Below are 53655 nucleotides of genomic sequence, written 5' to 3' on the forward strand. Positions count from 1 at the left end.
CAGGCGACGGGTCGCGATGCGCGCGGCCGCAAGCAGTACCGCTATCACCCGCGCTGGCGCGAGGTGCGCGACACGCGCAAGTTCGACCGCATCACCGCATTCGGCGCCGCCCTGCCCCGCCTGCGCCGGACGATGCGCACCGACCTGGCGCGCGAGGGCCTGGGGCGACAGAAGGTGCTGGCGATGGTGGTGGCAGTGATGGCCGACACGCTGGTGCGCGTGGGCAACGACGAGTACGCGCGCGGCAACAAGTCCTACGGCCTGACCACGCTGCGCAACCGGCACATCGCCTTCCTGCGCGGTGGTGGCGCGCGGCTGAGTTTCCGCGGCAAGGGTGGCGTGACCCACGAAGCCGTGCTCGACGACCGTCGTCTGGCGAAGCTGGTCCGACGCTGCCAGCAGTTGCCGGGACAGCACCTGTTCCAGTACCGCGACGACGACGGCGCACTGCAACCTGTCGACTCCGACGAGGTAAACACCTACCTGCGCGAGGCGACGGGCGAGGATTTCACCGCCAAGGATTTCCGCACCTGGGGCGCCACGCTGGAGGCACTGAAACTGCTCGCGGCCCAGCCCGTGCCGGTGCGCAAGGACAGCTCCCCCGACGAACGCGAAATCACCCGCGTGCGCAACGAGGTCATCGCCCAGGTCGCGCGGGCGTTGTCGAACACGCCCGCCGTATGCCGGAAGGCGTACATCGACCCGGCGGTGTTCGACGCGTGGCTGGCCGACGAACTTGCCGCCGCCACGCGCAACGCGCGCGGTGCACGCCAATGGGAGCAGGCCGCGCTGCGCATCCTGAGGCGCGCGCGTCGCGCCGAGAAAGCCGGCGCAAGGAACACTGCCGGGAAGCCCCGCGCGGGTTGAAGGCGTCAGCATCGCAACTGCCGTGGACCGCTGCGGTGCCCGCGCTTGCGAAAGCGGCTGCGCGCCATGCCTGTGCGCGCTGTGCTCGCATGTTGCGCCGCGAATCCGGCCAGACCGCCCCGCAAGGCTGCCGTCACGTTGGCAAACGGGGCAGACCCGGGAATCGCCCTGCTGAAACTGTGACCCAGCCGTCATCGCGCCGCGCCGTTGATTGACGCACCCGCCGCGCGGGCCGGAGCATCGCCGAAGGCATGACGCCGCTCCGGGGATCCCCATGCACATCTTCGCCCGCCTGCTGCTGGCCTGCAGCCTGCTGACCACCCTGCCCGTCGCGGCGCAGCAATGCCCCGGCACGGTGCCGGCGCAGGGCGCCCCTGCGCCCACGGGACTGTTTCCCGCCGACAACTGGTGGAACACGGACATCCGCAGCGCCCCCGTCGACGGCAACTCGGCCAGCTACATCGCCTACATCAACAACGGCGGCACCCGTCGCCTGCACCCGGATTTCGGCGGCGAGGCGGAAACGGGCAGCCAGGAGGTGTACGGATTCCCGTCCGTGATCGTGGACGGCAACCAGCCCAAGCAGGCCGTGACGTTCGACTACTGGGACGAGAGCGACGGCGTCGACTACGACACCGGGGAGGGCGTGCCCTTCTACCCGGTGCCCGCGCAGGCGATCTCGCAGGCGCACTGGATCGAGGGCGGCGCCCCGGGCACAGTCGACCAGCGTGACGACAACGACCGCCACATCCTGATGGTCGACTGCACCAACCGCCATCTCTACGAGCTGTACAACGTGTGGTATTCGACGGCCGAGCAGCGCTGGTATGCCGGCTCGGGCGCCTTCTTCGACCTGGACACCAACGAGCGCCGCCCCGATACCTGGACTTCCGCGGACGCCGCGGGCCTGGCGATCTTCCCCGGACTGGTGCGCTACGACGAGGCGGCCAATCCTGCCGTCACCGAGATCACCCATGCGTTCCGAGTCACCGTGCGCGCCACCAATGGCTACGTCTATCCCGCCTCGCATCGCGCCGGCAGCACGTCCGGCGCGCTGCCAATGGGTGCGCGGCTGCGCTTGAAAAGCAGCGTCAACGGCAGCGATCCGGCGCTGCGCACCACCGACCCGGTCGCCCGCAAGATCTTCCGCGCGATGCAGAAGTACGGGCTGATCGTGGCCGACAACGGCACGGACATGTACATCTCCGGCACCTTCGACGTGCGCTGGGACAACGGCATCCTCAACCCGGCCTTCAGCACGCTCAGCGCGAGCGATTTCGAAGTGGTGCAGTTGGGCTGGAAGCCCGCGGCGGTCACGCTCAACGCGGTGAGCGCGAGCCCGAATCCCGTCGTCGGTGGCCAGACCGCGACCGGCACCGTCACGCTCGGCAGCGCCGCGCCGGCCGGCGGCGCACAGGTCACCCTGGCTGACGCCAGCCCGGCTTTCAGCGTGCCCGCCAGCGTCACCGTCGCGGCAGGCGCGACCTCGGCCACCTTCCCGATCACCACCGTGGCGTCGACCACCAGCGCCAGCGGCACGCTGTCGGCAACCTACGCCGGCGTCACCCGCACCACGACGCTCACGGTGTCCGCGATGCCGCCGTCGCTCTACATCGACAACGCCTCCATCACCGAGGGCAACAGCGGCACGCGCGTGATGAACTTCACCGTGCGCCTGTCCCGTCCGGCGACCACCGCCGTCAGCTACACGATCGCCACGGCCAACGGCAGCGCGGTGGCCGGCACGGACTACGTCGCGCGCAGCCTGGCGGGTGAGACGATCCCCGCCGGGCAGACCACCCGCAGCTTCGCGGTGACCGTCAATGGCGACACCCAGGCCGAACCCAACGAAACCCTGCTGGTGAACCTGTCCGCGCCCAGTGGCGCCTACATCGCCGACGGCCAGGCGGTCGGCACGGTGTTCAACGACGATGGCCCCACGCTGTCGGTGGCGGACCTGACCGTGGTGGAGGGCAACAACGGCCAGTACCAGGTCAACTTCCTGGTCAGCCTTTCGCAGCCGGCCCCCGGGCCGGTGTCCTACGACATCAGCACGTCGAACGGATCGGCCATCGGCGGCAACGACTTCCTGGTCCGCAACCTGACCGGCGAGACCATTCCCGCCGGTCAGACCTCGCGCGCTTTCTCGATCACGGTCGGCGGCGACACCGCCGTGGAAACCAACGAGGTGTTCTACGTCAACCTCACCGCCGCCACCGGCGCCACCATCTACGACGGGCGGGCCGTCGCCACGCTGGTCAACGACGACGGTCCGCGGCTGTCCATCGCCGACATCTCCTTCGCCGAGGGCAACTCGGGCAGCAGGCAGGTGACCTTCACCGTGCAGCTCGCGCAGGCGGCGACCGTGCCGGTGACCTATTCCATCGCGACCGCCAGCAGTTCGGCGGTGATCGGCAGCGACTTCGTGGGCCGCAGCCTCACCGGCGAAACCATTCCGGCCGGGCAGACGTCGCGGACGTTCACGGTGACCGTGAACGGCGATACGGCGGTGGAGGCCAACGAGGCCTTCGTCGTGAACCTCACCCAGGCCACGGGCGCGAGCATCCTGGATGGCACGGCCTACGGCGTGCTGCTCAACGATGACGGCCCCCGGCTGTCGATTGCCGACGTTTCGGCAACCGAGGGCGCGTCGGGGAGCAAGCAGGTCGTCTTCACCGTGAGCCTGGCGCAGGCTGCCACCGTTCCGGTTACCTACACCATCGCCACCGCCAATGGCACCGCGGGCCTGGGCAGCGATTACGTGGCGCGGATGCTCACCGGCGAGACCATCCCGGCCGGGCAGACCTCGCGCAACTTCGCGGTGGTCATCAACGGCGATACGGTGTCTGAAGCCAACGAAACGTTCGTGGTACGCCTGAGCCAGGCCAGCGGCGCCAGCGTCTTCGACAGCCAGGCCGTGGGGACGATCGTCAACGACGATTGAAGCCTGCATCGCGTGGCGCCGGGGCCCAGGCGCCGGCCGCGTTGACCGCGGTCCGCGTGAGCGCGGGCTGCGCGGAAGGCCTCAGCGCAGCTGGCTGTCCTTGCTGCCGCGACGGTTGTAGCCGCTGCTGGCTCCCTGTTCCTGGTCGCGTGCCTCCTGGCACGACACGCACAGGCGGACGCCGGGCACCGCCTGCCGGCGCGCCGGCGGGATCTCGCAATCGCACTCTTCGCAGTGCGTCAGCCCGGGGCCCTGGGGCAACTGGCTGCGCGCACGCTGGATCGCGTCCTTGATGGTCGCGTCGATCTGGTCCTGGACGGCGCCGTCGCCTGCCCAACCGGTGGCCATGGCCGTTCTCCTTCCATCGGGGGCGGAAATGATACTCGCCGCCGGGTGAGCGCCCGGCGGTTACTCGAACACCCACGTCGCGCCAATGCGCAGGCCCCACTCGGGCTCCGGGGTCGGCCCATCGGGCCAGTATCGCGCGCCGGCCTCGAAGGCCCACGTGCCTCGTGCGCGACGCAGGTACACCGTCAGTGGGCCCTTCAGGCTGTGGCGCTCCCAGTCGTAACGTGCGTCGGCCTCCGCGCCCATGCTCCAGGCCGCCCCCAGGTCGCGCACAACGAAGGGTTGCACGCGCGTGACATCGGCGGTGCCCTCGCCGCCCAGCGCCTGTTCATGCAGCAGCTGCAAACCGGTCGACCAGCGCTTGCCCACCCAACGGGCGGCGACGGCCGGACCCAACGCACCGTCTTCCTGGCCCAGCCCATCGCGCGACGCGGTCGGCAGCCGCGCGGCGAGCCCGATGCCCCATTGGAACGCGCGGTCACGCAAAGCGGCAGGCACGTACAGGAAGGACGTGGAAAGGTCCCCCCCCGCCGCTCGCATCCGGATCCGTGCTGCCGGCCAGCGGGAGTCCCTGCTGGCGGATGTAGGGCAGTTCCAGCCGCCACACCAGGCGGCTGCCACCGGCAGGGGCGAAGACGAAGTGCGAACGCCCCGTCACCGTGCGCCGCTGGCCCTCGTCGAAACCGCCGAGCTGCTCGTCCCAGTCCAGCTGCAACGCCAGATGATCGGAGGCGGACAGCGGATCGGCGAGATCGCGTGCGAGGGGAGCCGAATCGTCTGTGCGTGCGGCCAGTGACGCCGAAGCCAGCGCCGCGAGCAGCGCGGCCACCCCGGCCGCCGGACGGAGCCGAATCCTGGTGATCGCGAGGACGGATCGCATGCCGTCACCTCCGCATCAGCGATGCGACGCGCGGCCGCATCCGGAAAGCACGATCCTAGCGCGCCCGGCGTGCAGGGCACGGTGTTCCACCGGGCTTGTCCCGGAGCGCTGGAACCTGCGGCGCGATGCGCCGGTGAGTGCCGGGCCGACAGGCGTCGGCCGGGTAGGTCAGAACGCCTTGCTGTCGGCGGTTTCGCGCGATGCGCGCCAGCTGCGCCATACACCCACGGCGATCAGGCCGGCGAACAACGGGAGCGGTTCGAAACTGCCCATGGCGACGACGGCAACGGCGGCGCAGACGGCGGCCAGGACAAGGACGATAAGGATCTCGGGACGCACGGCGTATTCCTGGAACGAGTGGGCTTCGGCTCACGTCTGCAGCCGCGTGGATCGCACCCGCCCGACAAACGTCGCGTGCAAGTCTAACAAGGTGATGGCGGCGTGAAACGATCTGCATCCCAACTTTTGCAGCGCGTTCATTGCGATGACCCGTTCAGCGATGCGAAGGGTCCCTGAGTGATTGCGATTTTTCCCCAGTCAGCTTTTGCGTGCTGTTTTGCCGTCTTTTTTCGACCGGTTGCGCTCGTCGACGACGGCCGTCAGCAGGGCCCCGGTGAAGACGGTCAGCGCCGCGTAATAGATCCACACCAGCGCAAGCACGAGCGTGCCCATCGAGCCATACGCGGAGCCGGGGTCGGAACGCTCCAGGTACCAGCCGATCGCGGCGCGCCCCAGCACGAACAGCACCGCCGTCGCCGCGCCCCCGCCGATCGCGCGGCGCCAGCCCACCGGGCGGTCCGGCAGGTAGTGGTACATCAGGGCGAACCCCAGCGCGTAGACCATCCAAGGTCGCCACGCTGGCCATCACCGGCAGGATCCACTCCACACGGGCGAAGGCCAGCTGCAGGACGGTGTTGATGGTCATCGACACCAGCAGGAGGAAACCCAGCGCGAACACCAGTCCGAGCGAGAACACACGCTTGCGAAGCCAGGCCATTGCGCCGGGCAGCCGCGTGGCGTCGGTGCGGAAGATCTTGTTCAGCACGTCCTGCAACTGCGCGAATACCGCCGTGGCGCCGACGGCCAGCAGGACCATGCTCCACCAGCCGGCAATGGATCCCGTGTCGGGCTGGGTGCTGGCGTTGGCGACGATGGTGCGGGCCACGTCTTCGGCGTCGCGGCCAAGCAGCTGCGCGATCTGCTCCATCAGGCCGTCCTGCGCGCCGGGCATCATCGCGCTGGTGAGCCACACCAGGATGAGCAGCAGCGGTGCCAGCGACAGGATCGCGTACAGCGCAAGCGCTGCGGCCTGCGACATCAGGTCCACGTCGATGAAGCGGCGCAGCAGGGCCGCCGGCAGGCTCCCCTGCGCGCGCCGGATGAACGCCTCGATCGCCGGGCGCCGCGTGGACGCGCCGCTGCGCTCGCGTGTCGCCGTGGGACGGGTGGGGTCCAGCTTTTCGGCGACGACCTCCACCGCGTCCTTCGCCGGCTTGCCTTCCGTCTTTCCGGCCCGGGCCTTCGTGCTCCGGGAAGTTGCCCCGGATTCGACCGGCTTTGCGGTACGCGGCTTGCGCGCGAGGGCCGCATCGGCCGCGCGGGCCGGGAAGGTGCGGCCGTGGGATCGGGAACGTTTCGGCATGCACAGACCGTGCATGAGCACTCGCGGCGGGCATGTGAAAGCAGGCTTCCGATGCGCGGCCGGACCGCGGGTCATCGTGCGCCGGACAACCGCTCCAGCAAACGCAACGCGTCCTCGACGGCGTGTCCGTGGGCGGTGTTGTCGAAGATGCACCAGGCTTGCCGTCGCGCACCCGCGGCCGCCCTCACCTCCCCTGCCAGAGCGTCCAGGCGCTCGTCGTCATACGCGCTGTAGTACATGCGCGGGGAGCCATGCCAGCGCCAGTAGGACCAGCGGCGGGTGCCGCCCGGCACGTGCGCCGGAGGAACCGGCGGCGGATCGGCGGCGACGCGGGCGACATCGTGTCGGGCCCACGTGGCATCCGCCGCCGGCGAGAACCAGCTCGCGTGGCGCGGCTCACAGGCCACCGGCACGGCCAGCCGGCGGCGAAGCATCGCGAAGAAAGTGTCGGCGACCCGCGCCTGGAAGGCCAGGCTTGGCGGCAGCTGCACAAGCACGCCTCCCAGGCGAGATCCCAGCCCGCGCACCTGGTCGGCGAAGGCCGACAGCGCATCGCCGCTGCGCCGCAGCGCCGACTCGTGGGTGATCGCCTTGGGAAGCTTCACGCTGAAGCGGAAATCGCGCGGCACGCTTGCGGCCCATTTCTCGTAGGTCTGCCGACGGTGCGGGCGGTAGAAAGAGGAGTTGATCTCCACCGCGTTCAATCGCGTCGCGTAGCGGGCCAGGTGGCTGTCGCCCTCGCCGAACAGCGGGGCATGCGCGCTGGCGAGCGACCACCCCGCGCAGCCGATGCGCACGCGGGCCGGCCTGGGAGAAGCTGGGGCGCCAGTCATTCGGCGACGCTGGACGAGGCGGTGCCACGCCGGCGTGAAGTGCGTCCGGAAGCCTGAGGCACAATGGCCGTCTTTCAGGGGATGCCTTCGATGCAAGACGACACGGCCCGATTCCAGGCCCTGCACGAGCGTGCGTACGACGCATTCGACGCAGGACAGCTGTGCGAGGCCCGGGACCTGTTCACCTCGCTCATCGAACGCGATCCGACTTCGCCGCACTACCACTACATGCTGGCCCTGGCGCACAAGTACCTGCGCGACTGGCCGGCCTGCCTCGAGCACAACCTGCGCTCGCTCGAGTTGCGTGGGGCGTTCGATGAATCCTCGCACTGGAACGCCGGCATCGCGGCCACGGCACTGGGTGACTGGGCGCAGGCACGCGCGCAGTGGGAGGCCTGCGGCATCGCGTTGCCCCCGGGGGAAGGCCCGGTCGAGGACGACTTCGGCATCGTCGGCATCCGGCTCAACCCATGGAGCCATGGCGAGACGCTTTTCGCGCGCCGCGTCGACGTAGTGCGGGCACAGGTGCTCAACGTACCGCTGCCTGAGAGCGGCCTGCGCTGCGGCGATGTCGTCCTGCACGACGGGGCGTGCACGGGGCAGCGCGACTATGGCGAGCAGGTCGTGCCGGTCTTCAACATGCTCGAACTGCTGGCGCGTTCGCCCTGCGCCACCTTCACGGTCTTCATCGAGTGTCCATCGCCCGACGACATGGGCTCGCTGTTGGCCCTGCCCCGCCCCGGCGTGGTGGCCATCGAGGACTGGACCGAATCGGTTCGCCACCTGTGCCTGCGCTGCAGCCACGGCTTCCCGCACACGCACGAGCGGTCCACGGACGCGTGGGACGCCCTGCGGAGCCTGGGCATGGCGGCCGCATCACGCGGCGACGTCGAGGACCTGCTTGACGCATGGAAATCGGGAAGCCCCGGCCGACGCGTGGAGTCGGTGCAGGCACAGGAGGATGAACCGACCTCGCCCGCGGACGGTGTGGTCTGGTGGCGCGGGCCGGAAGACGACGACGACGGTTCGGGGGATGGGTCGTCGGACTTCGAGGGCAGCGGACGGCCCGTCCCGGGCACCTGAGCGCTAGCGGGTCTTGCCCGCCACCCGCCCGGGCCAGCACTTGGGACACGGGCCCTCGCCCCGGTACTTGTGCCCGCGCGGACAGGTCTTCCAGCCGTTCCGGGTCTTGTGCGTAACCTTGTCTGCTCGGGCCATGCGCGCGCCTCCACACTCGGGCGATGGCAGTGTCGGCCCGCGGCGCCGAATGCGCGGTGAAGCCGGCCGGCGCGCAAAGGCCGCCTCCGGCCGGAGCCGGAGGCGGACGAGCCCGATCAGGCCGGCGTTCTGGCCGTCGCGGTCTGGCGCAGCGAGCGCTCGTAGTCCATGTGTTCGCGCAGTTTCTCGACCCAGCGCACGTCGGTCCCGGCCGGCGGCACCAGGCTTTCCATCGTCCAGGCCGGATCCACGTAATCGGGGAACGTACCCACCCACTGCTGCGGTTCCAGCGGGAGCGCGTTGGTGAGCACGGTGGTGAGGTTCACGATCGAGTGGCGCGACAGCTCGTGCGGGAACCACTCGCCCTTGACGTAGAACGCCGTGGCGAAACCGCAGCCCACGGTGCGGTAGCCGAACGCCGCGGGCGGCAGCGAGGGCACGTAGTCCCAGTAGTTGTAGACGCGGACACTGTCGGCGGCGGCGATGGTGGCTTCATAGGCGGACTGCCAGCTGTCGGTGCCCACCATCGGGCTGGCGAAGTTGATGTTCTGCTGCGTCGATTGGGGCTGGCTGACCGCCACGTCCAGCGAGAACAGCTGGCACAGCGCGGCGCCCAGGCTGTGGCCGGTGACATACAGCTGTGTCGGCTGGTACTTGGCCAGCAGTGCGAACAGCTGCTGGCGCATCGACGCGGCCATGCTGCCGCCGCGGTCGTCGTAGATGCTGTAGAAGCCGGTGGACACGTAGGGCGTCGGGCCGATCGAACCGCTGGTGGGCACGAACGGCTCGGTGAGGAAGTGGGCGTCCTCCCAGGCGTCGAGGTCCGAGTCCGTGCCGCGGAACGCGAAGATGCAGGTACCCGGCTGCGTGATGGACTGGAACACGACGCCGTACTTCTCCTCCGAGCCGCCGAGGAGGAAGGTGTCCCAGCCGGTCCATCCATCGACCATGACGTAGCCGGGCGGCGGGATGACCGGCCCGCCGCTGTAGTAGTCGTAGGCCGCCCGGGAGGCCACGGCCAGCGCCAGGGTGAGGGTGGGATCCAGTGTCGGCTGTCCGGCCGTTGCGGTGGTCTTGTTCACGGTGTCCTTCCTTGTGATGATGTGTCGCCAATGGCCGCCGCGATCGCGACGGGCTGCGGGATCGAAAACACCGCACGACCTGCGTGCACACCGGGCTTCCGTTCCCTGGCACGAGCTTAGGCGCACCGGCGCCGTCGCGCACGTGCCCGGGCTTCTCTCCAAACAAGGACGCGCACCGGATGCGCGGGCGCCACGTCAGGCCGGCGGGCGCTCCGGGTATTGCACCCGGTCGTCGAGGATGTCGAACCAGTCGGCCTTGTACGCAGTGAAGATGTGCGCCTGCGGACCCCGCACCACCGGCGTATCCAGCGTCCCCAGGCGCACGCGCACCTGCGGCAGGCCGGGGCGGCTGCTGGTCAGCGGCGACCCGCACTGGCCGCAGAAGCGCCGGCTCAGCCCGGTGTCGGCGGTGTAGGTCCGCAGCAGCTCCTCGCCGGCGGTGACGGTGAAATCCGCTTCGGCGACGACGGCATTGCTGGCGAATGCCGTACCGCTCGCCTTGCGGCAGCGGATGCAATGACAGAAGAACGCCGGCCCGAGTTCGCCGTGAATCTCATAGCGCACCGCGCCGCAGAGGCAGCTGCCCGTCAGCATGGGGTTCGATCCTTGTAGCAAGGTCCAAGGGGAATGGCCGGACCGGATCGCCAGGGCCTCGCGGCCGAACGCACGACGGGTCGCCGGGCGGTCATTCTACGAGCCTCCGGGCCGGCGACATCCCTGCCCGATTTCATGCCGGCTTCACCCGGTCGCGCCGAAGGTCCAACAAATAGCTGGACTGGACGCCGCCATGATCGACGCCACTGACATCCTCGCCGCGCGCATCCTGGTGGTCGACGACGACGCCGATGCGGCCCAGACCCTGTCCCAGCTGCTCACCACGCACGGCTACCACGCCGTCACCATGACCACGGTGCCGCAGGACGTGCGCGAGCTGCATCGGTCGTACGACTTCGACCTGATCCTGCTGGACGTGCAGATGCCCGGGATGGACGGCTTCCAGGTGATGGAAGCGCTCAAGGAACTCGAACGCGACAGCTACCTGCCGGTGCTGGCCATCACCGGCAGCGCCGGACACCGGATGGAGGCGCTCAAGCGAGGGGCCCGCGACTTCCTGCGCAAGCCCTTCGACGCCGAGGAGCTGCTGCTTCGGGTGCGCAACATGATCGAGGTCCGCCTGCTCTACAAGGAACTCGCGCTGGACGCCGTCCGCAGCTGATTCCCGCTGCTCGCACTCCGGACGTCAGGCCACCCGCCCTGGCCGCGAGGGGACCGACATCGCGTTACCCTGTCTGTCCGGCCTGATGCCACCCACGGGGAACTCCATGATCCATCGCCTGTTCGCGTGCGCCGTGTTCGGCGCGTCGCTCCTTGCCATGCCTTCCGCCCACGCGGAAACCTTCGATACCTGCAACGGCTTCATCACCACGCTGCCGGCCTCGATCGGCACGCAGGGCGTCTATTGCCTGAAGCAGGACCTGTCCACGTCCGCCGCCAGCGGCCAGGCGATCTCGATCAACGCCAACAACGTGACGCTGGACTGCAACGGCTACAAGATCGGCGGACTGGCCGCCGGCAGCAGCACGCTCACGACGGGCATCTACGCACAGAGCAAGCTCAACATCACCATCCGCAACTGCACCCTGCGTGGCTTCGAAACCGGCATCCGGTTGAGCGATGGCACCGGCTCGTCGGGCGGCCATGTGGTGGAAGACAACCGACTGGACCTCAACACGGCGGTCGGCATCTACGTGGGTGGCGACAACAGCACGGTCCGCCGCAATTTCGTGCTGAACTCCGGCGGCTCGCCGTTCACCACGTATCCGCGCGGCATCGCAACCGAGGGCAATGTCGACGTGATCGAGAATACCGTCGCCGGCGTGTTCACCGCAGCCGCGCCGGGCGGCGGGGCGATGGGTGTGGAGACCACCGCCAGCGAATCCAGCAACGTCGTCGGCAACCGCATCTCGGGCCTGGTCGGCGGGCAGGTCTTCGGGATCTACAACAGCGGCGGCTCAGGGCACGTCAAGAACGTGGGCAACCTGGTCACCGGCCCCTCTCCGGCGCAGGCCTCCATGGCCGGCGGCATCCTGTGCAACGACGGAGCCGGTATCGCCAAGGACAACGTCATCACCGGCTGGGGTGCGAGCTACGACATCTACAACTGCACCGATGCCGGGGGCAATCACACCCAGCCCTGACGTCGACCGAAGGTGCGGCCGCGATGAGCCCCGCGTGGCTCACGCGGCCAGGAACTTGGGCACGCCCAGGCGCAGGCCCTTGCCAGGCAGCGCCATCAGCGTGGACGTGCCATGGGCGACCAGGTCGCCCTGCTCGTCGAACACGCTGGCCTGGGCATAGCTGATCTGGCGACCGGCGCGCAGGCACTCCCCGACCGTGCGCAGGCGCCCTGCGGCGACCGCCTTGAGGTAGTTGAGCTTGAGGTCGACGTTGACCAGCCCCGCATCCTCCGGCAACCGCATGAAGCCCGCCCAGAACGTGGCCGTGTCCAGCAGCGTGGCCAGTACGCCGCCATGGACGATGCCGAACGGCTGCAGGTGGCGCTCGGCCAGGTCCAGGTCGATGCGGCAGCGGTCGAAATCCAGTTCGGCCAGGCGCATGCCGATCAGGGCGGGATACGGCGCGCCATGGACACTGTCCTGGACGGCCCGGATGTAATCGGGGTTGGGGGTCATGGGTCACCTGCGGGGAGTTCACCGGCCGACGGCAGCCGATGGAGGAGCCTAGCCGGAATCGTCCGCCCAGATCGGCCCCCATCATCCCTCCGGATCGCGAGCCCGCCCCCATGCCTTCCACAGACTCCATCGGGTGCCTGGTCATCGGCGGTGGTCCCGCCGGGCTCACCGCCGCCACCTATCTGGCGCGTTACCGGCGCCATCCAGTCCTGGTCGACGCCGGCCTCAGCCGCGCGCGCCTGATTCCTGCCAGCCACAACGCGCCCGGCTTCCCCCTTCGGCGTGGCCGGCAACGAACTGCTGGCGCGCTTCCGCACGCATGCGCAGGAGCATGGGGTGGCGATGGTGGAGGCGACGGTGGACCGTCTGGAACTCGTCGAGGGCGGATTCCGGGCCAGTGCGGGCGCGCAGGCGTGGCACGCGCAATGCGTGATCCTGGCTACCGGCATCGTCGACCGGCTTCCGGATCTCGCCGACGCGGAAGCGGCGATCGCCTGCGGTGCGCTGCGCCTGTGCGCGATCTGCGACGCCTACGAGGCGCGTGACGACGACATCGCGGTGATGGCCGCTCCCGAGACGGCGCTGCGTCATGCGCGGTTCCTGCGCACCTTTTCGCGCCGCGTGCATGCGCTCGATGCCGGCGGCGGCGGGTGGACCGACCCGCGACTGCTGCGCGAGGCCGCGGACAGCCAGGTGCACCTGCATCCCAGGCCTGTGCGCCTGACCTGCACCGGCCAGGGCTGCGAAGCCGAGTTTGCCGATGGCAGCCGCCAGCATTTCGATACGCTGTATCCAGTGCTCGGCGCCCAGGCGCAGGCGCACCTGGCCACCGGCCTGGGTGCGCGCACCGACGAGAACGGCGAACTGGTCGTCGATGCCCACATGCGCACGTCGGTGCCGGGTCTGTATGCCGTGGGCGACGTGGTCAGCGCGATCAACCAGATCAGCGTGGCCGTGGGCCATGCGGCGATCGCAGCCACGGCCGTGCACCGAGGCCTGCCGGCGAACTGGGCGTGATTTCCGGATGTTCCGGACGCGCCGGCTACGGCGACTGCCCGGCGAACACCGCCGCTACGTCGCGATAGGCCTTGATTTCCAGCAGGTGGCCGCTGGGATCGCGCAGCAACATCTTCGCCTGCTCGGCGGGAGTGCCTCCATGAGCGGTCGCAGGCGGCACCGCGAACGCAGCGCCGGCATCGCGCAGGCGCGCCGCCAGGGCCTGCCACTCCATCCACGACAGGATGGCGCCGAAGTGGCGCACGCCCTGCTCATCCGCTTCGCCGACTTCCTCCGGCCGGGCGTGCAGCGTGAGCTGGTGTCCGAACAACATCACATCGATCCACTCCGGCGACTGGCGCCCCAGCGGCGCCCCGAGCAGGTCGCAGTAGAAGGCCCGCGACGCATCGAGACTGCGCACGGGCAGTGACAGATGGAAGATGGCCGGACCGCTGACCGGCTGTTGCCTGGGAGCGGCCGCATCGATGGGGGGATCGTTTCGCGTCATCCCGGGTGCCTCTTCTCGCTGGTGCCTCAGCGGGTGGAATCCGCCTCGAGGTCTTCGTACAGGCCCGGTCGAAAGCGCGGGGTGCAGATCGCCAGGAACGTCAGGTCGCTCTGGCCGGTGTTGGCGATGCGCTGGGGGCAGCCGGCGGGAATCAGGACGACGTCGCCAGGCCCCACCTCGCGCGGTGGAAGCTCGCCGGCCTCCACCCGGCCGCGCCCTTCCAGAATCACGTAGCGCTCCACCGTGCCGACCACCCGATGCCAGCGCGTGGTCACGCCCGGTTCGACGCGTGCGCGGGCAATGGACATGACCGGGTCAGCGTCCGTATTGGACCACTCGGTGATGTGGCAGCGCTCGGCGGTGGGGAATTCGACGGCGTCGGCGGCGGACAGGACTGCGGCCTTCATCGACTAGCCTGTGGACGGAACGTGGCCCGCCATCGTGCCTGCTTGCGGCGACAACCGGAAGGCACCGGCCGCCGCCATCCCCGCCGACCAGCACCATTCATGCGCGCCGCGCAGCCGCCCCGAGCGCTGTGCGGGAGCCATCGGCGTCCCGCCAAGCTCGGCCATCCGGGCAGGACTACACTGTTCCCCTCGGCCCGCCGCGACGGGAGGCACGCGATGCTGAGCTGGCTGCTCGCCCTGGCCTTGGCGACCGCATCGCCTGCCCTGCAGGATCCACCGGTCCAGCAGGCGCCGCCGACGGTTGCACCGACGGCTCCTGCGCAGGCAATCCCGATACCGGTGCCGTCGATCTCGGACGTCATGGCCATCCCGCCCGAACTGGACGCGCGGCTGCGCGCCGCCTTGCCGGCACCCAGTGCGCCAGCGCGGGAACGGCTGGACCGGCTGGTCGCCTTCCTCACCGGAGAAGAGGGCCTGGGCCTGCGGTATCGCGAGGATGCCACGCTCACCATCGCGGAAGCCTACGCCCAGCGGGAAGCCAACTGCCTCACCTTCACCCTGGTTTTCATGGCGCTGGCACCGCGCGCGGGACTCGATGTGCACGCCCAGGAAATCGAGCAGACGCTCACCTGGTACCAGCTGGACAACACGGTCTTCCGCAACAGCCACGTCAATGCGGTCGTGCGCGCGGGGCGGGACACCGTCGTGGTCGACGTATCCGGCAGCGACATCGTTTCGCGCAGCGCCCCCATCGCCATTCCGCGCGAGCGCCTGCTCTCGCACTACTACAACAACATGGCCATCACCCTGCTGGCCCATGGTGACCCGCGCAACGCGGCCACCTTCAGCGCCCGCGCCATCGAGCTGTATCCGGACCTGCCCGACCACTGGAGCAACGCCGGCGTGATCCACGCCCGCAATGGCGAGTGGCTGGATGCCGCGCGCGCCTATGCGCAGGCCCTCAAGCTCGACCCGGACAACGCCGGCGCCCTGTTCAACTTCGTGGGCCTGGCACACCGGATCGGCGACCGTGCCAGCGAGGCGCAGCTGCGCCGGCGCCTGGCGCAGGTGCAGCGCCGCGATCCGTTCCACCAGTTCCTGCTCGCGCTGGAATACGAGCACAAGGGTGAGCTGAAACTTGCAATCGCGCATTTCCGCCGCGCCATCCACCTGCACGCTGGCGAGCACCGGTTCCACGCCGCGTTGGCCAGGGCCTGCCTGGCCGCAGGCGACCGGCGTTGCGCGGAGGCCGCCCTCGCCCACGCGCGCACGGCCGCGCATGGGCCCGAGCGCGAGATCTACGCCGCGCAACTGCAGGCCCTGCGGGCGCCGGACAATGCCGCGACGCGTCCGGTCGACCCGGACGCCGGCCTCAGGCGGCGCTGACGGTTGCCCGTCAGCAGGCTTCTTCCATCTGCCGCACCTCGCATTCGATTTCCCACTCGTCGCCATGCACGCGGAGGAAGCGATGGGTGAGCGCGATGGCCTCCTCGCGCGAAGCCGCCTCGAGGATGGCGAAGCCGCCGACGACCTCCTTGGTTTCGGCGAACGGGCCGTCGATCACCCGCGTCTGCCCAGCCGACAGCCGCACACGGACGGATTCGGCGGTGGGGCGCAGGCCAGCGGTATCCAGCAGGACACCCGCCTGCTTCATTTCCTCGATCAGGCGGCCCATGTCGGCCATCAACTGCTCGCTGGGCTGCAGGCTGCAATTCTCGTTCACCCGCACCATTGAAAGAAATCGCATCGTCGTCTCCAGGATCGACCGGGCGGGATGCCCGGACTCGTGGAAACGACGAACCAGGCCGGCGAGAATCGACATCGCCTGTCCGGCGACCGCGATCGCCTGTCCCGGCCGGCCGACAGCCCGCGCCCGCGTGAAGGGTTTCTTCACGGGCCAGCGCCGGCGTCGCCTAGACTGCTGTCCTCCCAGCTACGCGCGCGGGACATGCCCAGGGTCGGGGATCGCGCGCGGCCTCCGGCCCGCACGCGAGAATCGCCATGTCCACACCCGTCTTCGCGCCCGCACCGACCCGCGAAGCCGCGTCCCCGCGCACCCTGCTCGAACGCCAGCGCGAGGTGCTCGAAGCCATCGTCCGCGGCAGCCCGCTGGAGGACATCCTCGCGGCGCTATGTCATATCGTCGAAGCCGAAGCCCTCCGCCCGGTCCACGCCGCGATCCTGCTGGTCGATGCCGACTGCGGCTGCCTGCGCGGCGGCGCCGCGCCCAGCCTGCCGGACCACTACAACCGTGCCGTCGACGGCGTGCCGATCTCGGCCGACATCGGCACCTGCGCCGCGGCCGCGGCGACCGGCCGCGTCGTGGTGACGCCCGACATCGCCAACGACCCCGCCTGGTCCGCCCTCGCCCACCTGCCGCTCGCACTGGGCCTGGTCGGCGCCTGGTCCATGCCGATCTTCTCCTCCACCGGCCGCGTGCTGGGCACCTTCGGCACCTACTTCGGGCAGGTGCGCGAGCCCACCGAGGCCGAACGGCAACTGGTGGGCGTGCTGGCCCAGACCGCGGCGCTGGCGATCGAACGGCAACAAGCCGACGCGGCCCTGCGCGCGAGCGACGCCCGCCACCGGTTCCTGGCCGAACTGGCCACGGCGACCCAGCCGCTGACCGATCCGGCGCTGCTGATGTCCACCACCGCCCGGCTGCTCGTCGAGCACCTCGGGGTGGACCGCTGCGCGTATGCGGAGGTCGAAGGCGAACGCGTCTTCGTCATCAACGGCGACCACCCCGTGGGCGACATGCGCAGCATCGTCGGCCGCTGGGACATGGCAGCCTTCGGAACCGCCTGCGTGGAGAGGATGCTGGCGGGCGAAGCCTTCGTGGTCACCGACACCGACACCGACCCGCGCATCGGTGCCGACGACCTGCCGGCCTACCGCGCCACGCAGATCCGTGCGGTGATCTGCGTGCCACTGCACAAGGACCGGCGCCTGTCCGCCGCCATGGCCGTGCACCAGAGCCACCCGCGCCAATGGACTTCCGGGGAGATCGACCTGATGCGGCTGGTGGTGGCCCGCTGCTGGGAAGCGCTCGAGCGTGCACGCGTGGCGCGCGACCTGGCCGTCAGCGAAGACCGCTACCGGGCGATGGTCGAGGCAAATCCGGAATCCGTGAACGTGCTCGACGCCGAAGGCACCGTGCTGCACATGAATGCGGCCGGCCTTCGCGTCGCGGAAGCACCGGCCGCCGATGTCCTGGGCCACTGCGTTTACGACCTGGTGGTTCCCGAAGACCGGGCCGCCTTCCAGTCCCTCAACGAGCGCGTGTGCCGCGGCGAGGAAGGCGGGCTCGCCTTCGAGGTCATCGGGCGCGGGGGCACGCGGCGTTCGATGGAAGCCTTGGGCGTTCCGCTTCTCGCAGCAGGCGGCGGGTATCACCAGCTGGCCTTCACCCGTGACGTCACCGCGCGCGTACGCGCCGATCGCGCCCTGGCCGAAAGCCGCGCGCGTCTGGACATCGCGGTCCGGCTTTCGGGCGTGGGTTTCTTCTACTGCGACCTGCCCTTCGACGAACTGGTCTGGGATGACCGCGTGCGCGAGCATTTTTTCGTCGGCCCGGACGAGCGTGTGGACATTGACCTGTTCTATTCACGTCTGCACCCCGTCGACCGCGAGCGCACCCGCCAGGCAATCGAAGACTCGATCGCCCAGCGCGTGGCGTACGACATCGTCTACCGCACGTGCGACCCGGTCTCGGACGAGTTCAAGTGGATCCGTGCCCTGGGCGGGGCCACCTACGCCGCTGACGGCTCGCCTGCGCGCTTCGACGGCGTGACGCTGGACGTGAGCGTGCACAAGCGCCAGCAGGAATTCCTCACGCGCCTGCTGGAAGGCGAACGCACGCAGGCGCGGCTGCTGGGACGCGTGGCCCAGGCGGGGCGCGCCATCCATGCGTGCGATAGCGTCGAGAGCGTGTTGGCCACCACCTCCGAAGCGGCGCGGGAGATCATCGGCGCGCACATGGCGGTCACCGGACTGAGCCAGGGACCGGACGGATCGCCGGTGATGCAGGGCCTGTCGCTGTCCGGGCAGCTCGCCGAGCATGGCGGCCGCGACGCTCCGTCCGCGGGCCGCGGCATCTACCGGCTGGTGTGCGAGACCAACCGCCCCCTGCGGCTGACCCACGCCGAACTGCTGGCGCATCCGTGCTACGACGTCGCCCAGGATGAAGTCGGCGAAAGGTCGCACCTGCCCCTGCGCGGCCTGCTCGCCGCACCCCTGGTCGGCTTCGACGGGCGGAACCTGGGTGCGGTCCAGTTGTCGGACCGCAGCGAAGGCGAGTTCACCGAGAGCGACGAATCGATCCTCGTGCAGCTGGCCCAGTTCGCCTCGGTGGCGCTGGAGAACGCGCGCCTGTACGAGCAACTGCGTGAGCACGATCGCCGCAAGGACGAGTTCCTCGCCACCCTCGCCCACGAATTGCGCAACCCGCTGGCCCCGCTACGCAATGGTCTGAGCATCCTGCGCATGACCCGGGATCCGGTGATGGTCGAACGCACCCAGCTGGTCATGGAGCGCCAGCTGGGCCACCTGATGCGCCTGGTCGACGACCTGCTGGACGTCTCACGCATCACCCGCGACAAGGTCACCCTGGTGCGTGAACGCGTGGACCTGCAGGCCATTGTCGACAGCGCGCTGGACATCGCGCGGCCGCTGATCGAGGCCCAGGGCCACGCGCTCACGGTCGAACTGCCCACGTTCCCCGTCGAACTCGACGGCGACCGCACGCGCCTGGCGCAGGTGGTGGCCAACCTGCTCAACAACGCCGCCAAGTACACGCCCGCCTCCGGCCATGTCGACCTGACGGTGATCGTGCAGGACGGCCAGGCGCGCATCAGCGTGCGTGATGACGGCATCGGCATCGCTCCGCGCATGCTGCCGCGCGTGTTCGACCTGTTTGCCCAGGCCGACCACAGCCTGGAACGTTCCCAGGGCGGACTCGGTATCGGCCTGACCCTGGTCCAGCGCCTGGTGGCGCTGCACGGCGGACGCGTGGAGGCACACAGCCCGGGACACGACCAGGGCAGCACGTTCGTGGTGTGGTTGCCGCTCGTGTCCGACGCAGCTCCGGCGCCGCCCCCGGACGCTGCGCCACCCGTCCCGTCAGTCAGGCTCGGCTAGTCACGGACCGCGAGCCAGCCCGTCCATGCCTGAGACCAGTGCCGGCATCGTGATGTACCGGCACCGGGATGCGGAGATCGAAGTGCTCCTGGCGCACCCCGGCGGTCCGTTCTGGCGCCATCGCGATGCCGGCGCCTGGACCATTCCGAAGGGACAGGTCGAGCCTGGAGAAGCGCCCGAGGCGGCCGCCCGGCGCGAGTTCACTGAAGAGATGGGCGCGCCGGCGACGGAGCCCGTCCGGCCGCTGGGTCGGATCCGGCAGCGCAGCGGCAAGTGGGTCGAGGCCTTCGCGATGGAAGGCGACTTCGATACACGGGAGCTGCACAGCAACTTGTTCGAACTTGAGTGGCCGCCGCGCAGCGGGCAGATGCAGCAGTTCCCGGAGGTCGACCGCGCGCAGTGGTTCGACCTGGCCGAGGCCAAACGCAGGTTGTTGCCTGCACAGGCGCCGCTGCTGGACCGGCTCGCCACGATGCTGCGGGATGGCGGCTGACCTGCGCGCGGGCAAGCCACCACCTGAATCCCGCATCTCAGGCCTTCATCGTGTCCAGGCCCTGTTCCAGTTCGCTCAGCAGTTCCTCGACCTGGTCGAGCCGGCGGCGATCCAGTGGCGTGCCGGAGTCTTCGAGCAGTGCCGCCAGGCGCCGCAGGCGCGCCGCCTGATCCTGCACATCCCACTCCAGCACCGCCGATTCGGGCGCATGGCGGACGCTCGCGCGTGAGCTGGGCAGGTAACGATGCAATACCAGCCTCACGCGATTGACGATGCGCTGGTCGTCGTCGGTCCACGGAACCGCCAGGCCGGCGATCTGCTCGTCCCACGCTTCGAAGCTGGTCCTCGGACCAATGCGCAGGGTGCTCGCGTCGAGCTGGAAGGCGCGGTCCGGGCGGCCCGCCCAGCGCACCTGGTCGCGTTGCTCCCGCCGGAACACGAACAGCCAGTCATCCAGGCATTGGGCATGCGCACGGCCAGGACGCCGCAACCATCGCCCGCGGGCGATGATGCGTCTCGCCAGTCCGATGCGACCTCGGTGCATGCCATCTGGCCCGCCGCGTGCGTGCGCGCCCAGGTCAGAGCCTGCTCAAGCACCTCCGGTGCCGGCACGACGCCACCCACCAGCCAGCGCCCACCCCACAGCAGTGCGCAGCCGTCACCCGGCAGCGCGTCACGCAGGTTGGCGACGGCAACGCGCAGTTCTTCGCCCGCGTCCGCCACGCCGGACAGGCGCTCCTCCAGCCGGTCGCAGTATTCGCGCGCCTGCGCAAGGCGTTCGCCCGACTCGCGAAGGTCGCGCGCACCCAGTATCAAGGACACGTGGCGGCCAAACATGTCCAGCACCGTGCGCTGGCGCGCCGGCACCAACCGGGGAGTGCGGTGGTGGCAGGCAACCAGACCCCACAACCGGCCTTCCACGATCAGCGAAACCGACATCGAGGCTGCAATGCCCATGTTCCGCAGATATTCGACGTGCACGGGCGACACGCTGCGCAGTACGTCGTAGCTCATGTCCAGCGGACCGTCGAGGGCCTGCGACAGCAGCACCGGGACGGGCGCGTAGCCGACATCCGGGATCACGCGGATGCGGTTGCTCAGATACAACGCCCGCGCCTGGGCGGGAATGTCGGAGGCGGGATAGCGCAGGCCCAGGTACGGCGACATGTCCTGCGCGCAGGCCTCGGCGATCACCTCGCCGGAGTGGTCGTGCAGGAAGCGGTAGACCATCACCCGGTCGTAGCCAACCAGTTCGCGCACCTGCTCCGCCACGGCCTGGAAGAAATCGTGGCCGGCCGACATCCCCTCCAGCGCCGCGGCCATCGCATGGGCACCGGAAGCACTACTCCCTCCTGCCGCCTGCGTACTCACCGGCTCCAGTTCCACGTGCACCAGCGTGCCGGCAAGGTGCGCGCTCACATCGTGCACGCTTCCCCACTCGCCCACGTTGGCCTGGGCAATGAACTGGGACGACGACCGCGTTTCCCCGCGGAGCACCATGGCATCGAGCGCCGCGACCGCAGCCGGATCCAGCACATCGGACACCGGCAGGTCGATCAGCCTGTCCATCGCGAAAAGCGAAGTCGCATTCTGCGATGCGGCGACGATGCGGCTGGAGTGGCGCTCATACACCAGCAGGACGCCATGCGGCTGGATCGCCCCGGACAGATGGATGGGTTCGCGCATGCACTCATCGAGCGCGCGCTGCAGGATGGGGTCTTGGATCATTGGATCTCCGGGGAGGCGGGTACCAGGACCGCCAGTAGTCGATGGGTCAGGGAGAAGGCAGCCTGGGCTCCACGGATCGCCTCGTCGAAACTGGACCGGGGCAGTGCCCGCAGGATGACAAGCAGACGCGGCCAGCGCGCAGGATCACGCGTGTGGTAGCGCAGGAAATTCAGTGCTCCGGCAACTTCAGGGTGTCGCGCCTGCAGGGATTCGGCCTGCCTGAGCAGGAGCCTCCCGCCCAGCGCCGAACCTTCCATCACGTAGCAACCCCCGATCCATTCGCCAGGCGTTGGTGGTGGAAGCGCGTCATCGGCGGTGGTCTGCCCCAACGCGCGCAGATCGCCCCGCGCCAGGATCGCGCGTTGCGGATCGCGCCAGGCAGACAGCCCCGCCGGCACCAGCGGCGGCGGCGCGCTGTCGAGCCAGCCTGCCAGTCCATGCATGGCGCGCAGGTACCGCGCAAGGTGATCGCGCCGGGTCAAGCCGCCGACCAGCGCGCCGTCTACCGCGGCATGCAGATGTGCGGTGGCGTGGCGCAGGCGATCCAGCGCGTCTGCGTCCTCGCCGGGTTTGCGGAGGGCTGATGATTCGAGCACCGGGGCAGGATACGAGTGCAACCTGAATCTGTAAGCTCCGGCCGCTTGGATTAGTCAGCTTGGTGAGGTTCGCGTCATGACGACAGGATTCCGATGTGCCGATGGAGGTGGAGAAGGAGGTGGATCGGTCGCCCGGTGGCAGGTGCCACAATGGCTGTCTGACCGGGAGTTCAGATTCCACGCCCGCCGCCGTCAATGAGGCGGGATGCCCCACCGACACGCCACCGCCGACATGCCGCACATCGCGGAGGAATCCGCATACGAGCGCTACGAGCTGCGTGAACCCGCGGCCATCCTCGGGCTGCTGCGCCGGATGATCGAGCAGCGCTGCACCGTCTCGGTCACCGTCGCGCCGGACACTGCGGGGGCCGCCGAATCCCAGGGCGTGGTCAGCGCGCTGCTGGCCGTCGACGCCCGTCATCTGTGGGTGGACGTGCCCCGACAACGCCACCTGCTCGACGACCTGCTGCGGCACTCCCAGCTGTCCTTCGACAGCTATCTCGACCGCGTGCACGTGCGCTTCCGCGCGGGTCCAGCCCACCTGGACACTCAGGGGGGACATCCGGCCCTGCGCGTTCCCGTGCCGGGGCGGATCCTGCATCTCCAGCGGCGCGAACTCATGCGTCGCGAACCGCCGCCGGGCGAACTGCGCTGCCGGATCCCGGCACGCGCGCCGACCGAGGGTCGGGATCACGTCAGCGCGACCATCCGCGACATTGGTGGTGGCGGGCTGGCGGTCCTGGTGCCGGAGAGTGCGATGCGCCTGGAAGTGGGCGAAATACTGCGCGGCTGCCGGCTGGAAGTCCCCGACGGCGGCGCCCTCGAAGTCGACCTCGAGATCTGCCACCTCCGCGAAGTCACCCAGCGGGCCGCCAGCGTGCAACAGGCCGGGTGCCGGTTCGTCGACCTGTCCGAGAGCGCGCAGAGCAAACTGTTCCGCTACCTCATGCAGCTGGACCGGGAGCGGATGGCACGCCGCTGACCCCCGGGGGATATCCACCGGCCGCTCACACACGGAGTTTATCGTCGAGCGCTTCATCGCCAGGCCATGGGCCGCCGGAGGGATCCATGAAGAGCGCCGCACCCGCCATCACGATGGCCGCCGCGATGGCGGCCTGCCTGCTCACCGCGTGCATGCAGGCGCCAGCACCCTCGACATCCACATCCACGCAGCCGGCACCCCCCGCCGCGCCAAAGCCTGACGCGCCCCCGCCTGCGGCGCCGCCACCTGCTCCCGCACCGACGCCCATGCCACCGGTGGAAGCCGCACTACCCGCACGTTTCCAGGGCACCTGGGCCATCGATACGGCCGCCTGTGCGGTCCCCGGGCACGAATCGCGACTGGTGCTGTCCGGCGATCGGGTGAAGTTCCACGAGAGCGAGGGCGCGATCAGGAGCGTGGCCGTCAACGGCGACGATGTCACGCTCGTGGCCATGCTCACCGGCGAAGGGCAGACCCGCGAAGCCAGCTACCGCTTCAGCCTCTCCGGCGACGCCACGCTCGTCGATCGCGACGGCGGGCTGGTGCGCACCCGCTGCAGGTAGGCCGTTGCAACCGTCCGCCGGCCGCCATCACGGCGCAGTCATGCCTGCATAACCGCACGGGAGAGAGACTGGGGTTTCGACCAAACAACGGAGGGCTCCCATGACCACCCCGACTCCGAGCGGCTACCACAGCATCACGCCGTCGGTCGTTGTCGACAACGCGGCCAAGGCGCTCGAGTTCTACCGCGAAGCCTTCGGCGCCAAGGAGAATTACCGGCTGCCGATGGGCGACAAGATCGGTCACGCCGAAATACAGATCGGCGATTCACGGCTGATGTTGTCCGACGAATACCCTGACTGGGATGCGTTGAGCCCCAGCAGTCGTGGCGGCGCCACCGGCAGTTTCATGGTCTACGTGCCTGATGCCGACGCCGCCGTCGAGCGCGCGGTCAAGGCTGGCGCGAAGGTCCTGCAGCCGGTGCAGAACCAGTTCTGGGGCGACCGCGTGGGTACAGTCGCCGATCCGTTCGGCCACAAGTGGATGCTCGGCACCCACATCGAGGACGTCAGTCCGCAGGAAATGCAGCGTCGCGGCGAGGAATGGGCCCGCAAGAATTCCTGATCGCCGTTCCCCGACGTGCCGCTGACACCGCCGCTGCCCGATTACGACGCGCACCCGCTGGACGGCCATGCGGTGCTCGTCACGGGCGGCGCGCAGGGCATCGGTCGCGCCATCGCCCAAGCCGTGCTCGCCGCTGGCGGACGCGTGGCCATCGGCGACAAGGATCGCGTCGCCGGCCTGGCCTGCCTGTCGGAATGGGCCGCAGGCGAATGCGCGATCTTCCTGCAGCTGGATGTGACCAGCGAAGCTTCGGTGCGCCGCTTCGTTGCGCAGGCCGCTGACCGGCTGGGCGGCGTCGACGGCCTGGTGAACAACGCCGGCCTGGCCGATCCGCACGCCGGTCCCATGGACCGCCTGGACATGGCGGGCTGGCGCGCGTGGCTCGACAGTCACCTCACCGGTGCCTTCCTGTGCTGCAAGCACGCACTGCCGGCACTTCGCCGCAGCCGGGGCGCGATCGTCAACATCGCCTCGACGCGCGCACGCCAATCGGAACCGCACACCGAACCGTACGCCGCCGCCAAGGCCGGGCTGATCGGCCTGACTCATGCCCTGGCGATCAGCGAGGGTCCGGCCGTGCGCGTCAATGCCATCAGCCCCGGCTGGGTGCCCACCGATGCCTGGCGCAAGCCGACCGCCCGACGCCAGCCGAAGTTGTCGCGGCGTGACCATGCGCAGCATCCGGTGGGCCGGGTAGGCGATCCTTATGACATCGCACACATGGCGGTGTACCTGTTGAGTGCGCGCTCGGGATTCGTCACCGGACAGGATTTCGTCCTGGACGGCGGCATGACCCGCCGCATGCGCTACGTCTGAAGCCACGCGTCGGCGGTCGCGCGCCAGCCGTCCGCGCCAGCGCTATGCTGGCGGCTCGCCGCTGCCCCCGCCGCCCCCATGCGTGAGCTTTACCCCGAGATCGAACCCTACCGCTCGCAACGGCTGCGCGTGAGCCCGCTGCATGAACTGCATGTGGAGGAGTGCGGCTCGCCCGACGGGCTGCCGGTGATCTTTCTGCACGGCGGTCCGGGTGCTGGCGTCTCTCCCTACCACCGGCGGTTCTTCGATCCGAAGCGTTACCGGATCATCCTGTTCGACCAGCGCGGCGCCGGCCAGTCCACGCCGCACGCCGAACTGCGCGAGAACACCACCGCACACCTGGTGGCCGACATCGAAGCGGTGCGCGAGCTGATGCAGGTCGAACGCTGGGTGGTGTTCGGTGGCTCCTGGGGCTCGACGCTGGCGCTGGCCTACTCACAGGCCCATCCCGGCCGCGCGCTGGGCCTGGTGCTCCGCGGGATATTCCTGGGACGGGCCGGCGAGATCCGCTGGTTCAACGAACTCGACGGCGGCGCATCGTGGATCTTTCCCGAGCGCTGGGCGCGATACCTCGCCCACATCCCCGAGGTCGAACGCGGCGAAATGATCGAGGCCTACTGGCGACGCCTGGACGGCGACGATGCGCAGGCACGTGTGGCCGCCGCCCTGGCATGGAGCGACTGGGAAGGCGGCAGCACGACGCTGCTGCACGATCCGGACGAACCGGGCCAGTTCGACACTCCCGAAAGCGCGCTGGCCCTCGCCCGCATCGAGGCGCACTACTTCCGGCACCAGGTGTTCCTCCAGCCTGACCAGTTGCTGCGGGACGTGCACCGCATCCGCCACGTGCCCGCGACCATCGTGCACGGCCGCTACGACATCATCTGCCCGATGAAGGCGGCCTGGGACCTGGCCACCGCGTGGCCCGAGGCCGACCTGCGTGTCGTCCTGGCCGGCCACAGCGCCGCCGACCCCGCCATCGTCGATGCCCTGGTAGGCGCGACGGACGCCCTCGCCGACCGCTTCGCAGCGCAGCCGGCCTGACGCCACCTGCCCGACAACGGGGCACCCGGCGAACCCGGCATCGCACGCCGGGCTCACCGGACACCTGATACAACGCGCGCGTTTCCCGGCTGGAGTCCGGCATGCCCCGTCTGCGCATCGCGACCTTCAACGTGAACGGCATCCGCTCGAGGCTGCCGCACCTGCTGCAATGGCTGGAGCGCGAACGGCCCGACATCGTGTGCCTGCAGGAACTCAAGGCGGCAGACGAAGGCTTTCCCGCGGCGCAGATCGAGAAGGCCGGATATGGCGCACGCTGGCAGGGACAGCGATCCTGGAATGGCGTGGCCATCCTTGCGCGGGACGCAAAGCCGATCGAATCGCGCCGAGGCCTGCCAGGCGATCCTGACGACACCCACAGCCGCTACCTGGAGGCCGTTGCGCACGGCGTGGTGGTCGGATGCCTGTACCTGCCCAACGGCAATCCGCAGCCAGGGCCCAAGTTCGACTACAAGCTGCGCTGGTTCGAGCGCCTGATCGGCCACGCGCGCACGTTGCTGGGCACCGGGCACCCGGTCGTCCTGGCGGGCGACTACAACGTCGTGCCGACCGACACGCTCGACATCTACAACCCCCGATCCTGGCGTCGCGACGCCCTGCTGCAACCGGAGAGCCGCGCGGCGTGGCGGCGCCTGCTGGACCAGGGTTGGACCGATGCCCTCCGCACGCTGCATCCGGACGAAAAGATCTTCACTTTCTGGGACTACTTCCGCCAGCACTGGCCGCGCGACGCCGGCCTGCGGATCGATCACCTGCTGCTCAGTCCCCCGCTCGCCCCGTGCCTGAAGGCCGCCGGCGTGGACCGCTGGGTGCGCGGGTTGGACGGTGCCAGCGACCACGCACCGACATGGGTGGAGTTGGAGATGGGCGGTGGGGGCACGCGCAGGCGAACCGGGTGCCAGCGGGATGACGAGGCCGAAAAGCCGCTGCGCTCCGAAGTCGCCAAGAAGACGGCCAAGAAGACGGCGGCGCCCAAGTCCGCGCGACCGGCCCGAAAAGCCCCGGCATCCAGGACCACGGCCGCCACGCCGCCTGCGCCAGCCGCGAGAAAGAAGCCCGCGAAGTCACCCAACGTCGCCGGCACATCCACGCCTGCTCGTGGCCGGACCGGGGCCGCTACGTCGCGCTCGCGCCCACGACGTGCCAGCACGGACAAGCCTTCGTCCCGGTGACCACGGCCCGGCAGGTCGACCACGGCGCGCGGTTGGCCTGGCATCCCGAACGGCTGGGTGCCATCGCCCAGGGGGCGGGAATCATCGCGTGGCTGCGCCTCCCGAAAGGGATGTTGGCCCGCGCGGACCAGACAGGCATGCCGCCTAGGCACGTGGTCAGCGGGCCGCCGTGCGCGCGGTGCCTCGGAGCGACGTGCCCGCTGGACGCGATCCCACCAAACCCACGCCCCGCGCAGCCACAGCCTGAACGCGACAGGCTTGCGGGCCGCCAGCGCGGCTATCGGTTTCCGACCTTAAACGCCTGCTGTACCCGCCGCATCCCATCTGGCACACGACCGCGCCAGCCAGCGCGTGCGAATGTCCAGGAACCCAGGGGATCAGCCGCCGATGTCGAACCACGTCCGAACTGCGCTGTGCGCTGCACTGCTCATGTGCCCTCCGCTTGCGTTCGCGCAGGATGCTCCCGTCGCGCCCGCCGTCGAAGGTGCGCGGACCTATGCTCCCGCCGACTTCAGCCGCTATGCGCCGCGCAGCGCGCTGGACATGCTTGAACAGGTGCCGGGCTTCGTGATCCGCGAACCGGTGCAGGAGCGCGGGCTGGGCCAGGCTACCGGCAACGTCCTGCTGAACGGCCAGCGCCTGTCGGGCAAGTCCAACGACGTCGTGGGCCAGCTCAGCCGCATCCCGGCCGGCAACGTGGTGCGGATCGAGATCCGCGACGGCGCCACGCTCGACATCCCCGGACTGTCGGGCGAGGTCGCCAACGTGGTGACGAAGGCCGAAGGCGTCCGCGGCTCGTGGGCGTGGCGGCCGGATTTCCGCAAGTACTACACCAACCCGCAGTACACCCGCGGCGAGATCGCGCTCAGTGGGGCGCGGGGCGGACTGGACTGGACGCTCGGCCTGACCAACCAGGCCAACCACAGCGGCGCCGGTGGCGGGACGGACATCTTCAATGCCGACGGCAGTTTCCGTGAGTTCCGCGACGACGAATGGACCGGCGAAATCGACCGGCCCCGCGTCAGCCTCGAACTGGGCTACCAGAACGCTGACGGCGACATCGGCAACCTGGACCTGTCGTGGCAGCGCATCTTCTACGACTACGTGGAAGACGGCACGCGCACCGGCCCTGGCCTGCCCCAGCGTGAACGCAGCGTGCGCTCGGAGGAAGGCGGACACAACTACGAACTGGGTGGGGACTACGAGTGGGCCTTTGGCCCGGGGCGGCTGAAATTCATCGGCCTCAACCGCTTCACCCATTCGCCGATCATGGACCAGGTGGAAACCCGCTTCGACGATGGCACGCCGACGCAGGGGCAGCGCTTCACGCGCGACGGCGAGGAAACCGAGCGCATCGCGCGCAGTGAATATCGATGGAAGGCCGCGGGCGACTGGCAGGTGTCGGGCGAATACGCGTTCAACCGCCTGGTCAGCGCGGCCGCCCTTTTCACCCTCGACGAATCCGGTGTCTACAACGAAGTCGTGCTGCCCGGCGGAACGGCCACGGTGCAGGAAGATCGCTACGAGGTGATGGGCTCCTACGGGCGCGCGCTCACGCCCACGGTCACCCTGCAGACCAGCCTGGGCGCGGAGTATTCGCGCATCGAACAGACTGGCGCCGGCGGCCTGGCGCGCAGCTTCCGGCGCCCCAAGGGCTCGGTATCGCTCGTGTGGAAGGCCGCGCCGAAGCTGGACCTGAATTTCAAGCTGCAACGACGTGTCGGCCAGCTCGATTTCTACGACTTCCTGGCCTCCGTCGACCTCAACGACGATCAGACCAACGCCGGCAATCCCGACCTGGTGCCGCCGCAGTCCTGGGAGCTGGAGGCCGAAGCCGTGCGCGACCTGGGCGCCTGGGGCAATACCAGCCTGCGTCTTTACGCGCATCGCATCGACGACATCGTCGACACCATTCCCATCGGGGAGGACGGGGAGAGCCCGGGCAACCTGGACAGCGCCACCCGACATGGCTTCGAATGGAAGGGCACCTTCCAGCTCGAACCGCTGGGCTGGCACGGCGCCAAGGTCAACGCGCGCTGGCAGTGGGAGGAAAGCGAAGTGCGTGATCCGCTGACGGGTGAGGACCGCCCGATCAGCAACAACCTCAAGGACCTGGCGGAACTGGGCCTGCGCCACGATATCCCCGGCACGAACTGGGCCTGGGGCGGCAACCTGGACTATTCGTTCTACTCGCGCGACTACCGGCTGAGCGAAGTCGGCCGCGTCTGGGAGGGCCCGATCTGGGGCAGCCTCTTCATCGAACGCAAGAACTTCCACGGCATGACGCTGCGCTTCAACGCGGGCAACCTGACCGACGCGCGCAGCATGTGGGACCGGGTGGTCTACGTCGACCGCCGCACCGGGCCGATCGACTTCATCGAGAAGCGCGACCGCCGCATCGGCCCGATCTTCTCGTTCGCGGTGAGCGGGACGTTCTGATGTTCCGGGCGGCGCCGGGCGGCGCTGCTACTTCAGCCTGATGCGGACGGGTGAGACGAAGCCCGGGAATCGCTGCTCCACCGCCAACCCGGCCGCGCGCAACTCCAGCACGCGCCGGCACCTGGCCGACGCGACCTGCGCGTACCGGCCACGGTTGAGCATCGTGCGGGTGACCGCCGCCATCGAGCGCGATTGCGTCAGGAATGCCTGCAGCGCAGCGTGGTACGGGCCGACGGTGGGGTCTTCGAAACGTCGACCGCCCAGTTCGATCCTCTGGCGGGTCACGGTCAAGCGCGGCGCGGAACTGGGCGCATAGACGACCAGATCCGCGTCGACGTGCAGTTCGTCGGGCACGCGGATCTCGTCAATGCGCGCGCAGGGCGCGAGCGGGTCCTGGGCGGACCCGCCCGCCGCGGCGGTGGTCGTCGCGAGCAGTCCGCACAGCATGATCGCGTGCACGCTTCGCATGGATCGGGGCTCCTTGTGGGGAGACCAGACTCATCCGGGCGATGCGTCGCAACGACTGCGCAAAGTCACCACGGCGTTTGGCAGGGGCCGCCAGGAGCGTCTTCCCCCGATGCCGCCGGCGCGACTCCAACGCCTGGAAATGCAGGGCATCGCGGCGCGCCCGACAGGAATCCAGGCCATCGCGGCGATGCTGCGCCTGGACACCCGACGCAGGCACGCCGCCAACAAATGCCGGGCATTTCGGACGCCGGCCCGCAGCGACGACGCCCTACTCCCCCGCGTTGGACGTACGCGCGTGCGGGTACCGATGCAACGTGTCGGCGGTATCGAACCACGCCAGGCGCGATGCATACCAGATATGGAAAGTGGGCGACACGGGATCGGCGTCGTCCATGGACGCGACGGTCACGTCGGTGGTGTCCGGTTCGTGGTCCACCTGCATGCACAGCTGCGTGCCGCAGTCGGCACAGAACCAGCGACGGCCGAAAGACGTGGACGGGAAGCAGCGCGGTTGCCCGCGCACGAACGCGAAGTCCACACGCGCCACCGTGGCGAACACCAGCACCGGCGCGCCCGACGCGTGCCGGCAAAGGGAGCAGTGGCAGTACCCCGCCAGCGCCGGCGGGGCGCGCAGTTCGTAGCGCACGGCGCCACACAGGCATCCGCCATTGCCGGGCAGTGAGTCGGGTCCGCTCATCGGCCACAGCCTAAACCTGCCGCCGGCGGGCTGCGTGACGCTGCCGGAGGCGCATTCGGCCGAGGCCGCTCACGGCGAACCGGGTGGCCTCGGCGAGCGTTCCGCAAAGCCGCGCCGCCACCATGCCGCGAAGGCGTCCTCCATCGCCGCACTGAGTTCGTGCGCATCGGCGGTCACGTCCAGCTCCACGTCTGCGCCCCGGGTGGCCCACTTCCGCTGTGCGTCGCGCGCTGCTTCCACTGGCACGATGGCGTCGTCGCACCCGTGCACGATCAGCACGCGCAGCGATGACGCGTGGCCGGCCGGCCCTGCCGCCGGGTCGAATGCCGGCAGCAACCGCCCGGCCAGCATGACCACGCCGCCCTGCCCGCCCGGCGCATGCAGCGCGGCGCCGGCGCACAGCATCGCACCCTGGCTGAACCCGCCGATCACTGTCTGCGCCGCCTCCAGCCCGAAGCGCTGCTGAAGCTGGCCGACGAACTCGAGAAGCCGGGCGCGACTCTCCAGGGCTTCCTCGACGACCACGTCCGGTGTCTGGTCCTCACCGTGTCCCTCGCGGAACCAGCCCTGGCGGTCTCCCGCGATCGAACGGGGTCCGCGCGCCAGCACGACATGCGTGTCGCCGTCCGCACGCCCGCCCAGGCCGGCCATCTGCAGCTCGTCGCCATCCACGCCGTGCAGCAGCACGAGCAGCCGCCGCGGGCGATCGGGCGCCGGTTCCAGCACCCGGAATGCCAGGACCCAGGGGTCAGCGGTGAGCAGGTCGCCGGGAAGCCGCATGCCCGCCAGTCTCGGTCGCGCCCGGGCGCGGGCGGGTGAAAGCGGGCACGGACGGGCCGGCTGAGTGTGCAGGATCGCCACCCGGGGCTATCTGACTGCGCGCCTGAGGCGGTGCAGCCCGCCCGCCGCAGTCCACGGGGGGACAGGCCGGCCCGATTGTAGTGTTTGCGTAAACAGCCCACAGGGGTTACCGTGGCGGTGCTGAGTCGTCAGGGGTCACAAGAAACGTGGCCCGATGTTTGTAGATCCACTACATCGTTGTCCCTCGCTTCCTCCTTTCTGCCAGCCCCCCGCCGCGCAACGCGGCTCCCAGTTCTGTCCGATCAGGAGTTACAACGATGTCCGACCGTGAAACCGGTACCGTAAAGTGGTTCAACGACGCTAAGGGCTTTGGCTTCATCGCCCGTGAGAATGGTGAAGATGTGTTCGTGCATTTCCGCGCGATCGAGTCCTCGGGCTTCAAGAGCCTGCAGGAAGGCCAGAAGGTGAGCTTTGTCGTCACCCGTGGCCAGAAGGGTCTCCAGGCCGACTCGGTCCAGACGATCTGATCCAGGCGCGCTGCGTTCGCGCGGCGCTGCCAGAGAACGAAAGCCCGGCGCGAGCCGGGCTTTCTTCTTTGGAGCCGATGACCAGAGGCCTTCGCGGCCAGCCGGAACGGCTACAAGCCGCCCGCGCCACGAAGCGCCCCGTTGGGGTCAGCGATGCATCGGCACCAGTGAGAAGCGCAGCTTGGACTCCTCGAGCAGGCGACGCAGGCGCAGCTCGATCTGCGGAAGATCCTCCAGGTGCTGCGAGGCGTAGAGCGCATAGGTGGGTCGATCCTCGGCTCCAAAGCGCGCGGGCTGTCGCCCCACGCTCACGTCGGGACTCTGGCAGGCCCGTATCCACAGGGTCTGCAGGGCCACCGGACCAATGCTCTGACCAGTACCGAGCGTGAACTTGAACATTGCAATCTGAGGCTTCACGCAGGCGCTCCACAATAGGTAAGGCAGTATGCGCCCGTTTGCCTGAAGGTGGCGCAGCCGCGACATATGATCCACACGACGCTGCCGTTGCAGCGCAAAAACGCATTTCCGCCATCCTGCGCAAGCGCGTACGATGGACGAGCCACACGCAATTTGCTCCTCACGCGCGTTACCGTTGGCCTGGCCGCCGACCGCTTCGCATCCCTCCTCGCGCCGCCCTGTTCGATCACCGCGGCGCCTCCGTGCGAGCCCCCTCCCCGTGCCTGGCTATGCCACCCGAAACCTCACCGTGCAGGTGGGCGGTCACGATTACCGCCTGCGCATGCTGAGCGACAAGCAACAGTACGCGGACCGTGACGGTCTGGCGCACCGCGCCGGCATCTCGTCCGCGCAGTGGTGCCTGTTCGGCCAGCACTGGCCCGCCGGCCAGGTGCTTGCGCAGGCCATGAGCGAGATCGAACTGGGGGGACGTCGGATCCTGGAGCTCGGCTGTGGCCTGGGGCTGTCCAGCCTGGTGCTCAAGCACCGGGGCGCGGATATCACCGCCAGCGACCACCATCCGCTCGCCAACGAGTTCCTGCAGCACAACGCGATCCTCAACGGGCTGTCGCCCATCTGCTACCGCGACCTGCCCTGGACTGCCCCGGATGCCACCCTAGGGCGTTTCGACCTGATCATCGGTAGCGATATCCTGTACGAGCGAGACCATGGGGTGCAGCTGGCGGCCGTGATGCTGCGGCATGCACATCCCGACGCGCTGGTGATGATCGCCGACCCCGGTCGCGGCCAGCGCGGCGGATTCACCCGTTCGATGCTGGAACAGGGGTATCTGTGCTGCGAGCGCAGTCCCGATTTCGGCGAACATCGCGGTGCCTCGCGCGGCCGCCTGCTCAGCTACCGCCGTCCGTCCAAGTTGAACTGACCACACACGTTCCGTTTCCCACCGCCCGAGGAATTTCCACAACATGGCAAAACCCAACTACTCGTTCGAGAAGCGCCAGCGCGAACTGGCCAAGAAGAAGAAGCAGGATGAAAAGCAGGCCAAGAAGGCAGCTTCCAAGCCGCCCGTAACACCTGCCGAACCGGGCTCGACGCCCGACAGCAGCCAGTAGAGCCGCGGTCCGCCTCGCCAGGCATCGACTTCGATGCCGGCGCAGGCTCCGAGTGCCCCCACCCGAGGGGGCGAGCACGCTGCTGCGTGCTCAACACCGCCTGCTGCGAGGAGGCGGTTGGTCGAGGCCATGGCCGACGACGCGACCGCCTGATTCGCGCCCCAATGGCCGGGCCCGAGGGCGGGCGCCTGACAGTGTTCCCTACCCCTGCCGTCTCGATCAGCCCGCGGCGGCTAGTGCCGCACGAGGGCCAGCACGATCTCGAACATGATCAGCAGCACGATTGCCACTTCCAGCAGTTCGGCACGCCGGCTGGCGGCTTCCTCATAGAGCGAAACACAGGTCTCGCGGATGATGGAAAGTTTGCGGTCGACGGCGGCGCTCAGCTTGGGAACGCGGAACAGCTCCAGCGTGGCCGTGTGGATGCGGGCCAGGTAGACGTCCTCGGTGACCTGCAGCGTGTTGTCCACGCGCTCGGTCAGCTCGGTGACTTCGGCCACCAGGCTGTAGAGCTTGCGGGCAAGCCTCGCCGCACGGCGCGAAGCGAGCAGGGACAGCCCGCCGCGGGCGTTCTCGACCAGGTCGTACATGGTCGGCAGCTCGTCGTCGAGCAACTCGTCGTAGTAGCGCATCTCCAGCAGCTGGGCATTGGCGACTTCGAGGATGTCGGTGACATCGGTGTCACCCCGCGGCTCATAGACGAAGGCGCGGTCCCAGGTCACCACCACCAGGTCATCTTCGAAGTAGGAGAACGACTGGGCGGTGACTTCCGATGATTCCTGTTGCGAAAGCGGCCGCGTTTCGCCCGACAGCAGCGCCGCCAGGTCCGCCCGCTCCTGCACCTGGGCGCCGGTGAGTGGCGTATCGAAACTGCGCACGAGGGCAAACAGGTAGTCCTCCTCCAGCCGGTGCGTGGCCGGTCGCCTGACCGCGGGGGCGATCACCTCCAGCACGGCTTCCAGCACCGGAGTCCAGACGTCCACCTGCGCGGTGGCGCCCACCGCGTGGTCGAGCGCGTTGCATTGTGCGGTGAAGCCGGCCCATTCGACGTCGGCGACGTCCACCCGCAGGGCAATGGCGATGACGCCGAAGTCGTACAGCCGCGCGCTGGCATGCGCGCGCGCGGGCCGGCCATCCAGGACGAGGGGAACCGGCGACAGCAGCAACTGCGCAGGTGGCACCTCGAAAGCCAGTTTCCTGGCGGCGGCGGCGCCAAGCTGGATCCGGCGCGCCTCGCGCCCCTCGTGCGAGGACCACAGGCGTTCCGCCCGGGCCAGATCGATCGTGTCCGCCACATCCCACAGGCGGTGGGCGACCAGGGAACCGGAACGTACGCGCAGGTGGTCGTCGGTCATCGGGCCCCGGCTGGAGATGGCAGTGTCCCCATGGTGCGCTTGGAGGAAGTCAACGACGGGTCAAGCCCGCGCTCAACCGGCCGGACGACAAGGCGATGCGCGGCGGCGCCCGCCTCGCCGTATCGGGTTCATTCGGCGGCGCGCGATCCGATGCCGTGCGTCTCACCGCGGGACTCCGCATCGAACACGGCCACGTCCCGGACGTTCTTCTGCACGGCCACCGCGGCGAACAGGCTCAACACGAAGGCCATCGCATAGAAGCCCTTCTCGGTGCCACTGAGCTGCGCATTCCACAGGCCCACCATCAGCAGCAGCAGGGCAATACCCAGCGACATCCAGCACAGGCCGAAATAGATCGGGGTGACGTAGGTGCCCTCGAGCCGGTCGCGCACGGATTTCTGCAGCGATACCGCGGAGAACAGCCCGTACATCAGGATGGTGAAGTAATAGCCCTTCTCGTTGAGCTGCATCGGCGCGCTCCACAACCCCGCCAGGTAGGTGGTCGCGCCGATCAGCAGCGCCAGCCAGGAAGCGCCGATGAAGGCGGCGGTGGGTTTCTGGATCTGGGGCTTCATGCGTGTTCCGCGTCGGGTGTTGCCCGGATTCTACGCACGAGTCCGGCTGTTTTGGCCAGATGCGCGCGGCGACGGGGCCGGGGGACGGCTGGGCCGCCGCGGAAGGAGCCAACGCCGACCGATACCGGTCGATGGCAATGCGCGCAGGCTCCGGGCGTGCTTGGACGACAAGGCCCATGCGCTCGTCGGGCACGCCGTCGACGCCTAGAACGAGATCTTTACCGACGCCGAACTGCGCTGGGCGTCGCCATGGTGGACCGCCTCGATGTTGTTTCCGTCGGGATCCAGGGCGAATGCGGCGTAATAGCCCGGGTGATATTCGCGCTCGCCCGGCGCGCCGTTGTCGCGGCCACCGTGGGCGAGCGCTGCCCGGTGGAACGCGTCCACCATGGCGCGGTCGCGAGCCTGGAAGGCCAGGTGGTGCCGGCCCGTCAGCTTGCCCTGCGCCGCCTCGCTACCGGCGGTGGAAACAAACAGCTCGTCGGCCCAGAAGTAGTCCTCGCCAGTGCCGCCCACGGGCACCCCCAGCACGTCGAGGATCGCGGTGTAGAACGCCTGGCTGGCGGGCAGGTCCTTGACGACCAGCTGCACATGGTCGATCAGTCGTCCGCGGTGGAGTTCCTGCGTTTCCATGCAATGCTCCTTGAAAGAAGTCGATCTTCGAGTCGCCCGGTCTCGATCCGTGCCGGATCCGGTTCGCAGCGTTGCCGGCGGCCCGCCCTCGCGGCCGACAGCCGCAGGTGGGTGGCGGCAGCACCACGCGTCGCGCCTTCAGCCCACCGCGTTGATCACCGCCTGGGTGAACGCGGGGATGTCGGCCGGCTTGCGGCTGGTGATGATGTGGCCGTCGGTGACCACTTCCGCATCCTTCCAGCGCGCACCCGCGTTCTCCAAGTCCGTGCGTACCGAAGGCCAGGACGTGACTTCGCGGCCGTTCGCCGCGCCCGACTCCACCAGGAGCCAGGGGCCGTGGCAGATTGCGGCCAGGGGCTTGCCGGCGCGATCGAAGGCACGCACGAATTCGACGGCCTCGGGCACCATGCGCAGCCGGTCGGGATTGATCTGGCCGCCAGGCAGCACGAGCGCGTCGTAGTCGTCCGAGGAAGCCTGCCCCAGTTCCACGTCGACGGGCACCGAGTCGCCCCAGTCCTTGTCCTTCCATCCGCGGATCTGTCCGCCCTTGGGAGAAATGACATCGACCGCGTAACCAGCCTGCTTGAGCTGCGCGCGGGGGTCCATGAGTTCGGACTGTTCGAAACCGTCGGTGGCGAGGATGGCGATCCGCTTGCCGGCCATGGGAAGTCCTCGGAATGCGGGACGGTGACCGTACGCGAACATCGGTTCAATGGCCGTGAATCGCGGTGATGCTGTGCGGGCCGGGTTTGCCAGCCAAACGGTCCAGCCAGGGAGCTGCATGCGGCGGCCGCGCATGCAGCCGGCCGTGCGGCCAAAACCCCTGCTTTTGCGCACTGCGGTGACGCCGGGTCCGCTACCGTCTGCTGATCTTCAAATCTGGGCCGAAGGAAGCAGCATGAAGACGTTTCTTGCCGTATTTACCGGCACGCAGGACGGCATGGACGCGTGGAAATCCCTGGATGGCGCGCAACGCCAGGCCAGGGAAAAGGAAGGCATGCAGGCGTGGCAAGCCTGGGTCGAGAAGAATGCGTCTGCGATCATCGACCACGGCGCACCGCTGGGAAAGACCAAGCGGATCTCCGGCGAAGGGATCGCCGACATCCGCAACAACCTGGCCGCATATACGGTCGTGCGGGCTCCGTCGCATGAGGCCGCGGCAAAGCTGTTCGAGTCCCATCCACACTTCGCGATCTTCCCGGGGGATGGGGTCGAAGTCATGGAGTGCCTGCCCATTCCGGAAATGCCGGCCACGTGAGCGAGACGGTCCCGGTGCGTGTGCATCGGGGCCGCATCGGAATGGCTATTGGGGCAGCCCCCGGGCTGCCGTCAGCCGGCGCCCTGCAACTGCTTCATCAGTGCCTCGATCCGGGCCTTGTTCTGCTTCACGAACTGCACCGAGGCCGGATCGATGCCCTCCGGAATCGCCTTGAGCTGGCCGGCATCCAGGGCGCCCTGCGTCATCAGCGCGGCCATCAGTGTTTCGCCGGTGAGGGCGAACTCACGGGTCGACATGCCCGATTGCTCGATGATCCCGCGCACCTTCGCGTTGGCTTTTAGGCGCGCCGCGTACTGCGCGCTGTCTTCCCGCGAGAGGTTCATGGAGAGATCCTCGAGCGCAGGATCACTGGCGGCCGCCCGGGCCAGGCCTGCCTGTGCGGCGAAATAGGCCGTCACGTTGTCCATGGTCAGCACGTAAGCGGCATCGGTCTGCGGCGACGCCGCGGGCTGGGGGGACGCTACTTCGGACGGGGCCCCGGCGGCGACGGGTTCCGGCGCCTGCGCGGTCGGAGCCGTCGTGTTGTTGCAGGCGGAAAGCGCGGCGAGAGCCAGCAGCCCCAGCGGCCAGCGGGTGGACTTGGACATCGGATACTCCGGATGCGAAGGAATCGAGGGTGGTGGCAGGCTGGCGGATGATGCCCGTCGTGGCCCGCGGACGAAGGTGCCGGAAGTACGCCTCGGCCAGGCCCGAACCTCCGTGTCGCCTGCTCCGGACGCCGCCCTGCGCGGTCATCTACCCGCCAGGACGCCAGGATTGTCGCCGCGCCCCAACGTCTGGCTGGCCTGCCACCGGTCGCTTGTGCGTATCCCCCTTTAGCTTCGTGGAGGGCCGGACATGCGACGTGGGATGAAATGGGTGGCAATGGTCGTGGGCGTCGCCGTGCTCGCGGCAGGGACGCTCGTGGCCGTCTCATGGGCACTGACCGGCCGCGCACTGGAGCGCACCTATGCGATCAATGACCCGCCTTTGAAGATCACCCGGGACGCGGGCACCCTCGCCCGCGGCGAGCATCTGTTCGCCACGCGGGGCTGCGCGGATTGCCACGGCCGGCAGGGCGAAGGCCGGGTGCTGATCGACGAGCCGGGCCTGATGAGGGTCGTGCCAACGAATCTCACCCGTGCGGTGCACGTGCCGGCCTACACCGACGACGCCCTTGCCGCGGCGATCCGCCACGGGGTCCGTCCCGACGGTACGCCGCTGATGATCATGCCCACCGGCGACTACGCCCAGCTCGATGACCAGGACGTCGGCGCCCTGGTGCTGTACATGCGCACCCTGCCGATGCGCGCCAACGATCCCGGCCGCAGTGTTGTCGGCCCGATCGGACGCGTGCTGCACACACTGGGCAAGCTGCCCCTGCTACCTGCCGAATCGGTCGACCATGCGCCCCGCCTGCGCCAGGCGCCGCCGGTGGCGCCGACCGTCGAGTACGGCCGCTACGTCGCCCAGGTATGCACGGGTTGCCATCGAAGCGACTTCACCGGCGGGCTGGTGGTCGAACCGGGTACGCCGCCGTCGGCCAACCTCACCCCCCATGCGACTGGCCTGGCGGACTGGTCGGAGACGGATTTCCTGCGCCTGATGCATACCGGCCTCAGGCCCGACGGCCGCGCGGTGGACCCGATGATGCCGTGGCGCTCATACAGTCGGATGGAAGATGTCGAGCTGCGCGCGGTGTGGGCCTACCTGGCCTCGCTCGAGCCCGTGCCCGGCGGTGGCGGTGGCGCCGGAAAGTAGGTTCGAGGGGACCAGCGGGCGCTTGGGCGCGCAATCGCGCGCAGCGATCACGCCACATCCCTACACTACCCGCCCCCCTTCCGCGCCGGCGCCATGTCCGAACCTGTCCGCCTGTCCCGCCGCGTGTCCGAACTGGCGCGCTGCTCCCGCGCCGATGCCGAACGCTATATCGAAGGCGGCTGGGTACGCGTGGACGGCAAGGTGGTCGATGCTCCGCAGCTGATGGTGTCGGACGAACGCGTCGAGCTGGACCCCCCATGCGGTGCTCGAGGATTCCGAACCGGCGACGTTCCTGCTGCACAAGCCACCGGGCTACGACACCATCGCCGGTCCGCGCCCGGCCGCCGCACTGCTCACGCCGGAATCGCGCTGGGCCGAGGACCCCACCGGCATGCGCCTGCTGCAACGGCATTTCGTCCGTCCCACGCCGTTGTTCGACCTCGACAACGATGCCAGCGGGCTGATGGTGCTGTCGCAGGACGGACGCGTGTGGCGCCGGCTGACGGAAGATGCCGACCGCATCGAGCAGGAATTCATCGTGGAGGTCGCGGGCGACATCGCACCCTACGGCCTGCACCGCCTCAATCATGGCCTGCGCTTTCGTGGTCGCGAGCTGCCGCCCTGCAAGGTCAGCTGGCAGAACGAGATCCGGCTGCGATTCGCCATCAAGGCGGTACAACCCGGCCAGCTGCGCGAGATGTGCGCGCAGGTCGGCCTGCAGGTCGTGGCCATCCGCCGCATCCGCATCGGCAAGGTGCCGCTGGGCAAGATGCCGGTGCGCCAGTGGCGCTATCTGCCGGTGAGCGAGCGCTTCTAGCGCGGGTCCACCCACGCTGGCACCCGCGCACACCCGGAAGCCGCGGCATCGACCGCGGCCTCCATCACCGCCATGACATCGAGCATCTGCACCGGCGACACCGGATTCTCGCCTTCACCGCGGACCGCCGCCGCCAACCCGGCGTAGAAGCGCGACTGGTCGCCTCGCGGCACGGGCCGCCGATGAACTCCGCCCTCCGCGTCGTGCCAGACCAGCGGGTCCGGATCCTCGCCCCATCGTGGGTCACCCGGGCGCAGGCCGGCCATGAGTTGGGCCTCCTGACGATCGGCGCCCTGCTTCACCAGGCTGCCCCGCGTGCCATGGACCACGAAGCGGGCGCCCGCGCCGGCCGCCAGCATGCCGGCGTGCAGCACCACGCGCCGGCTGCCGTAGGCCAGCAGGACGTGCGCCCAGTCGTCGGTCACGGCGCCGCCACGCTGGGCCGACAGGCTGGCCAGTACGGAATCGGGCCGGCCCAGCAACAGCAGTGCCTGATCGACCAGGTGCGGGCCCAGATCCCACCACAGACCGCTGGCGGGCCCGGCCTGCTCGCGCCACCGCGCCCGAACGTCGGGGCGGAAGCGCTCGATGCGCGATTCCAAGTGCACGGGCTCGCCGATCAGGCCGCTCGCGATGGCCTCGCGCACCGCCAGGAAGTCGCTATCCCAGCGGCGGTTGTGGAACACCGACAGCACCCGGTCCTGATGGCGGGCCAGCGTGGCCAGCTCGCAGGCCTCGGCCAGTGTGGGGGTGACCGGCTTGTCGACCACCACGTGCCGGCCGGCGGCGAGCGCCGCACGCGCGAGCGGCGCATGGCTCTGGTTGGGCGAGGCGATCACCACCAGCTGCACGCGCGGATCGGCAATCGCCGCCAGCGGATCGGCAATGACGTCCACCTGCGGCAGATCGGCGTGCACGCGCGCCGCATCGCGCGAAGCGACAACCACCAGCGACAACGCCGGCACGGCCTGGATGAGGGGCGCGTGGAAGGTGCGGCCGGCGAAGCCATAGCCGATCAGGGCCACGCGGGTCGGAGCTGGGCGCGGGGGCATGGCGTCGCCGACGGGAGGGGCCCCCATGCTGCCCCAGGCCCGGTCGCGATGTATATCGACGCGTGTGCGCAGGCCGCGTTCGATGCGGCGGTGCGGGCCAGGGAAACAGGATTCGCCCACGCGGCTAACTCTCGTTCACTGGGCGTTGCGCCGCGTGGTTTGTGCGTCCGATAGGCTGCCCGGATGTCGCCCATCCTCCGCGTGCTCTTCCGCCCCCTGCGCACGCGCAACGGGCGGCGCCTGGCAACCGGCCTGCTCGTTGCCGCGATGCTAATCACGGCCTGCCAACCGCCGGCGCCCCGATACCAGCCGACCCCCGAGCAGGTGCGCGCGCAGATTCGGCGGCTGCTGCCCTCGACGCTGGCTGATCGCGCCGGGTGGGCAGCCGACATCCAGTCCGCCTTCCAGTTACTGGAGCTTCCGCCCACGACCGCGAACCTGTGCGCCGTGTTGGCCGTGACGGAACAGGAATCGGGCTACAAGGCCGATCCGCCCGTCGAAGGCCTGGGTAGGATCGCGCGCGCCGAGATCGAACGACGCGCGCGTGCCAAGGGCGTGCCGGCCCTGGCCGTGAGGGGCCTGCTGCTGATCAAGGCGCCGGATGGGCGCAGCTATGGCGACAAGCTGGCGGCCGTGCGCACCGAGCGCGAACTCAGCGCGTTGTATGAGGAGCTGGCCGCGCGCGCGCCCTCATTCGGCCAGCGCCTGCTCGAGCGCGGCAACCCGGTCCGCACCGGCGGACCGATGCAGGTCAGCATCGACTACGCCCAGCGCCAGGTCCGCGCGCGCCCCTATCCCTACCCGATGGCCGGAACGCTGCGACGCGAGGTTTTCAGCCGCCGTGGCGGGATGTACTTCGGCATTGCGCACCTGCTCAAGTACCCCAACACCTACACGCGACACCTCTACCGGTTCGCCGACTTCAACGCAGGCCACTACGCCAGCCGCAATGCAGCCTTCCAGGCGGCGGTGAGCCAGGCCAGCGGCATCGCGCTGTCCCTGGACGGCGACCTGGTCGCGCATGGCTCCGACGCAGTCGGCGCAACCGAAGCCGCGGTGCGCTCGCTCGCGGGATCCCTCCAGCTCGATCACGACGAAATCCGCCGCGCGCTACGGCAGGGCGGCCAGTTCGACTTCGAAAAGTCCGACCTCTACCTGCGCGTGTTCGCATTGGCCGAAAAGCGAGCGGGCCGGCGCCTGCCCCGTGCACGCCTGCCCGGCATCCGCCTCGACAGCCCGAAAATCACCCGCCGCCTGACGACGGAATGGTTCGCGCAACGCGTGGAGACGCGCTACCGCGCGTGCGAGGCCCGTGCCCGCTGAAGCGGGCGCGGTGCCGACGTCCTGTCCGCTTACTTGGCGCCGTTCGCGGGCGCGGCTTGCGTCGCTGCCTTCGGCTTCGGCTTGCTGGCCAGCCAGCCCTTGATGTAGTCGACAAAATAGGCGTGATTGGTCCAGTTTGCCGGATCGGCGAATGCCAGGAACCGCTCCGCGGCATCATGGGCACCGGGGTCACCCAGGTCCTTGAGTGCCAGGGCCAGCAGGCGCCATGCCTCACCGTTGCGCGGAAACTCGGCCAGCATCTCCTTCGCGCACGCCGCCTGCGCCGCGACATTCTGTTCGAGCCAGTAGCTCTCGCAGATCATTTCGTTCGCGGACTCGCGGGTGTCGGTATCATCCATCGCGCGCTTGAACGCGGCACGTGCCTCCTCGAAGCGCTTGAGCCTGCGCAGGACCGAGCCCAGTTCGTACGCTCCCCAGCCGTCCTTCGGGGCCAGTTCCTCCGCACGCCGGGCATCGGGAAGCGCGCGGTCGAGATGGTTCAGCATCTCCAGGGAACGGGCGCGATCCTGATACGCCATGTTGCTCCTGGGATTGAAACGGATGGCCTGCGAGGCATACATCACGCTGTCCCAATACCGTCCCAGGTTTTTCACCGCGCGCGCGGTGGCATCCAAGTAGCTGGGCGACAATCGCGCCGTCTGTTCCAGCACCGGCGCCATCTCCGCCCGCTCCGGGTGCTGCGAGGCCTCCTGGCCCATCTCGTTCCCACGCAACGCGCCCAGCGCGGGGTTGTCCTGCTCGCGCGCCCGCGCCATCGCCACCAGGTGGCGCATCCCTTCCAGCGAACCGCCCCAGCGCGGCTGTTCGGCCCAGAGCAGGCTCGACATCACCCGGTAGGATGCGGCGTCCGCCTTCAGGCAGGCCTGCATGCCCACGCGCTGTGCGAGGTCGCTGCTGCTGGCGCCGATGGCGATCAGGCGATCGCAGGCCGGCAGCAGCCGCGGGTTCTTCTTCATTGCGAAATCCAGGTCCGGTATGGCCTGGGCGAACAGTTCGTTCATTCGCTGCACGCGCTGTGCGGACGTGTCCTTCATCCGTGCCTTGCCACGCGCCTCCCACCCCGCGTCGACCAGGTGCCACGCGCGCGCGGTCCGGGCATACGTGCTCTTGGGCGACTGCTCCACCCAGCGTTGCGCGAGACGGCCAGCGCGTTCGCCGTGGTCGAAGACGTCGTACGCGCGGAAGATGCGGTCGCGATGGGCCGGCGGCTGGAACTGCGACGCCAGCAAGGCCGCGTAGCGCTCGTCGAGCACCTTGCCGCCGTCCTCGCCGTCCAGCGTCTTCTCGATCTCGTCCAGCGAGATTTCCTCGGCCATGAGGGCGCACAGGGCTTCGGCCGTCCCGGGCAGCCAGTCGTTGCCAGGCAGTGCCGGATACGCCAGGCAGCGTTCGCGGGGATCGGTGATGGCTTCGGCGCGCTCCACGGCGTCCAGGTAGGCCTGCATCTGCGCCGTGGGCTTCTGGGGCTCCGGCTCCTGCCCGTGCGCTGCACCGGTGGCCAGGATCAACGCCAGCACAGCCTGCCGATAGTCCAGTCGCATCACTCATCCCCTTGCTGAAGTGCGCGGCACGTTACGGGAAATGGCGCATGGCGAAAAGCTGCGGCGGATGGCCCTTGCCCGCAAAGTGCCCCGCCCGCCGCCAGGAGGCCCTTCGGGGGCGCCGCGGCCGCGCGCCGGCCTCCCTTCGTGCCACCGGGACCCCGCCATGGAGCCCTTGCGGCTCCCTGAACGGGCCCGCATGCCGTTTGGGTGTAGGCTGGCCGAACGATTGATCCGCGCGTTCCGTACGACCTCCCGGTCGCCCGCCTCGCTTCCATTCACGCGGCCCCGCAGACGGGGCGTCCCCGGGAGCGTCTTTGCCCAGCTCGTCCACCCGCCTCGCACGGCCTCGCGCCGTTGCCCCGTCGACATGACCACGTCCGATGGAGCCCTCGCCACCCAGGTTGAGTGCGGCACCTGCGACGCCGTGTGCTGCCGGCTGCCGGTGGTGCTCATGCCCGACGACGACGTGGCCGGACACCTGGCCACCCGGACGGCCGAAGGGCTTCGCGTGATGGCCCGCGACGAGGACGGCTGGTGTGTCGCCCTCGACAGCGCCCACATGCGCTGTTCCATCTACGCTTCGCGGCCGGCCATCTGCCGCAGTTTCCGCATGGGCGGCGCGCACTGTCTGGACGTGCGCGCCGACTACGCCGACCACCGCGCCCGCGGTATTCCACTCACGCTGTACTGACGGAGACCCCCATGGCGCGCACACCGCCCCCCGACGATCGAACCTTCCGCAGGAAGGAGCCTGATTCCCGGCTGCTGACCAGCCAGACCATCGCCGACCACCTCAAGGCCTTCGAGTCGTCCGGCGGCCATATCGAGGTACTGGGCGTGACCCATGTACTGAAGAAGCTGGAAATCGCCAGCCCGGGCGGCACGCCCTTGCAGCCCAACGCGCGCGCCACCGGCCGGCGGCCCTGACCAGAGCCTGCGCGACTGGCCGATCGCCAGCGCCTGGCATCACCGCGCGTGGGCGCAGTGTTCTATGGTAGGCGGCATCCCACCGGAGCTCCTGCCATGAAGCATGCGTCCAAGCTTGGCCTGATCGGCCTCATCGGCACCCTCGCGCTGGCGGCCCCGTCGCTGGCCGCGCTCAAGGTCGGCGCCCAGGCGCCCGATTTCAGCGCACCGGCCTATCTGGCCGGCAAGCCCTTCACCTTCAAGCTGGCCGATGCCCTGAAGAAGGGTCCGGTCGTGGTGTATTTCTTCCCCGCCGCACACACCCCGGGCTGCAACCTGGAGGCGCACCAGTTCTCCCAGGCCATCGACAAGTTCAAGGCCCAGGGCGCCAGCGTGATCGGCGTGACGGCCGGCAACGTCGAGGAGCTGGCCGATTTCTCCAGGGAAACCGAACACTGCGGCGGCAAGTTCCCGGTCGCCGCCGATCCGGGCGCGAAGATCGCCAGGCAGTACGACGCCCTGCTCACCGCCAAACCCGAGTGGTCGAGCCGGACGTCCTACGTGATCTCGAAGTCCGGCGCCATCGTGCACGTGTATTCCGAGCTCAATCCGAACAAGCACGTGCAGGAAATGCTTGAAGCGGTGAAATCGCTGGAGAAGTAGCGGCCGGGGTTTGGCTTGGAATTCCCGGACCAGACCGACGCCTACCCGCGCACGCGCAGCGTGAGGCCCTTCAGGAAATTGCGCAGCATCTGGTCGCCGCAGGGGCGGTAATTCTTGTGACCGGGCTGGCGGAACAGCGCGGTCAGTTCCGGCTTCGACACCGGGAAGCCCGCCGCGGCGAAGGTGTCGTGCATGTCGACGTCCTTGAGCTCGAAGGCCACCCGCAGCTTCTTGAGCACCAGGTTGTTGGTGATGCGCTTTTCCACCGGCCGTGGCGGCAGGCTTTCGTCGCGGCCGCGCAGGTAGACGACCAGCCCGTCGAGCACATGCGCCAGCACCCGGTCGTTGCACGGCTGGTATTCGGGATCGTCCTCCTTGCGCAGGAAGGCCTGCACGTCGGACTTGTCCAGCTCGAACGCCGGGTCGGCCAGGCGGCCGATGTCAGCCACCTTGCCATCGCTCAGGTCCAGCATGTAGCGGACCGCGCGCAGGACATCGTTGTTGATCATGGGTAGCCGTCCGCGTGCTGGGGGCGCCAGTGTGAACCAGCGCGATGTGGCATCAAAGCGCCTTTTCGTAGCGCCAGACTTCCAGGTCGAAGGGGCCGACCGTGGTTTCCACCGCGATGACGACGGTTCCCACGCGCGACCAGCCGCATTTCTCGTAGAACCGCGCGGCCCGGTCGTTGCCGATGGCGCAGGCCAGCCACGCGGTGCGCACACCCGCCTGCGCGAGCCGCGCTTCGGCGTCGGCGGTAAGCAGGGCGGCCGCGCCCGAACCCCGCGCCGTCGCCGCGACAAACAGCTGGTAGAGCTCGTCGTGCTCGATCACGCACAGGCCTGCCGGCTCGCCGTCGATTTCGACGACCCGCACATTGGCCATCCGGGCCTGCAGCCGATCGCGGAAGTTGTCCCAGGTCCGCAACTGGCGCAACGCGGCCGGCAGGATCTGCGCGTGCGCGTCCTGCCAGCCGTCGTACCAGATCGAGGCGAGCCGATCGAGGTCGGCGGGAACCGCATTTCTCAGTTGCATGCATTCACCTGTCGGAAGCCGTGACGGGCGCCATCCGCGTGGGCGTCGGCCGCCGTCCCGTCGGACGCGATGCCACGTTGCACCAGGCTCGGGATCGCAGAACGGCGGGGCAATTGTCGCGCTTCGCGCACCCGCATGTCCCGTTCGAAACGCAGACATGAACGTGAAGGCGGCCGCTTCCTTCGCATCCTTCTTCCGGACCGGCAAGCTCGGGCGTGGTCCTAGGGCATCAGGTCGCGGATCGCCGGCAGGTACTTCTCCGCCGAACCCGTATTGACGACCACCACCCGTTCCCCCGCCTTCACCAGGCCGCGCTCGATCAGTTGCGGCAGCGCCGCCAGGCACGCGGCGCCTTCGGGCCCGATCCAGCCGTGCGTCTGCTGCCACACCCGCGAGAACTCCGCGGCGATGTCGCCCTCCTCCACCGCCACGCACGCGCCGCCGCTTGCACGGACGATCTGCAGCACGCGGAAGTGACCGACGCCTGCCGGCACGTTGAGTCCAAACGCGATCGTGCCGGGGCCAGAGGCGGCCGTGGTGTCTTCCCGCCCTTCGTCGAAGGCGCGCACCAGTGGCGCCATCGCACTGCTCTGCACGCACAACATCCGCGGACGCCGCGCGTCGATCAGGCCGAGCGCTTCCAGTTCATCCCAGGCTTTCCACATGCCCAGCACGCCGGTACCGCCACCGGTGGGATAGACCACGGCGTCGGGCAGCGACCAGCGGGTGTCGCCCGGGGCGGGTTCGGCGAGCTCCAGGCCCAGGGATTTCTTGCCCTCGATGCGCCAACCCGGTTCCTGGAACGTGGCCACCGAGAACCAGCCGTGTTCCAGGTACTGCGCCTTGAGCAGCGCGCCGGCTTCGCGGATGGTGGGTCCGGCCAGCTCGAGCACCACCTGCCCCGGGTGCATGTGTGCCGCGGCGGCCACGTTGCCCAGGATCGGCGAAGGCGTGTCCGGCGGCATCGCGACCACCACCGACAATCCGCCGGCGATGCCATAGCGCACCAGCGAATCGCCGGCATTTCCCTGCGTGGGCACCGCCAGGCGCGACAGGCCCAGCCTGCGTGCCTGCGCAACGACCATCGCCATGCCGCGGTCCTTGAAGCTCTGCGTCGGGTTGGCGCCAAACCCGGCGTGCGGGCGCCCTTCGTCCTTCACCGACAGCGCCAGGCCCGCGGCGCGCGCCACGGGGTGGTCGGCGTAGTCGAGCAGCGGCGTACAGCCTTCGCCCAGCGGCACGATGTGCGCGGCGTCGGCCGGGTCGGTGATGTCCAGCGCCATGAGGCCGCCGAAGCGCCACATGTCACGACGCGACGGGTCATACCAGGCACCGTCCGCCCGCTCGCGCGCGAGGCGCTCCAGGTCCAGGACCATTTCGACCGGACGGCCGTCCACGGGATCGAGGTTCATCGGCACGTCGGAGGAATACCCCTGTCCCGACGAAATGCCGCGAAGGCCGCTCACGTAGCCCATGTCGCTCCCTCCCTGTGCCCGGGAGGATCGTGCCGCCCGACCGGCGCGGGAGGCAAGTGAACACGGCGTCGGCGGAACGGGACGCGCCACTGCTCATCGAGCCGCCCCCTGCCATCAGTCATAGACCAGAATGTCTAGACAATCCGGTCTATGTGATCTACGGTGCACTCCTCGCCCTCCAATCCCATTCCCGATGCCCCGCAAACCCATCAAGGCACCCAAGCCCACGCCGGCCGAACTCGATCTGCTGCGGGTCGTCTGGCGCCTGGGCCCGGCCACGGTGAAGGACGTCCATCAGGCCCGCCTGCCGGAGAAGCCCGACCTGGCCTACGCCAACGTGCTGCGACTGATGCAGGTGATGCATGGCAAGGGCCTGCTGCTGCGCGACGAGAGCCAGCGCTCCCATGTCTACCGTGCGGCCCATGCGCCCGACGCGCTGCGCACGAACCTGCTGCGCGAGCTGATCCAGAAGGCCTTCGCCGGTTCCGGCAAGGACCTTGTCCTGGCGGCGTTGTCGGACCACGTCACCGGCAAGGAACGCGAAGAGATCCGTCGACTGCTCGCACAAGCGGAGCACTCCAATGACTGACTGGCAACCGATGTTCATCAGTGCGCTTGGCCAGGTGCTGGTCGATTTCCTGTGGCAGGGCGCGCTGATCGGCGTGGCGGCCGCGATCGGCATGTCGGTGTTGCGCGATGCGCGTCCGCAGCTTCGCTACGCCCTGGCATGCGCCGCCCTGCTCGCCTGCGTCCTGGCGCCGGCACTGGGGCTGCTGTCTGCCCTGGGATCGGACGCGACCGTCGCCGCTGTAGCAGGCGGCACGACGGACGTCGTGCAATTGTCGATCCGCCCCCTCGGTCCGCACCTCACGGGCGCGGGTCTGGATGACGTGCTGCCCTGGATCGTGGCCGCCTGGGCCGCAGGAGCGGGCGCACTGTCGCTGCGCATGGCGCTGGGTGTGTGCTGGATCCAGCGCCTGCGCAACACGCCGCAGGGCCGCGCGCACGCCGTGTGGCAGCAGCGGCTGGACGTCCTGGCCGCCCGCTTCGGCCTCGATGCGATCGCGCTGCGCGTGGTGGATACGCTGGATTCGCCCGCCTCCGCCGGCTGGTGGCGCCCGGTCGTGCTGCTGCCCACCGCCCTGCTCTCGCGCATGCCGGTCGAACTGGTCGAGGCCCTGCTGGCGCACGAACTGGCGCACATCCGCCGCCACGACTATCTGGTCAACCTGTTGCAGGGCGCCATCGAGGCCCTCCTGTTCTACCACCCGGTTACCTGGTGGCTGTCGCGCCGGATCCGCATCGAGCGCGAGCTCATCGCCGACCAGCTCGCCGCGCAGGCGCTGGGTGAGCCACGCCGGCTGGCCCGGGCCCTGTCGGAACTGTCCGAAATCCGCCACCTCCATTCACCCTCGCTCCACTTCGCACAAGCCGCCCATGGAGGGCATCTCATGTCACGCATCGAACAGCTGGTCCGCCCCGGACGCCGCACCGGCGGCCGCATCGCCTTCCCGCTACTGGGCCTGGCCGCCGCCTGCCTGGCCTTCTATGCACACGCGCAGATCGGCGGCACGCAGAGCGCGCCGACCGCCAAGCCGGCCACCGCCGCGTCGGCGCCGACGCATGCCACCCGGATGCATGGCGGCGACCGCACGCGCGAAACCTTCGCCCTGGTACGCAAGGACTCCGCCGGGATCACCATGTCCGGCTCCAGCGACGACATGCCCGCCATCCGTCGCGCCAAGAGCACGATGGGCAGCGACTTCGTCTGGTTCCGCCGCGACAACCGCGCCTGGGTGGTGTCCGATCCGTCCACCGTCGCCCGCGCGCAGGAAGCCTGGCGCGAAGTGGAAAAGGTCGGCGCCCGGATGGAGGCCCTGGGCAGCGAGATGGAAGTGCACAGCGAGCGCATGGAGAAGCTCAGCCAGCAGATGGAATCGGCCGCGCCGGACCACACCATGAACGCCGAGATGGAAGCGGCCTCCAAGCGCATGGAAGCCCTGGCCGCGCAGCAGGAAGCACTCGCGGGCAAGCAGGAGGCCCTCGCCCTGTCCCTGGCCGCGGGCAACCAGGCCGAGCGATCGAAGGCCGAGCGCGAGATGCAGGCGCTGTCGGCGCAGATGGAGAGTCTGTCGAGCCAGATGGAAGCCGAGTCCGACCGGATGCAGGCCGAATCGACCCGGATGGAAGCCAGGCTGGAGCCCCTCAATGCCCTGAGCCGTCAGATGGAAGACGCCAGCAAGCCGATGGAAGCCCTGAGCGCCCGCATGGACGCGCTGGGCAAGGAACACGACGCGCTGGCGCGCACGGCCGAAGGCGAGATGAAAGCGCTGATCGATGACGCGATGAGCAAGGGCCTGGCGACGCCCGCGCCGGCCGCGGACGACGCACGGTGAGCGCCGCGGGGAAGGGGCACGCCCCTTCCCCACTGCGCGACAGGCGCGGAACTCCCGGTTGGATTCGGCCGGTTACTTGCCCAGTTCGTACAGGTATTCGACGAAGGACATGACCGCGCCGTCGTAACCCTGCACCTTCGGATTGGAAGGCTCGATCACCAGGAATTCGTCCGGGGCATGCGCGCCGCCGCCGTGACCCAGGCCGAAGTGGCCCGAGGCCAGGCTCAGTGGCTTGTCGGTGAAGACGAAACCGGGATAGGAACCGGCATTGCGGGGCCAGAAGAACGGATCGAGCCCCAGGCGCTTCAGCGTGGCCATCTGCGCCTGCACCAGCGGTGCATCGGCTGCCGTCTGGGTCGGGTCGTATCCGCCGCTGACGTTGACCTCGATGTCGCCATACCCGCGCTTGGCCAGGTGCGACTTCAGGGCGGCGACCGCGTCGTCCTTCTTCATGCCAGGCACCAGGCGCATGTCGATCTTCGCCACGGCGCGATGCGGCAGCACCGTCTTGCCCCCAGGCCCCGTATAGCCGCCGACCAGGCCTTCGATGTTGACGGTCGGCTGCGAGACCAGGCGCTCGTTGGCCTGCTGCCAGGCCAGGTCATCGATCCAGTGCTTCACGCCGAGTTGCGCCTTGACCCTCTCTTCGTTGCGGCGCGCCGCCGCCACGGCGACCATCGCCTTGTCCCCGGCGCTGATCGCAGGGGCCTTGGGATAGCCATCGATGGTGACGGTATTGCCGTCCTCGGAGACCAGCGTGTTCAGCGCCTTGACCAGCCGCCACGCCGGGCTGTCCACCATCGCCTTGAGCGAGGAATGCACGTCCTTGGCCGGGCCGCGCCCCCACTTCTCGCCACTGGCGACCAGTTCCAGTTCGACCACGCCCTTCGCGCCCAGGCTGACCTGCACGGCGCCTTCGGCGTCCTGCGACGCCGCGGGCATGAACACCCCAACCGTATCGCGCAACGCGGCGGCCACCTCGGGCCTGTGCACCAGCTGCGCGATGTGCGGTGAGCCGATTTCCTCCTCACCTTCCGCCACCAGCACCAGGTTGACCGGCACCTTCTCGTGCGCATCGCGAATGGCGTGCAGGGCGGCCAGCAGCGCCGACTCGGGGCCCTTCTGGTTCACCGCGCCACGCCCGACCATCACCTTGCCCAGGCCCGGCTTGTCCACCAGCCGCGCTTCCAGCGGCGGAGAAGTCCACTCGGCCGGGTCGTACTGCTTCACGTCGTACATGAAGTACAGGCCGACCGTCTTGGCCGCACCGGCGTCGAGGGTGGCGAAAACCCCCGGCTTGCCGTCGGTGTCCAGGATCTCGACCTTCTGGAAGCCGGCCTCCCGCGCGAGCCGGGCCATGTACTCGGCACCCTGCCGTGAGTTGAGGTTCTCCGCGGCAATCGAAGGAAGCGCGATCCAGTCCTGCAGGCGCTTGATCGACACGTCGTGCTGCCGCGTGACCTGGTCGCGGATGGCGGCGAGGTCCGGTTCCGCGGCACTGGCCGCAGCCGATGCGGCCATTGCCAGGGTCAGGGCAGACGCAAGCGTCCAACGGGAAAGACGTACCGCACGGGCGTGAGGCATTTCCAGGCTCCTGATGGTGGCGTGGAGCCATCTTACGAAAATCGACCGCGGCCAACCGGCGCGTCCGGGCGCCATGCCCCAGCCGGCAAATCCTGCAAGCCATGGCCCGATCTCGCGCACGAGCTGCCCAGGCTCCGGTGACGGCCACTGCAGGCAGGGTCCGCGGCCTGTCCGGCCACGCCGCCCTGCGCCAACAGCTGGCCCCTCAGGCGCGCTCTACCTCGGGCACCGCCTCGCTCACGATGCGGTTGCGACCCAGCTGCTTGGCCGCATAGAGGCGCTTGTCGACGCGCGCGATCAAGTCGAACGCGGTGCCCTCTTCCGTCGGGCGCTGCGTGGCGACGCCGACGCTGACGGTCAGCGTGCCGCCGACGCGGGACCCCTCGTGGACGATGCCCTGCTCCAGGATCACGTCGCGGCAGCGCTGCGCCACGCGCATGGCTGAAGGCGCATCGGTATCGGGCAGGACCATCACGAATTCCTCGCCACCGAACCGGCCCAGGAAGTCGCGTCCCCGCGTCGATGCCGAAAGCAGCGCCTGGGCCACGCGGCGCAGGCACTCGTCGCCCTGCAGGTGGCCGTAGTGGTCGTTGTACTGCTTGAAATAGTCGATATCCAGCATGATCAGCGACAGGGGCTGGCCGGCGCGCCGCGCTTCGTTCCACTCGCGCTCAAGCACCGCGTCGAACATGCGGCGGTTGGCCACGCCCGTGAGGCCATCCTGGTAGGACAGCTCTTCCAGCCGGGCCTGCAGCTGTGCCAGTTGTTCCTCGCTGCGCTTGCGGTCGCGGATATCGAACATGAAGCCGACCAGCGAGCGGACGGCGCCGTCCTCGCCCCGCACTACATGGACCACGTCGCGGATCCAGACATAGTCGCCGTCGCGCGTCATGGCACGGTAGTCGGCTTCGTGGTCGGTTCCAGCCTGGGACTGCGCCACGCAGAACCCGACCACGCGCTCGCGGTCGTCGGGATGCATCCGCTCGACCCAGTCCTGCACGGTGACCCAGCTTTCCGGCGTCCATCCCAGCAGCGTCTCGATCTGGGGGCCGATGTAGGTGAAGCGCATGGTGGCCCAGTCGATGGTCCACGGAATCGCCTTGGTGGATTCGACCAGCGTCCGATAGACGTCGTGGTCGTGTTCGGGCCTTTCGGTACCGCTCGTCATGTCGCCCCCTGTCGGCGATGCGCTGGCATGAATGCAGGGCCCTGCGCAGGACCCAGCCGGCAGCATAGGGCGCTACCCGGCCGGAGGCGACAAGTCGCAC

The 53655-nt window shown here is 69.1% G+C and carries 57 protein-coding genes and 5 pseudogenes (1 of these 62 only partly in view); 30 read left to right on the forward strand and 32 right to left on the reverse strand.

Going from position 1 to position 53655, the window contains the following annotated elements; translation table 11 throughout:
- Both I8J32_RS13985 and I8J32_RS13990 read left to right on the forward strand, forming a co-directional pair.
- A protein-coding gene (locus tag I8J32_RS13985; RefSeq protein ID WP_200615676.1) for a DNA topoisomerase IB crosses the window boundary here: on the forward strand, positions 1–867 show its 3' portion. 258 nt of this gene lie to the left of the window's left edge; only the last 867 of its 1125 coding nucleotides appear in the window; the start codon falls outside the window, past its left edge; it ends in the stop codon at positions 865–867.
- 274 nt (positions 868–1141) lie between these two features.
- A complete protein-coding gene (locus I8J32_RS13990; protein ID WP_200615677.1) occupies positions 1142–3811 on the forward strand; it encodes a Calx-beta domain-containing protein in 2670 nt (889 codons plus the stop codon).
- 81 nt (positions 3812–3892) lie between these two features.
- On the opposite strand, the gene I8J32_RS13995 is transcribed toward I8J32_RS13990, so the two are convergent.
- The 6 genes and pseudogenes from I8J32_RS13995 to I8J32_RS14020 form a co-directional block, all read right to left on the reverse strand.
- On the reverse strand, positions 3893–4159 hold the full coding sequence (locus I8J32_RS13995; RefSeq protein ID WP_200615678.1) for a DksA/TraR family C4-type zinc finger protein: 267 nt from the start codon (positions 4157–4159) through the stop codon (positions 3893–3895).
- 60 nt (positions 4160–4219) lie between these two features.
- The gene (locus I8J32_RS14000; protein ID WP_207526630.1) at positions 4220–4657 is read right to left on the reverse strand and encodes a hypothetical protein; all 438 of its coding nucleotides are present in this window, start codon (positions 4655–4657) and stop codon (positions 4220–4222) included.
- A complete protein-coding gene (locus I8J32_RS14005) occupies positions 4638–5039 on the reverse strand; it encodes a hypothetical protein (protein WP_207526631.1) in 402 nt (133 codons plus the stop codon). Before I8J32_RS14005 ends, I8J32_RS14000 begins: the two co-directional genes overlap by 20 nt.
- A gap of 168 nt (positions 5040–5207) precedes the next feature.
- Positions 5208–5378 carry a hypothetical protein gene (locus I8J32_RS14010; protein WP_200615680.1) on the reverse strand — a complete coding sequence of 57 codons (171 nt, stop codon included), beginning with the start codon at positions 5376–5378 and terminating at the stop codon, positions 5208–5210.
- A 198-nt stretch (positions 5379–5576) separates the two neighbouring features.
- Positions 5577–6681, reverse strand: a pseudogene (locus I8J32_RS18200) (YihY/virulence factor BrkB family protein).
- A 71-nt stretch (positions 6682–6752) separates the two neighbouring features.
- Positions 6753–7514, reverse strand: a complete 762-nt coding sequence (locus I8J32_RS14020) for a DUF72 domain-containing protein (RefSeq protein ID WP_200615682.1) — start codon at positions 7512–7514, stop codon at positions 6753–6755.
- Positions 7515–7604: 90 nt separating this feature from the next.
- Here I8J32_RS14020 and I8J32_RS14025 point away from each other — a divergent pair, with 90 nt between their 5' ends.
- On the forward strand, positions 7605–8597 hold the full coding sequence (locus I8J32_RS14025) for a tetratricopeptide repeat protein (RefSeq protein WP_200615683.1): 993 nt from the start codon (positions 7605–7607) through the stop codon (positions 8595–8597).
- Positions 8598–8848: 251 nt separating this feature from the next.
- On the opposite strand, the gene I8J32_RS14030 is transcribed toward I8J32_RS14025, so the two are convergent.
- Entirely contained in the window at positions 8849–9814 is a 966-nt protein-coding gene (locus I8J32_RS14030) for a lipase family protein (protein ID WP_200615684.1), read from the reverse strand.
- A 195-nt stretch (positions 9815–10009) separates the two neighbouring features.
- Positions 10010–10408 (reverse strand): GFA family protein, encoded by a 399-nt coding sequence (locus tag I8J32_RS14035; RefSeq protein ID WP_200615685.1) that lies wholly within the window; start codon positions 10406–10408, stop codon positions 10010–10012.
- A gap of 193 nt (positions 10409–10601) precedes the next feature.
- Here I8J32_RS14035 and I8J32_RS14040 point away from each other — a divergent pair, with 193 nt between their 5' ends.
- Positions 10602–11030: a response regulator gene (locus I8J32_RS14040; protein WP_200615686.1), complete on the forward strand. Its 429-nt coding sequence runs from the start codon at positions 10602–10604 to the stop codon at positions 11028–11030.
- Positions 11031–11136: 106 nt separating this feature from the next.
- Positions 11137–12012 carry a NosD domain-containing protein gene (locus I8J32_RS14045; protein ID WP_200615687.1) on the forward strand — a complete coding sequence of 292 codons (876 nt, stop codon included), beginning with the start codon at positions 11137–11139 and terminating at the stop codon, positions 12010–12012.
- A gap of 39 nt (positions 12013–12051) precedes the next feature.
- On the opposite strand, the gene I8J32_RS14050 is transcribed toward I8J32_RS14045, so the two are convergent.
- Positions 12052–12507, reverse strand: coding sequence for a PaaI family thioesterase (locus I8J32_RS14050; RefSeq protein WP_200615688.1), 456 nt, complete (start codon positions 12505–12507; stop codon positions 12052–12054).
- 110 nt (positions 12508–12617) lie between these two features.
- On the opposite strand from I8J32_RS14050, the pseudogene I8J32_RS18135 reads away from it, so the two are divergent.
- Together I8J32_RS18135 and I8J32_RS14055 are read left to right on the forward strand one after the other, a co-directional pair.
- Positions 12618–12692 (forward strand): annotated as a pseudogene (locus I8J32_RS18135) (hypothetical protein); the annotation flags it as partial.
- A 97-nt stretch (positions 12693–12789) separates the two neighbouring features.
- Complete coding sequence (locus I8J32_RS14055) at positions 12790–13524, forward strand: NAD(P)/FAD-dependent oxidoreductase (RefSeq protein ID WP_207526632.1); 735 nt, start codon at positions 12790–12792, stop codon at positions 13522–13524.
- A gap of 25 nt (positions 13525–13549) precedes the next feature.
- Here I8J32_RS14055 and I8J32_RS14060 read toward each other — a convergent pair whose 3' ends face one another.
- On the reverse strand, positions 13550–14011 hold the full coding sequence (locus tag I8J32_RS14060) for a VOC family protein (protein ID WP_200615690.1): 462 nt from the start codon (positions 14009–14011) through the stop codon (positions 13550–13552).
- Between the two features lie 26 nt (positions 14012–14037).
- On the reverse strand, positions 14038–14418 hold the full coding sequence (locus I8J32_RS14065) for a cupin domain-containing protein (RefSeq protein WP_200615691.1): 381 nt from the start codon (positions 14416–14418) through the stop codon (positions 14038–14040).
- 216 nt (positions 14419–14634) lie between these two features.
- On the opposite strand from I8J32_RS14065, the gene I8J32_RS14070 reads away from it, so the two are divergent.
- The gene (locus tag I8J32_RS14070; RefSeq protein ID WP_200615692.1) at positions 14635–15804 is read left to right on the forward strand and encodes a tetratricopeptide repeat protein; all 1170 of its coding nucleotides are present in this window, start codon (positions 14635–14637) and stop codon (positions 15802–15804) included.
- A 10-nt stretch (positions 15805–15814) separates the two neighbouring features.
- Here I8J32_RS14070 and I8J32_RS14075 read toward each other — a convergent pair whose 3' ends face one another.
- Positions 15815–16240 (reverse strand): YciI family protein, encoded by a 426-nt coding sequence (locus tag I8J32_RS14075; RefSeq protein WP_245156340.1) that lies wholly within the window; start codon positions 16238–16240, stop codon positions 15815–15817.
- 179 nt (positions 16241–16419) lie between these two features.
- Between I8J32_RS14075 and I8J32_RS14080 the strand changes: the two genes are divergently transcribed.
- Positions 16420–19557 carry a GAF domain-containing protein gene (locus tag I8J32_RS14080; RefSeq protein ID WP_200615694.1) on the forward strand — a complete coding sequence of 1046 codons (3138 nt, stop codon included), beginning with the start codon at positions 16420–16422 and terminating at the stop codon, positions 19555–19557.
- Positions 19558–19582: 25 nt separating this feature from the next.
- The gene (locus I8J32_RS14085) at positions 19583–20050 is read left to right on the forward strand and encodes an NUDIX domain-containing protein (protein ID WP_200615695.1); all 468 of its coding nucleotides are present in this window, start codon (positions 19583–19585) and stop codon (positions 20048–20050) included.
- A gap of 37 nt (positions 20051–20087) precedes the next feature.
- Here I8J32_RS14085 and I8J32_RS14090 read toward each other — a convergent pair whose 3' ends face one another.
- The 4 genes and pseudogenes from I8J32_RS14090 to I8J32_RS14100 all read right to left on the reverse strand — a co-directional run bounded on the left by I8J32_RS14090 (position 20088) and on the right by I8J32_RS14100 (position 22221).
- A complete protein-coding gene (locus I8J32_RS14090) occupies positions 20088–20312 on the reverse strand; it encodes a hypothetical protein (protein ID WP_200615808.1) in 225 nt (74 codons plus the stop codon).
- Positions 20313–20351: 39 nt separating this feature from the next.
- Positions 20352–20594 (reverse strand): annotated as a pseudogene (locus tag I8J32_RS18140) (hypothetical protein); the annotation flags it as partial.
- A pseudogene (locus I8J32_RS14095) lies at positions 20564–21778 on the reverse strand (GAF domain-containing protein); the annotation flags it as partial. The pseudogenes I8J32_RS14095 and I8J32_RS18140, both read right to left, overlap by 31 nt.
- A complete protein-coding gene (locus I8J32_RS14100) occupies positions 21775–22221 on the reverse strand; it encodes a biliverdin-producing heme oxygenase (protein ID WP_207526633.1) in 447 nt (148 codons plus the stop codon). The pseudogene I8J32_RS14095 and the gene I8J32_RS14100, both read right to left, overlap by 4 nt.
- Here I8J32_RS14100 and I8J32_RS14105 point away from each other — a divergent pair.
- From I8J32_RS14105 to I8J32_RS14140, 8 genes are all read left to right on the forward strand, one after another.
- Positions 22216–22362, forward strand: coding sequence for a hypothetical protein (locus I8J32_RS14105; protein WP_207526634.1), 147 nt, complete (start codon positions 22216–22218; stop codon positions 22360–22362). The two genes, I8J32_RS14100 and I8J32_RS14105, sit on opposite strands and share 6 nt — an antisense overlap.
- Before the next feature lie 217 nt (positions 22363–22579).
- On the forward strand, positions 22580–23356 hold the full coding sequence (locus tag I8J32_RS14110) for a flagellar brake protein (protein WP_200615698.1): 777 nt from the start codon (positions 22580–22582) through the stop codon (positions 23354–23356).
- Between the two features lie 86 nt (positions 23357–23442).
- Positions 23443–23919 carry a hypothetical protein gene (locus tag I8J32_RS14115; protein WP_200615699.1) on the forward strand — a complete coding sequence of 159 codons (477 nt, stop codon included), beginning with the start codon at positions 23443–23445 and terminating at the stop codon, positions 23917–23919.
- 100 nt (positions 23920–24019) lie between these two features.
- Positions 24020–24481 (forward strand): VOC family protein, encoded by a 462-nt coding sequence (locus tag I8J32_RS14120; protein WP_200615700.1) that lies wholly within the window; start codon positions 24020–24022, stop codon positions 24479–24481.
- A 15-nt stretch (positions 24482–24496) separates the two neighbouring features.
- A complete protein-coding gene (locus I8J32_RS14125; RefSeq protein ID WP_200615701.1) occupies positions 24497–25297 on the forward strand; it encodes an SDR family oxidoreductase in 801 nt (266 codons plus the stop codon).
- A 78-nt stretch (positions 25298–25375) separates the two neighbouring features.
- Positions 25376–26341 carry a prolyl aminopeptidase gene (gene pip / locus I8J32_RS14130; protein WP_200615702.1) on the forward strand — a complete coding sequence of 322 codons (966 nt, stop codon included), beginning with the start codon at positions 25376–25378 and terminating at the stop codon, positions 26339–26341.
- Between the two features lie 101 nt (positions 26342–26442).
- A complete protein-coding gene (gene xth, locus I8J32_RS14135) occupies positions 26443–27531 on the forward strand; it encodes an exodeoxyribonuclease III (protein WP_200615703.1) in 1089 nt (362 codons plus the stop codon).
- 429 nt (positions 27532–27960) lie between these two features.
- Complete coding sequence (locus I8J32_RS14140; RefSeq protein WP_200615704.1) at positions 27961–29970, forward strand: TonB-dependent receptor plug domain-containing protein; 2010 nt, start codon at positions 27961–27963, stop codon at positions 29968–29970.
- 27 nt (positions 29971–29997) lie between these two features.
- Here the strand turns inward: I8J32_RS14140 and I8J32_RS14145 are convergent, their stop codons facing one another.
- The 3 genes from I8J32_RS14145 to I8J32_RS14155 all read right to left on the reverse strand — a co-directional run bounded on the left by I8J32_RS14145 (position 29998) and on the right by I8J32_RS14155 (position 31996).
- Positions 29998–30438, reverse strand: coding sequence for a hypothetical protein (locus I8J32_RS14145; RefSeq protein ID WP_207526635.1), 441 nt, complete (start codon positions 30436–30438; stop codon positions 29998–30000).
- A 268-nt stretch (positions 30439–30706) separates the two neighbouring features.
- Positions 30707–31135, reverse strand: a complete 429-nt coding sequence (locus tag I8J32_RS14150; RefSeq protein ID WP_200615706.1) for a GFA family protein — start codon at positions 31133–31135, stop codon at positions 30707–30709.
- A gap of 69 nt (positions 31136–31204) precedes the next feature.
- A complete protein-coding gene (locus I8J32_RS14155) occupies positions 31205–31996 on the reverse strand; it encodes an alpha/beta hydrolase (protein WP_200615707.1) in 792 nt (263 codons plus the stop codon).
- Positions 31997–32253: 257 nt separating this feature from the next.
- Here I8J32_RS14155 and I8J32_RS14160 point away from each other — a divergent pair, with 257 nt between their 5' ends.
- On the forward strand, positions 32254–32463 hold the full coding sequence (locus tag I8J32_RS14160) for a cold-shock protein (RefSeq protein ID WP_200615708.1): 210 nt from the start codon (positions 32254–32256) through the stop codon (positions 32461–32463).
- 147 nt (positions 32464–32610) lie between these two features.
- Here the strand turns inward: I8J32_RS14160 and I8J32_RS14165 are convergent, their stop codons facing one another.
- Positions 32611–32880, reverse strand: a complete 270-nt coding sequence (locus tag I8J32_RS14165; protein ID WP_200615709.1) for a hypothetical protein — start codon at positions 32878–32880, stop codon at positions 32611–32613.
- Between the two features lie 259 nt (positions 32881–33139).
- Here I8J32_RS14165 and I8J32_RS14170 point away from each other — a divergent pair, with 259 nt between their 5' ends.
- Positions 33140–33802 carry a class I SAM-dependent methyltransferase gene (locus tag I8J32_RS14170; protein WP_200615710.1) on the forward strand — a complete coding sequence of 221 codons (663 nt, stop codon included), beginning with the start codon at positions 33140–33142 and terminating at the stop codon, positions 33800–33802.
- A 43-nt stretch (positions 33803–33845) separates the two neighbouring features.
- On the forward strand, positions 33846–33992 hold the full coding sequence (locus tag I8J32_RS14175; RefSeq protein WP_200615713.1) for a hypothetical protein: 147 nt from the start codon (positions 33846–33848) through the stop codon (positions 33990–33992).
- 233 nt (positions 33993–34225) lie between these two features.
- Here I8J32_RS14175 and I8J32_RS14180 read toward each other — a convergent pair whose 3' ends face one another.
- The 4 genes from I8J32_RS14180 to I8J32_RS14195 all read right to left on the reverse strand — a co-directional run bounded on the left by I8J32_RS14180 (position 34226) and on the right by I8J32_RS14195 (position 37218).
- A complete protein-coding gene (locus I8J32_RS14180) occupies positions 34226–35347 on the reverse strand; it encodes a hypothetical protein (RefSeq protein ID WP_245156341.1) in 1122 nt (373 codons plus the stop codon).
- Between the two features lie 128 nt (positions 35348–35475).
- Complete coding sequence (gene yiaA, locus I8J32_RS14185; protein WP_200615714.1) at positions 35476–35922, reverse strand: inner membrane protein YiaA; 447 nt, start codon at positions 35920–35922, stop codon at positions 35476–35478.
- A 204-nt stretch (positions 35923–36126) separates the two neighbouring features.
- Positions 36127–36555 carry a VOC family protein gene (locus tag I8J32_RS14190; protein WP_207526636.1) on the reverse strand — a complete coding sequence of 143 codons (429 nt, stop codon included), beginning with the start codon at positions 36553–36555 and terminating at the stop codon, positions 36127–36129.
- A gap of 138 nt (positions 36556–36693) precedes the next feature.
- A complete protein-coding gene (locus I8J32_RS14195) occupies positions 36694–37218 on the reverse strand; it encodes a type 1 glutamine amidotransferase domain-containing protein (RefSeq protein WP_200615717.1) in 525 nt (174 codons plus the stop codon).
- Between the two features lie 235 nt (positions 37219–37453).
- Here I8J32_RS14195 and I8J32_RS14200 point away from each other — a divergent pair, with 235 nt between their 5' ends.
- On the forward strand, positions 37454–37813 hold the full coding sequence (locus I8J32_RS14200) for a hypothetical protein (RefSeq protein WP_207526637.1): 360 nt from the start codon (positions 37454–37456) through the stop codon (positions 37811–37813).
- A 71-nt stretch (positions 37814–37884) separates the two neighbouring features.
- Here the strand turns inward: I8J32_RS14200 and I8J32_RS14205 are convergent, their stop codons facing one another.
- The gene (locus I8J32_RS14205; protein ID WP_200615720.1) at positions 37885–38421 is read right to left on the reverse strand and encodes a hypothetical protein; all 537 of its coding nucleotides are present in this window, start codon (positions 38419–38421) and stop codon (positions 37885–37887) included.
- A 262-nt stretch (positions 38422–38683) separates the two neighbouring features.
- On the opposite strand from I8J32_RS14205, the gene I8J32_RS14210 reads away from it, so the two are divergent.
- Both I8J32_RS14210 and I8J32_RS14215 read left to right on the forward strand, forming a co-directional pair.
- On the forward strand, positions 38684–39574 hold the full coding sequence (locus tag I8J32_RS14210) for a c-type cytochrome (protein WP_200615721.1): 891 nt from the start codon (positions 38684–38686) through the stop codon (positions 39572–39574).
- A gap of 93 nt (positions 39575–39667) precedes the next feature.
- A pseudogene (locus tag I8J32_RS14215) lies at positions 39668–40391 on the forward strand (rRNA pseudouridine synthase).
- Here the strand turns inward: I8J32_RS14215 and I8J32_RS14220 are convergent.
- Entirely contained in the window at positions 40388–41443 is a 1056-nt protein-coding gene (locus I8J32_RS14220; RefSeq protein WP_200615723.1) for an oxidoreductase, read from the reverse strand. The pseudogene I8J32_RS14215 and the gene I8J32_RS14220 sit on opposite strands and share 4 nt — an antisense overlap.
- 267 nt (positions 41444–41710) lie before the next feature.
- Between I8J32_RS14220 and I8J32_RS14225 the strand changes: the two genes are divergently transcribed.
- A complete protein-coding gene (locus tag I8J32_RS14225; RefSeq protein WP_245156525.1) occupies positions 41711–42766 on the forward strand; it encodes a DUF1615 domain-containing protein in 1056 nt (351 codons plus the stop codon).
- 29 nt (positions 42767–42795) lie between these two features.
- On the opposite strand, the gene I8J32_RS14230 is transcribed toward I8J32_RS14225, so the two are convergent.
- A complete protein-coding gene (locus I8J32_RS14230; protein ID WP_200615725.1) occupies positions 42796–44328 on the reverse strand; it encodes a tetratricopeptide repeat protein in 1533 nt (510 codons plus the stop codon).
- A 370-nt stretch (positions 44329–44698) separates the two neighbouring features.
- Between I8J32_RS14230 and I8J32_RS14235 the strand changes: the two genes are divergently transcribed.
- From I8J32_RS14235 to I8J32_RS14245, 3 genes are all read left to right on the forward strand, one after another.
- On the forward strand, positions 44699–45022 hold the full coding sequence (locus I8J32_RS14235) for a YkgJ family cysteine cluster protein (RefSeq protein ID WP_200615727.1): 324 nt from the start codon (positions 44699–44701) through the stop codon (positions 45020–45022).
- Between the two features lie 11 nt (positions 45023–45033).
- Positions 45034–45258, forward strand: a complete 225-nt coding sequence (locus I8J32_RS14240; RefSeq protein ID WP_200615728.1) for a hypothetical protein — start codon at positions 45034–45036, stop codon at positions 45256–45258.
- Between the two features lie 96 nt (positions 45259–45354).
- Positions 45355–45900 carry a peroxiredoxin gene (locus I8J32_RS14245; RefSeq protein ID WP_200615729.1) on the forward strand — a complete coding sequence of 182 codons (546 nt, stop codon included), beginning with the start codon at positions 45355–45357 and terminating at the stop codon, positions 45898–45900.
- A 41-nt stretch (positions 45901–45941) separates the two neighbouring features.
- Here the strand turns inward: I8J32_RS14245 and I8J32_RS14250 are convergent, their stop codons facing one another.
- The 3 genes from I8J32_RS14250 to I8J32_RS14260 form a co-directional block, all read right to left on the reverse strand.
- Positions 45942–46409, reverse strand: coding sequence for a YehS family protein (locus I8J32_RS14250; protein WP_200615730.1), 468 nt, complete (start codon positions 46407–46409; stop codon positions 45942–45944).
- A gap of 52 nt (positions 46410–46461) precedes the next feature.
- A complete protein-coding gene (locus tag I8J32_RS14255) occupies positions 46462–46932 on the reverse strand; it encodes a GNAT family N-acetyltransferase (RefSeq protein WP_200615732.1) in 471 nt (156 codons plus the stop codon).
- A 221-nt stretch (positions 46933–47153) separates the two neighbouring features.
- Positions 47154–48407 (reverse strand): threonine synthase, encoded by a 1254-nt coding sequence (locus tag I8J32_RS14260; RefSeq protein WP_200615733.1) that lies wholly within the window; start codon positions 48405–48407, stop codon positions 47154–47156.
- Between the two features lie 193 nt (positions 48408–48600).
- Between I8J32_RS14260 and I8J32_RS14265 the strand changes: the two genes are divergently transcribed.
- Together I8J32_RS14265 and I8J32_RS14270 are read left to right on the forward strand one after the other, a co-directional pair.
- A complete protein-coding gene (locus I8J32_RS14265; RefSeq protein WP_200615734.1) occupies positions 48601–48996 on the forward strand; it encodes a BlaI/MecI/CopY family transcriptional regulator in 396 nt (131 codons plus the stop codon).
- Positions 48989–50803 (forward strand): M56 family metallopeptidase, encoded by a 1815-nt coding sequence (locus tag I8J32_RS14270; RefSeq protein WP_200615736.1) that lies wholly within the window; start codon positions 48989–48991, stop codon positions 50801–50803. The genes I8J32_RS14265 and I8J32_RS14270 overlap by 8 nt, the downstream gene beginning before the upstream one ends.
- A gap of 72 nt (positions 50804–50875) precedes the next feature.
- On the opposite strand, the gene I8J32_RS14275 is transcribed toward I8J32_RS14270, so the two are convergent.
- Together I8J32_RS14275 and I8J32_RS14280 are read right to left on the reverse strand one after the other, a co-directional pair.
- The gene (locus I8J32_RS14275) at positions 50876–52324 is read right to left on the reverse strand and encodes a M20/M25/M40 family metallo-hydrolase (protein ID WP_245156342.1); all 1449 of its coding nucleotides are present in this window, start codon (positions 52322–52324) and stop codon (positions 50876–50878) included.
- A 268-nt stretch (positions 52325–52592) separates the two neighbouring features.
- The gene (locus tag I8J32_RS14280; protein ID WP_200615739.1) at positions 52593–53555 is read right to left on the reverse strand and encodes a sensor domain-containing diguanylate cyclase; all 963 of its coding nucleotides are present in this window, start codon (positions 53553–53555) and stop codon (positions 52593–52595) included.
- Positions 53556–53655 lie beyond the last annotated feature (100 nt).

Origin of the sequence: Lysobacter solisilvae, from assembly GCF_016613535.2 — a bacterium.
GTDB classification, from domain to species: domain Bacteria; phylum Pseudomonadota; class Gammaproteobacteria; order Xanthomonadales; family Xanthomonadaceae; genus Agrilutibacter; species Agrilutibacter solisilvae.

Excerpts from the sequence above, each read along its gene's own strand:
- I8J32_RS13990 (WP_200615677.1), top strand. The coding sequence starts at position 1,142 with ATGCACATCTTCGCCCGCCTGCTGCTGGCCTGCAGCCTGCTGACCACC.
- I8J32_RS13995 (WP_200615678.1), bottom strand. The coding sequence starts at position 4,159 with ATGGCCACCGGTTGGGCAGGCGACGGCGCCGTCCAGGACCAGATCGAC.
- I8J32_RS14005 (WP_207526631.1), bottom strand. The coding sequence starts at position 5,039 with ATGCGATCCGTCCTCGCGATCACCAGGATTCGGCTCCGTCCGGCGGCC.
- I8J32_RS14020 (WP_200615682.1), bottom strand. The coding sequence starts at position 7,514 with ATGACTGGCGCCCCAGCTTCTCCCAGGCCGGCCCGCGTGCGCATCGGC.
- I8J32_RS14025 (WP_200615683.1), top strand. The coding sequence starts at position 7,605 with ATGCAAGACGACACGGCCCGATTCCAGGCCCTGCACGAGCGTGCGTAC.
- I8J32_RS14035 (WP_200615685.1), bottom strand. The coding sequence starts at position 10,408 with ATGCTGACGGGCAGCTGCCTCTGCGGCGCGGTGCGCTATGAGATTCAC.
- I8J32_RS14040 (WP_200615686.1), top strand. The coding sequence starts at position 10,602 with ATGATCGACGCCACTGACATCCTCGCCGCGCGCATCCTGGTGGTCGAC.
- I8J32_RS14045 (WP_200615687.1), top strand. The coding sequence starts at position 11,137 with ATGATCCATCGCCTGTTCGCGTGCGCCGTGTTCGGCGCGTCGCTCCTT.
- I8J32_RS14050 (WP_200615688.1), bottom strand. The coding sequence starts at position 12,507 with ATGACCCCCAACCCCGATTACATCCGGGCCGTCCAGGACAGTGTCCAT.
- I8J32_RS14060 (WP_200615690.1), bottom strand. The coding sequence starts at position 14,011 with ATGACGCGAAACGATCCCCCCATCGATGCGGCCGCTCCCAGGCAACAG.
- I8J32_RS14065 (WP_200615691.1), bottom strand. The coding sequence starts at position 14,418 with ATGAAGGCCGCAGTCCTGTCCGCCGCCGACGCCGTCGAATTCCCCACC.
- I8J32_RS14070 (WP_200615692.1), top strand. The coding sequence starts at position 14,635 with ATGCTGAGCTGGCTGCTCGCCCTGGCCTTGGCGACCGCATCGCCTGCC.
- I8J32_RS14075 (WP_245156340.1), bottom strand. The coding sequence starts at position 16,240 with ATGTCGATTCTCGCCGGCCTGGTTCGTCGTTTCCACGAGTCCGGGCAT.
- I8J32_RS14080 (WP_200615694.1), top strand. The coding sequence starts at position 16,420 with ATGTCCACACCCGTCTTCGCGCCCGCACCGACCCGCGAAGCCGCGTCC.
- I8J32_RS14085 (WP_200615695.1), top strand. The coding sequence starts at position 19,583 with ATGCCTGAGACCAGTGCCGGCATCGTGATGTACCGGCACCGGGATGCG.
- I8J32_RS14105 (WP_207526634.1), top strand. The coding sequence starts at position 22,216 with ATGCATGGCGCGCAGGTACCGCGCAAGGTGATCGCGCCGGGTCAAGCC.
- I8J32_RS14100 (WP_207526633.1), bottom strand. The coding sequence starts at position 22,221 with ATGCATGGACTGGCAGGCTGGCTCGACAGCGCGCCGCCGCCGCTGGTG.
- I8J32_RS14110 (WP_200615698.1), top strand. The coding sequence starts at position 22,580 with ATGCCCCACCGACACGCCACCGCCGACATGCCGCACATCGCGGAGGAA.
- I8J32_RS14115 (WP_200615699.1), top strand. The coding sequence starts at position 23,443 with ATGAAGAGCGCCGCACCCGCCATCACGATGGCCGCCGCGATGGCGGCC.
- I8J32_RS14120 (WP_200615700.1), top strand. The coding sequence starts at position 24,020 with ATGACCACCCCGACTCCGAGCGGCTACCACAGCATCACGCCGTCGGTC.
- pip (WP_200615702.1), top strand. The coding sequence starts at position 25,376 with ATGCGTGAGCTTTACCCCGAGATCGAACCCTACCGCTCGCAACGGCTG.
- xth (WP_200615703.1), top strand. The coding sequence starts at position 26,443 with ATGCCCCGTCTGCGCATCGCGACCTTCAACGTGAACGGCATCCGCTCG.
- I8J32_RS14140 (WP_200615704.1), top strand. The coding sequence starts at position 27,961 with ATGTGCCCTCCGCTTGCGTTCGCGCAGGATGCTCCCGTCGCGCCCGCC.
- I8J32_RS14145 (WP_207526635.1), bottom strand. The coding sequence starts at position 30,438 with ATGCGAAGCGTGCACGCGATCATGCTGTGCGGACTGCTCGCGACGACC.
- I8J32_RS14150 (WP_200615706.1), bottom strand. The coding sequence starts at position 31,135 with ATGAGCGGACCCGACTCACTGCCCGGCAATGGCGGATGCCTGTGTGGC.
- I8J32_RS14160 (WP_200615708.1), top strand. The coding sequence starts at position 32,254 with ATGTCCGACCGTGAAACCGGTACCGTAAAGTGGTTCAACGACGCTAAG.
- I8J32_RS14175 (WP_200615713.1), top strand. The coding sequence starts at position 33,846 with ATGGCAAAACCCAACTACTCGTTCGAGAAGCGCCAGCGCGAACTGGCC.
- I8J32_RS14180 (WP_245156341.1), bottom strand. The coding sequence starts at position 35,347 with ATGACCGACGACCACCTGCGCGTACGTTCCGGTTCCCTGGTCGCCCAC.
- yiaA (WP_200615714.1), bottom strand. The coding sequence starts at position 35,922 with ATGAAGCCCCAGATCCAGAAACCCACCGCCGCCTTCATCGGCGCTTCC.
- I8J32_RS14190 (WP_207526636.1), bottom strand. The coding sequence starts at position 36,555 with ATGGAAACGCAGGAACTCCACCGCGGACGACTGATCGACCATGTGCAG.
- I8J32_RS14195 (WP_200615717.1), bottom strand. The coding sequence starts at position 37,218 with ATGGCCGGCAAGCGGATCGCCATCCTCGCCACCGACGGTTTCGAACAG.
- I8J32_RS14200 (WP_207526637.1), top strand. The coding sequence starts at position 37,454 with ATGAAGACGTTTCTTGCCGTATTTACCGGCACGCAGGACGGCATGGAC.
- I8J32_RS14205 (WP_200615720.1), bottom strand. The coding sequence starts at position 38,421 with ATGTCCAAGTCCACCCGCTGGCCGCTGGGGCTGCTGGCTCTCGCCGCG.
- I8J32_RS14210 (WP_200615721.1), top strand. The coding sequence starts at position 38,684 with ATGAAATGGGTGGCAATGGTCGTGGGCGTCGCCGTGCTCGCGGCAGGG.
- I8J32_RS14220 (WP_200615723.1), bottom strand. The coding sequence starts at position 41,443 with ATGCCCCCGCGCCCAGCTCCGACCCGCGTGGCCCTGATCGGCTATGGC.
- I8J32_RS14225 (WP_245156525.1), top strand. The coding sequence starts at position 41,711 with ATGCTAATCACGGCCTGCCAACCGCCGGCGCCCCGATACCAGCCGACC.
- I8J32_RS14230 (WP_200615725.1), bottom strand. The coding sequence starts at position 44,328 with ATGCGACTGGACTATCGGCAGGCTGTGCTGGCGTTGATCCTGGCCACC.
- I8J32_RS14235 (WP_200615727.1), top strand. The coding sequence starts at position 44,699 with ATGACCACGTCCGATGGAGCCCTCGCCACCCAGGTTGAGTGCGGCACC.
- I8J32_RS14240 (WP_200615728.1), top strand. The coding sequence starts at position 45,034 with ATGGCGCGCACACCGCCCCCCGACGATCGAACCTTCCGCAGGAAGGAG.
- I8J32_RS14245 (WP_200615729.1), top strand. The coding sequence starts at position 45,355 with ATGAAGCATGCGTCCAAGCTTGGCCTGATCGGCCTCATCGGCACCCTC.
- I8J32_RS14250 (WP_200615730.1), bottom strand. The coding sequence starts at position 46,409 with ATGATCAACAACGATGTCCTGCGCGCGGTCCGCTACATGCTGGACCTG.
- I8J32_RS14255 (WP_200615732.1), bottom strand. The coding sequence starts at position 46,932 with ATGCAACTGAGAAATGCGGTTCCCGCCGACCTCGATCGGCTCGCCTCG.
- I8J32_RS14260 (WP_200615733.1), bottom strand. The coding sequence starts at position 48,407 with ATGGGCTACGTGAGCGGCCTTCGCGGCATTTCGTCGGGACAGGGGTAT.
- I8J32_RS14265 (WP_200615734.1), top strand. The coding sequence starts at position 48,601 with ATGCCCCGCAAACCCATCAAGGCACCCAAGCCCACGCCGGCCGAACTC.
- I8J32_RS14270 (WP_200615736.1), top strand. The coding sequence starts at position 48,989 with ATGACTGACTGGCAACCGATGTTCATCAGTGCGCTTGGCCAGGTGCTG.
- I8J32_RS14275 (WP_245156342.1), bottom strand. The coding sequence starts at position 52,324 with ATGGCCGCATCGGCTGCGGCCAGTGCCGCGGAACCGGACCTCGCCGCC.
- I8J32_RS14280 (WP_200615739.1), bottom strand. The coding sequence starts at position 53,555 with ATGACGAGCGGTACCGAAAGGCCCGAACACGACCACGACGTCTATCGG.